The sequence below is a fragment of the Flavobacterium sp. ALJ2 genome, assembly GCF_015594725.1.
Taxonomy (GTDB): Bacteria; Bacteroidota; Bacteroidia; order Flavobacteriales; family Flavobacteriaceae; genus Flavobacterium.
This window is the reverse complement of sequence record NZ_JADNRC010000014.1, coordinates 57,672-115,342: the sequence shown is the minus strand read 5'-3', so window position 1 is coordinate 115,342 and position 57,671 is coordinate 57,672. Positions and strand designations below refer to the sequence as shown.

General features: G+C 32.0%; 51 protein-coding genes and 1 pseudogene (2 of these 52 cut by a window edge). 24 read left to right on the top strand and 28 right to left on the bottom strand.

Annotated features, from left to right (window positions below; all coding sequences use genetic code 11):
* The 3 genes from cdd to porU form a co-directional block, all read right to left on the bottom strand.
* A protein-coding gene (gene cdd, locus IUY40_RS15730) for a cytidine deaminase (protein WP_195737812.1) crosses the window boundary here: on the bottom strand, nucleotides 1-449 show its 5' portion. Its footprint begins 34 nt before the window's first position; 449 of the gene's 483 nt are visible here — the first part of the coding sequence; the start codon lies at nucleotides 447-449; its stop codon lies beyond the left edge, outside the window.
* 77 nt (nucleotides 450-526) lie between these two features.
* On the bottom strand, nucleotides 527-1,708 hold the full coding sequence (gene porV / locus IUY40_RS15725) for a type IX secretion system outer membrane channel protein PorV (protein WP_195737811.1): 1,182 nt from the start codon (nucleotides 1,706-1,708) through the stop codon (nucleotides 527-529).
* A gap of 35 nt (nucleotides 1,709-1,743) precedes the next feature.
* Nucleotides 1,744-5,586: a type IX secretion system sortase PorU gene (porU, locus tag IUY40_RS15720; RefSeq protein WP_195737810.1), complete on the bottom strand. Its 3,843-nt coding sequence runs from the start codon at nucleotides 5,584-5,586 to the stop codon at nucleotides 1,744-1,746.
* Nucleotides 5,587-5,808: 222 nt separating this feature from the next.
* Between porU and gldJ the strand changes: the two genes are divergently transcribed.
* Together gldJ and murF are read left to right on the top strand one after the other, a co-directional pair.
* The gene (gene gldJ, locus IUY40_RS15715) at nucleotides 5,809-7,494 is read left to right on the top strand and encodes a gliding motility lipoprotein GldJ (protein ID WP_195737809.1); all 1,686 of its coding nucleotides are present in this window, start codon (nucleotides 5,809-5,811) and stop codon (nucleotides 7,492-7,494) included.
* Between the two features lie 65 nt (nucleotides 7,495-7,559).
* A complete protein-coding gene (gene murF / locus IUY40_RS15710) occupies nucleotides 7,560-8,843 on the top strand; it encodes a UDP-N-acetylmuramoyl-tripeptide--D-alanyl-D-alanine ligase (RefSeq protein ID WP_195737808.1) in 1,284 nt (427 codons plus the stop codon).
* A 61-nt stretch (nucleotides 8,844-8,904) separates the two neighbouring features.
* Here the strand turns inward: murF and IUY40_RS15705 are convergent, their stop codons facing one another.
* The gene (locus tag IUY40_RS15705) at nucleotides 8,905-11,775 is read right to left on the bottom strand and encodes a triple tyrosine motif-containing protein (RefSeq protein WP_195737807.1); all 2,871 of its coding nucleotides are present in this window, start codon (nucleotides 11,773-11,775) and stop codon (nucleotides 8,905-8,907) included.
* A 339-nt stretch (nucleotides 11,776-12,114) separates the two neighbouring features.
* On the opposite strand from IUY40_RS15705, the gene IUY40_RS15700 reads away from it, so the two are divergent.
* The 8 genes from IUY40_RS15700 (at nucleotide 12,115) to bglX (ending at nucleotide 25,248) form a co-directional block, all read left to right on the top strand.
* Nucleotides 12,115-15,276: a TonB-dependent receptor gene (locus IUY40_RS15700; protein ID WP_195737806.1), complete on the top strand. Its 3,162-nt coding sequence runs from the start codon at nucleotides 12,115-12,117 to the stop codon at nucleotides 15,274-15,276.
* Between the two features lie 14 nt (nucleotides 15,277-15,290).
* Nucleotides 15,291-16,811, top strand: coding sequence for a RagB/SusD family nutrient uptake outer membrane protein (locus IUY40_RS15695; RefSeq protein WP_195737805.1), 1,521 nt, complete (start codon nucleotides 15,291-15,293; stop codon nucleotides 16,809-16,811).
* Nucleotides 16,812-16,922: 111 nt separating this feature from the next.
* Nucleotides 16,923-17,135 carry a hypothetical protein gene (locus tag IUY40_RS15690; protein ID WP_195737804.1) on the top strand — a complete coding sequence of 71 codons (213 nt, stop codon included), beginning with the start codon at nucleotides 16,923-16,925 and terminating at the stop codon, nucleotides 17,133-17,135.
* A gap of 156 nt (nucleotides 17,136-17,291) precedes the next feature.
* Nucleotides 17,292-18,746 (top strand): glycoside hydrolase family 30 protein, encoded by a 1,455-nt coding sequence (locus IUY40_RS15685; RefSeq protein WP_195737803.1) that lies wholly within the window; start codon nucleotides 17,292-17,294, stop codon nucleotides 18,744-18,746.
* Between the two features lie 11 nt (nucleotides 18,747-18,757).
* Nucleotides 18,758-20,236, top strand: coding sequence for a glycoside hydrolase family 30 beta sandwich domain-containing protein (locus IUY40_RS15680; protein ID WP_195737802.1), 1,479 nt, complete (start codon nucleotides 18,758-18,760; stop codon nucleotides 20,234-20,236).
* Nucleotides 20,237-20,285: 49 nt separating this feature from the next.
* Nucleotides 20,286-22,028: a cellulase family glycosylhydrolase gene (locus IUY40_RS15675; protein WP_195737801.1), complete on the top strand. Its 1,743-nt coding sequence runs from the start codon at nucleotides 20,286-20,288 to the stop codon at nucleotides 22,026-22,028.
* Nucleotides 22,029-22,149: 121 nt separating this feature from the next.
* Nucleotides 22,150-22,986, top strand: a complete 837-nt coding sequence (locus tag IUY40_RS15670; RefSeq protein ID WP_195737800.1) for an endonuclease/exonuclease/phosphatase family protein — start codon at nucleotides 22,150-22,152, stop codon at nucleotides 22,984-22,986.
* Nucleotides 22,987-23,022: 36 nt separating this feature from the next.
* Nucleotides 23,023-25,248 carry a beta-glucosidase BglX gene (gene bglX / locus IUY40_RS15665; protein ID WP_195737799.1) on the top strand — a complete coding sequence of 742 codons (2,226 nt, stop codon included), beginning with the start codon at nucleotides 23,023-23,025 and terminating at the stop codon, nucleotides 25,246-25,248.
* 66 nt (nucleotides 25,249-25,314) lie between these two features.
* On the opposite strand, the gene IUY40_RS15660 is transcribed toward bglX, so the two are convergent.
* The 14 genes and pseudogenes from IUY40_RS15660 to IUY40_RS15600 all read right to left on the bottom strand — a co-directional run bounded on the left by IUY40_RS15660 (nucleotide 25,315) and on the right by IUY40_RS15600 (nucleotide 34,991).
* Nucleotides 25,315-27,336: a DUF3857 domain-containing protein gene (locus tag IUY40_RS15660; protein WP_195737798.1), complete on the bottom strand. Its 2,022-nt coding sequence runs from the start codon at nucleotides 27,334-27,336 to the stop codon at nucleotides 25,315-25,317.
* 116 nt (nucleotides 27,337-27,452) lie between these two features.
* A complete protein-coding gene (locus IUY40_RS15655; RefSeq protein WP_195737797.1) occupies nucleotides 27,453-28,061 on the bottom strand; it encodes an alpha-ketoglutarate-dependent dioxygenase AlkB in 609 nt (202 codons plus the stop codon).
* Nucleotides 28,048-28,285: pseudogene (locus IUY40_RS19530) on the bottom strand (metal-binding protein). The gene IUY40_RS15655 and the pseudogene IUY40_RS19530 overlap by 14 nt, the downstream one beginning before the upstream one ends.
* 74 nt (nucleotides 28,286-28,359) lie before the next feature.
* A complete protein-coding gene (locus IUY40_RS15650) occupies nucleotides 28,360-29,211 on the bottom strand; it encodes a methylated-DNA--[protein]-cysteine S-methyltransferase (RefSeq protein WP_195737796.1) in 852 nt (283 codons plus the stop codon).
* A gap of 244 nt (nucleotides 29,212-29,455) precedes the next feature.
* A complete protein-coding gene (locus IUY40_RS15645; RefSeq protein WP_195737795.1) occupies nucleotides 29,456-29,917 on the bottom strand; it encodes a GNAT family N-acetyltransferase in 462 nt (153 codons plus the stop codon).
* 106 nt (nucleotides 29,918-30,023) lie between these two features.
* A complete protein-coding gene (locus IUY40_RS15640) occupies nucleotides 30,024-30,356 on the bottom strand; it encodes a multidrug efflux SMR transporter (RefSeq protein ID WP_195737794.1) in 333 nt (110 codons plus the stop codon).
* A gap of 65 nt (nucleotides 30,357-30,421) precedes the next feature.
* The gene (locus IUY40_RS15635) at nucleotides 30,422-30,583 is read right to left on the bottom strand and encodes a hypothetical protein (RefSeq protein WP_195737793.1); all 162 of its coding nucleotides are present in this window, start codon (nucleotides 30,581-30,583) and stop codon (nucleotides 30,422-30,424) included.
* Nucleotides 30,584-30,637: 54 nt separating this feature from the next.
* A complete protein-coding gene (locus IUY40_RS15630) occupies nucleotides 30,638-31,033 on the bottom strand; it encodes a hypothetical protein (protein WP_229335585.1) in 396 nt (131 codons plus the stop codon).
* Nucleotides 31,034-31,035: 2 nt separating this feature from the next.
* Entirely contained in the window at nucleotides 31,036-31,650 is a 615-nt protein-coding gene (locus IUY40_RS15625; protein ID WP_229335583.1) for an SMI1/KNR4 family protein, read from the bottom strand.
* On the bottom strand, nucleotides 31,631-32,089 hold the full coding sequence (locus tag IUY40_RS15620; protein WP_195737792.1) for a hypothetical protein: 459 nt from the start codon (nucleotides 32,087-32,089) through the stop codon (nucleotides 31,631-31,633). The genes IUY40_RS15625 and IUY40_RS15620 overlap by 20 nt, the downstream gene beginning before the upstream one ends.
* 45 nt (nucleotides 32,090-32,134) lie before the next feature.
* Nucleotides 32,135-33,232: a WG repeat-containing protein gene (locus IUY40_RS15615; RefSeq protein WP_195737791.1), complete on the bottom strand. Its 1,098-nt coding sequence runs from the start codon at nucleotides 33,230-33,232 to the stop codon at nucleotides 32,135-32,137.
* Nucleotides 33,233-33,242: 10 nt separating this feature from the next.
* Nucleotides 33,243-33,866 (bottom strand): hypothetical protein, encoded by a 624-nt coding sequence (locus IUY40_RS15610; RefSeq protein WP_195737790.1) that lies wholly within the window; start codon nucleotides 33,864-33,866, stop codon nucleotides 33,243-33,245.
* Nucleotides 33,867-33,872: 6 nt separating this feature from the next.
* Nucleotides 33,873-34,157 (bottom strand): hypothetical protein, encoded by a 285-nt coding sequence (locus IUY40_RS15605; protein WP_195737789.1) that lies wholly within the window; start codon nucleotides 34,155-34,157, stop codon nucleotides 33,873-33,875.
* Between the two features lie 252 nt (nucleotides 34,158-34,409).
* Complete coding sequence (locus tag IUY40_RS15600; RefSeq protein WP_195737788.1) at nucleotides 34,410-34,991, bottom strand: hypothetical protein; 582 nt, start codon at nucleotides 34,989-34,991, stop codon at nucleotides 34,410-34,412.
* A 347-nt stretch (nucleotides 34,992-35,338) separates the two neighbouring features.
* Between IUY40_RS15600 and IUY40_RS15595 the strand changes: the two genes are divergently transcribed.
* A complete protein-coding gene (locus IUY40_RS15595; RefSeq protein ID WP_195737787.1) occupies nucleotides 35,339-37,183 on the top strand; it encodes a hypothetical protein in 1,845 nt (614 codons plus the stop codon).
* 89 nt (nucleotides 37,184-37,272) lie between these two features.
* On the opposite strand, the gene ahcY is transcribed toward IUY40_RS15595, so the two are convergent.
* Nucleotides 37,273-38,589, bottom strand: coding sequence for an adenosylhomocysteinase (gene ahcY / locus IUY40_RS15590; protein ID WP_195737786.1), 1,317 nt, complete (start codon nucleotides 38,587-38,589; stop codon nucleotides 37,273-37,275).
* A gap of 378 nt (nucleotides 38,590-38,967) precedes the next feature.
* Between ahcY and IUY40_RS15585 the strand changes: the two genes are divergently transcribed.
* Nucleotides 38,968-39,600 (top strand): 4'-phosphopantetheinyl transferase superfamily protein, encoded by a 633-nt coding sequence (locus IUY40_RS15585; protein ID WP_195737785.1) that lies wholly within the window; start codon nucleotides 38,968-38,970, stop codon nucleotides 39,598-39,600.
* Nucleotides 39,601-39,744: 144 nt separating this feature from the next.
* On the opposite strand, the gene IUY40_RS15580 is transcribed toward IUY40_RS15585, so the two are convergent.
* A complete protein-coding gene (locus IUY40_RS15580) occupies nucleotides 39,745-39,918 on the bottom strand; it encodes a hypothetical protein (protein ID WP_195737784.1) in 174 nt (57 codons plus the stop codon).
* 95 nt (nucleotides 39,919-40,013) lie between these two features.
* Here IUY40_RS15580 and IUY40_RS15575 point away from each other — a divergent pair, with 95 nt between their 5' ends.
* The 5 genes from IUY40_RS15575 (at nucleotide 40,014) to IUY40_RS15555 (ending at nucleotide 46,327) form a co-directional block, all read left to right on the top strand.
* Nucleotides 40,014-40,742, top strand: coding sequence for a geranylgeranylglyceryl/heptaprenylglyceryl phosphate synthase (locus tag IUY40_RS15575; RefSeq protein ID WP_195737783.1), 729 nt, complete (start codon nucleotides 40,014-40,016; stop codon nucleotides 40,740-40,742).
* Nucleotides 40,743-40,775: 33 nt separating this feature from the next.
* The gene (gene pnuC / locus IUY40_RS15570) at nucleotides 40,776-41,396 is read left to right on the top strand and encodes a nicotinamide riboside transporter PnuC (RefSeq protein ID WP_195737782.1); all 621 of its coding nucleotides are present in this window, start codon (nucleotides 40,776-40,778) and stop codon (nucleotides 41,394-41,396) included.
* On the top strand, nucleotides 41,360-43,474 hold the full coding sequence (locus IUY40_RS15565) for a DUF4301 family protein (protein ID WP_195737781.1): 2,115 nt from the start codon (nucleotides 41,360-41,362) through the stop codon (nucleotides 43,472-43,474). Before pnuC ends, IUY40_RS15565 begins: the two co-directional genes overlap by 37 nt.
* On the top strand, nucleotides 43,474-43,878 hold the full coding sequence (arfB, locus tag IUY40_RS15560) for an alternative ribosome rescue aminoacyl-tRNA hydrolase ArfB (RefSeq protein ID WP_195737780.1): 405 nt from the start codon (nucleotides 43,474-43,476) through the stop codon (nucleotides 43,876-43,878). Before IUY40_RS15565 ends, arfB begins: the two co-directional genes overlap by 1 nt.
* A gap of 259 nt (nucleotides 43,879-44,137) precedes the next feature.
* The gene (locus IUY40_RS15555; protein WP_195737779.1) at nucleotides 44,138-46,327 is read left to right on the top strand and encodes a TonB-dependent receptor; all 2,190 of its coding nucleotides are present in this window, start codon (nucleotides 44,138-44,140) and stop codon (nucleotides 46,325-46,327) included.
* Nucleotides 46,328-46,386: 59 nt separating this feature from the next.
* Here the strand turns inward: IUY40_RS15555 and IUY40_RS15550 are convergent, their stop codons facing one another.
* A complete protein-coding gene (locus IUY40_RS15550; protein ID WP_195737778.1) occupies nucleotides 46,387-46,803 on the bottom strand; it encodes a hypothetical protein in 417 nt (138 codons plus the stop codon).
* Nucleotides 46,804-46,958: 155 nt separating this feature from the next.
* Between IUY40_RS15550 and greA the strand changes: the two genes are divergently transcribed.
* The 3 genes from greA to IUY40_RS15535 all read left to right on the top strand — a co-directional run bounded on the left by greA (nucleotide 46,959) and on the right by IUY40_RS15535 (nucleotide 49,115).
* Entirely contained in the window at nucleotides 46,959-47,435 is a 477-nt protein-coding gene (greA, locus tag IUY40_RS15545) for a transcription elongation factor GreA (RefSeq protein ID WP_195737777.1), read from the top strand.
* Nucleotides 47,436-47,501: 66 nt separating this feature from the next.
* Nucleotides 47,502-47,888 carry an HIT family protein gene (locus IUY40_RS15540; RefSeq protein ID WP_195737776.1) on the top strand — a complete coding sequence of 129 codons (387 nt, stop codon included), beginning with the start codon at nucleotides 47,502-47,504 and terminating at the stop codon, nucleotides 47,886-47,888.
* A gap of 75 nt (nucleotides 47,889-47,963) precedes the next feature.
* Entirely contained in the window at nucleotides 47,964-49,115 is a 1,152-nt protein-coding gene (locus IUY40_RS15535) for a transglutaminase domain-containing protein (protein WP_195737775.1), read from the top strand.
* Nucleotides 49,116-49,158: 43 nt separating this feature from the next.
* On the opposite strand, the gene IUY40_RS15530 is transcribed toward IUY40_RS15535, so the two are convergent.
* On the bottom strand, nucleotides 49,159-50,313 hold the full coding sequence (locus IUY40_RS15530) for a HAMP domain-containing sensor histidine kinase (RefSeq protein WP_195737774.1): 1,155 nt from the start codon (nucleotides 50,311-50,313) through the stop codon (nucleotides 49,159-49,161).
* A 157-nt stretch (nucleotides 50,314-50,470) separates the two neighbouring features.
* On the opposite strand from IUY40_RS15530, the gene IUY40_RS15525 reads away from it, so the two are divergent.
* The 4 genes from IUY40_RS15525 (at nucleotide 50,471) to IUY40_RS15510 (ending at nucleotide 53,258) form a co-directional block, all read left to right on the top strand.
* The gene (locus IUY40_RS15525; protein WP_195737773.1) at nucleotides 50,471-51,355 is read left to right on the top strand and encodes a flavin reductase family protein; all 885 of its coding nucleotides are present in this window, start codon (nucleotides 50,471-50,473) and stop codon (nucleotides 51,353-51,355) included.
* A 23-nt stretch (nucleotides 51,356-51,378) separates the two neighbouring features.
* Nucleotides 51,379-51,747, top strand: a complete 369-nt coding sequence (locus tag IUY40_RS15520) for a DUF3127 domain-containing protein (RefSeq protein ID WP_195737772.1) — start codon at nucleotides 51,379-51,381, stop codon at nucleotides 51,745-51,747.
* Nucleotides 51,748-51,822: 75 nt separating this feature from the next.
* The gene (gene aat, locus IUY40_RS15515; RefSeq protein ID WP_195737771.1) at nucleotides 51,823-52,464 is read left to right on the top strand and encodes a leucyl/phenylalanyl-tRNA--protein transferase; all 642 of its coding nucleotides are present in this window, start codon (nucleotides 51,823-51,825) and stop codon (nucleotides 52,462-52,464) included.
* A complete protein-coding gene (locus IUY40_RS15510; protein WP_195737770.1) occupies nucleotides 52,464-53,258 on the top strand; it encodes an MOSC N-terminal beta barrel domain-containing protein in 795 nt (264 codons plus the stop codon). The genes aat and IUY40_RS15510 overlap by 1 nt, the downstream gene beginning before the upstream one ends.
* Here IUY40_RS15510 and IUY40_RS15505 read toward each other — a convergent pair.
* The 6 genes from IUY40_RS15505 to IUY40_RS15480 form a co-directional block, all read right to left on the bottom strand.
* On the bottom strand, nucleotides 53,255-53,965 hold the full coding sequence (locus IUY40_RS15505; protein WP_195737769.1) for a HesA/MoeB/ThiF family protein: 711 nt from the start codon (nucleotides 53,963-53,965) through the stop codon (nucleotides 53,255-53,257). The two genes, IUY40_RS15510 and IUY40_RS15505, sit on opposite strands and share 4 nt — an antisense overlap.
* Before the next feature lie 78 nt (nucleotides 53,966-54,043).
* A complete protein-coding gene (gene thiH, locus IUY40_RS15500; RefSeq protein ID WP_195737768.1) occupies nucleotides 54,044-55,186 on the bottom strand; it encodes a 2-iminoacetate synthase ThiH in 1,143 nt (380 codons plus the stop codon).
* Nucleotides 55,187-55,219: 33 nt separating this feature from the next.
* Nucleotides 55,220-55,597, bottom strand: a complete 378-nt coding sequence (locus IUY40_RS15495) for a GxxExxY protein (RefSeq protein ID WP_195737767.1) — start codon at nucleotides 55,595-55,597, stop codon at nucleotides 55,220-55,222.
* 158 nt (nucleotides 55,598-55,755) lie between these two features.
* A complete protein-coding gene (locus tag IUY40_RS15490; protein ID WP_195737766.1) occupies nucleotides 55,756-56,532 on the bottom strand; it encodes a thiazole synthase in 777 nt (258 codons plus the stop codon).
* On the bottom strand, nucleotides 56,513-57,151 hold the full coding sequence (locus IUY40_RS15485) for a thiamine phosphate synthase (RefSeq protein WP_195737765.1): 639 nt from the start codon (nucleotides 57,149-57,151) through the stop codon (nucleotides 56,513-56,515). Before IUY40_RS15485 ends, IUY40_RS15490 begins: the two co-directional genes overlap by 20 nt.
* Nucleotides 57,144-57,671, bottom strand: partial view of a hydroxymethylpyrimidine/phosphomethylpyrimidine kinase gene (locus IUY40_RS15480; RefSeq protein ID WP_195737764.1) — the 3' portion only. Its footprint extends 225 nt past the window's final position; only the last 528 of its 753 coding nucleotides appear in the window; its start codon lies off the right edge, out of view; the stop codon is at nucleotides 57,144-57,146. Before IUY40_RS15480 ends, IUY40_RS15485 begins: the two co-directional genes overlap by 8 nt.

Below are 57,671 nucleotides of genomic sequence, written 5' to 3'. Positions count from 1 at the left end.
AAATTTTTTAGGGATGCAGATTGGTAAATGGCACCTATTTCGCCCATGAAATAAATTTCGATAGGGGTCTCTTGTTTTATTTCGTATTCTGCAATTGACTGTCTGCAAGATCCACAAGGAGGAATAGGAGCTGTTGTCTGATTGGTGTCTGAAGCAGCTGAAATTGCAATTTTTAAAATCTTCGCTTCAGGATAAATAGCTCCTGCGTGAAAAATAGCTACTCGTTCTGCACAAAGTCCTGATGGATAAGCTGCATTCTCCTGATTTGAGCCTAAAACAATTTTGCCATTATCCAAAAGTAATGCTGCGCCAACTCTAAATTTAGAATAGGGCGCATAGGCTTTTTTACGGATAGCGATTGCTTCGTTCATTAAGTCTTGGATGTCTTTTGAAAGTTCTTCGATAGATTCAAAAACTGAAAATTGTGTTGTAATAGATATTTCTTTCATTATGTATTTAGGAAAAAAAATCCAAATTTCAATAAACTGAAATTTGGATTGTTATAATTGTTTTTTATTATTCGCGATTAATATACTTCATATTTGTCCCCAAAGTTAAACGTTAGAGAGAAACGAAGTGTGTTTTCTAATGGATTTTTTACGTTTGAAGTAGAGAATAGGTATGAAACATCTACTTTAACAACGTTGTATTTGAAACCTGCACCTAAAGAGAAGAATTTTCTAGCTCCTTTTTCTGGACTTTCATGAAAATATCCCATTCGGAATGCAAATGAGTCTTGATACATATATTCTGCACCAATGCTATAGGTGATTTCTTTTAATTCTTCACTAAAACCGCCTGGCGCGTCGCCAAAAGATTTGAAAATTCCAGATGCCCAGCCTATTGATCGGTAATCTTCTCTATTTTTGTTTAATAGAGCAATCTCTTCTGAGCCGTTAATTTTTCCATCTCCATTTAAGTCAGAATTTTGTGGTGTTGGCACTAATAACTTGCTAAATTCTACACCTAAACCAATTTTATTGTAATCATCTAAGATAAAATCAAATCCTCCACCTACTTTTAAATTAGCGGGTAAGAAATTAGCATTGATTTCATCATTATCGTATTTGATTTTTGGCCCCATGTTCTGGATGTTGAAACCACCTCTCCATCTACCGTTAAAATCGCTATATGCAATTTCTTCTGATTGATAGAAACCGGCAATGTCTACCGCAAAAGAACTTGCTGGAGATGCATCTATATTTTCTGATGCAATTTTCAAATTGGAGCGAATGTATCTTCCAGCTACCGCCATAGAAAACTTTTCACTTAGTTTCAATGAGTAGGATCCGTCAAGAGCAAATTCATTCGGAGATACAATTCTTTCTTGCTCAGATGGATTATCTGTTTCTCGCAATGCGATATCCCCAAAGCCGAAATAACGGAAGCTCGTTGCAAAGGCACTTCGTTCGTTTAGTTTGTTGTAATAGGTAATTTGTCCTAATGAAACATCATTTACTAAATCAGTAAGATAGGGGGTGTAACTAACAGAGAATCCTTGTTTGTCTTCGGAGAAGGCATATTTTGCGGGATTCCATTGTTGAGAAAAAGCGTCTACAGATGTGGCAACTCCTTGGTCGGCCATACCTGCTGCTCTGGCGTCGGCAGCTACTAATAAAAAGGGTACTGCGGTTGTGATAGTTCTTTCTTGTGCCTGTGCTAGGGTAGCTATGAAAAGGCAGATTAAAATGAGGGTAGTTTTTTTCATTTAGGTTTTTAATAGTAAACAAATATAATATTTAATTAAAGTATGACAAGCTTTTCAATTTTTTCTGCTTTTTTATTTGTTGTATTTGATTTGACTGTTAATTTATAAATATAAACTCCCTTGCCAATTCGATCTCCAAAATCGTCTCTTCCGTTCCAGATTATGTCCCGAGATAAAAAACCTTCGGTAGTAATAATTTGATTTTTTGTCCAAACAACTTTTCCTGTAATTGTCATTACTTGTATCTGAACTTCTAAGGGTTCGTAAGGACGGTTGTGTGAAAACCAAAATTCAGTATAGGTAGTGAACGGATTTGGGTAATTTAAAACATGGGTTAATGTAATTGTATCATCTCCTGATACTATAAATTGAATTTCGGCTGTTACGGGGTTGTTGTAAACATCCCAAGCTGTCACCGAAACCGTGTGCAATCCTACTGCTAAATTACGGAATGGAAAACGTAATGTTCCATGCGTGTAATCATCTAGCTTAGTTTGATAGTAATCGTTTAATATATAAGGATTACTTACGTCCCCATCTAAAATTGCAACTATGTCATGTCCAATTCCACTTGCGGTATTTATCCCGTTTTCATCTTCAAGATTCGCAAGTAAAAAAGGAGATTCATTTGTAACCCCTCCTGATACAAATGTTTCATCGTTCATATATAACTGCACTTTTGGACTATTATTGTCTTGAGGTGCATTTTCGTTTATACCACCTATTTTTATTGTAGAATCATAGCCTGTTTGGTTCTCGAGAAGCTGTTGTTTTTTTGCGTAAAAGCTAATTTTTCCATTGCCTAGCGGAATTCGAATGTCTCTTGGGACTACAAAACTAAATTCGAATAATCCATTAGTGATCGAAGCGCTTCCCCTAAAAATAGTCTCGCCCATGGTGTTGAACTGCATTGGCGGGCTAAATCCGTTGTTGTTAAGTGTAGATGCTGTAATTGTTTTATCGAATATTGCAGTTGTTAATTCTCCGTTGTAGTTTGTTAGTAAATTATTGTTTTCATCTGTTATTTCTCCAGATAATTTTATTTTCGCTAGTGATTTAAAATCGTCAATCGGTTGAGAAATAACAATATCATTTACTTTTGTTAGTTTTATTTTAGGTTTAGGAATTGCAAGCATTAAAGCTGGATCGCCAATATATACAATGACATTACTGGAAGAGCTAGGATTGCTATTTTTGGATATTCGTAATGTCTCTGAAATCGTAGTGTATTGATTGGAGCCGTATGATAATAAGTTTTTGGATAGGATATCATTAAAGTTTTCTGCGCTAAATTGTCCGATAGATCTTGTGGTAGTAAGCATGGCGATGGCTCCACCTTTTGGATTCCAGTAAGTGTATTCTCCTGCGGTTGGTCTCGTAGGGTCATCAAATCTAGAGAATTCACACGTAATGGTTATAAACAAAGGGTATTTATATTGATTGTTCAGATTTTGTCCATCTGATTTGCTCCAAATTCGTTCACTTGCCAAGCCGTCTTCACCACCATGGCCTAGGTAATTAAAAACGAGTGCTCCTTTTTCGAATGCATTAAATAGGTCAGTTCTTGCTTTAGGATATCTTGCTCCTCCAGATGAGGCTTCTTCGACATAAGAGTCTAAAAGTATTTTATCTACATTAAAGAAAGGTTTCTCAGTAGTGATAATATCGGCTAATTTGTTTTGTCGACTTTGTAAGGTAGCATCTGAAGCTTTGTCGGAATCATCAGCTATTAATACAAAATTATTTTTCCAATTTCCGTATGATTTTATATCATGATATTCGAGTACTTTATTGACCATTTCGTTAGCTTGCTTGGTATCGTTAACAAGCATTCTTCCTACAGCTATATCTATTCCTCCAAAAAAAGAAATTATATTTCCTTCATTATTGTCCATTAGTGCATAAAAGTCATCAGATGCAAATGAAGCTTCTCCTGAACTGTTGCTTCTTAAGGAATGATATATAGGTACGATATTTCCGTTATTATTGATTCTGTTTTTATAATCGAAAGAAGCATCTCCGAAAAGATTGACATACTTAATTCTTTTTTCTGGAGTAGATGCGTTATCGTAAGTATATTTGATACAATTTCGAATAGCTGCGATATCTTGTTTTCCAGATGAGAATTCTTGGTATATCGATTCTGTTGTGATTACTTTTACATTTAAATTAGAATAGGATCTGTGAAAATTGGCTAGTTTTTCGGCTTGATTTAATAAAAAAGAAGGGGTGATAATAATATAGTCAACGTCTTGAAAAGTACCCTGATTGTTTTTTAGGATTGTTCCTTTTAAGTTTTGATTAGAGATTTTGGTTTTGTTTTCTTTAAGTGGAGTGTAGTAATCCGAAGGATCAAGTGCTATATATTTTCTTACTTCACCTAATTGTGCTTTAAAGTTAATTGTGCTTTGATTTGAATTTTCAATAGTACTCACATTATATATGTCTGTAACGTCCCAAATTTGGGTAATCCCAGCTGTGTTTGTTAAATTGTAATTTGCGATTCCGATACTTGAATCTGCTAGGTCATATTGAAAAGGAAATTGTTTTCCATAGCCTTGTAGTTTTCTTTTTGCAATTAGGTTGATTCGGTCTAAATATCCTTTAGAGCCTGGAACGCCTCCGTTGTTGTAGGAGAGTTTTATTTTTATGCTTTCTGTTCCTGTAAATGTTTTGTTCGAAGGTAAAGAATCGGTGTAAAATTTAATCTCAGAACCTGGGTTTATTGGGCTGAAATTAATGTTTCCTATGTCTTGTTCATTTGCAGTGACTTTAAAAGTTGTATTTGTGAAGGAGGCAGATGCTGTTTTAACTTGTATTTTGACAGGGATTGAAGCATCAATATTTGGAAAGTTAAAGTTGAATTCCTGTTCGTTGTTAATGTCAAATGCTTCTCCGTACCATTCTCGACCTAAATGCATGATGTTTGTAAGGTCTTTTTCGTAAAATTGATAGCTGTCAAATGTTGAGATATTTATGGTGCTGCTTCCTGTTGGAGGTTGCATTTGCGAGATTCTTTTTCCATCTCCTCCTTGAGTCGTTATATAGTAATATGATTTGTTATCGTATAAATTGTTATTGGTTCTACTTTCGTTGTTCCAGGTGTCAACACCTTCTGCGTAAAATAAAATATAATCATCATTATCAAAACTTCCGTCGTTCTCACCAATAATTTGAATAGCATTTTCTGTTAGGTCATTTGGGTAATAGATCGCATTGGATAAAGGAAGCATTCTTCCTCCATTACCGTATATTTTTATCTTTTTGGGGTTAGTTTTTGTTAAATCTGAGTTTAAGCTTTGTAAAAAGCTTTTGGAGATTTTGTACACGCCTGATTTTTCGATATAAAATCGGTGCCAATCTCCCGATGATAATACAGAATTGGAAATGTTTGTACTTTTTCTAGTTAATGATATTCTAGAAGAAGAGTTGCTAGGAGAATTAGTTATTATATTATAGGTAAAGGATTTTACTCTTTTGTACCCGTTTCCATCATTAATTATTGGAGATAAAGTTAGTAAAGCTTGATTTATTCCTCTTGCAGATGAAATGATTATTGATTCATTTGGAGTTTTAGGTATGTTTTTTAAGGTTAAATCTCCAAGTTGATTTTCTGAAATTGTTTCGTAGGCTATATTTGATAATTGGACGATGCTATTTTCAGAATAATTAGATTGTGTAAGGTTTAAAGTATATAAAATTGTCTTTGTGTCGGCGTTTAAATGGTAGTTATTGCCTGAAAACAGTGGAGCATTTACTTTAAAGTCGCCAAAATACATGTCTTTTTTGTCAAGCCAATTTAAAATGATATCCTCTTTTGTTTGAGCAAAAGAGCTGATATATAGTAAGATAAAAAAAGGTAGTAGTGTTTTTTTCATTGTATGTTTTAACGAAAATATCATTGTTATATTATGGTAAGTAAAAATATAGTATTTAGTGTTATAGTAAATAATAAAATGTATATTTTTGCGTTCGATTAATGTGAGTTGATTTGTGAAGAATCAGGTACATGAAATATTTATAATTGATTTTATAATTGATGTTGCAAATTAATTTTAATTATTATATTGCAACACCTAAATTATTACCTACTAAAGAGTATGAAAGTAAACAAAATTATGGCCTTACAGTTAATGTTATCTATGACATTGGTTATTGGAATGGCTAGCTGTAGTAAAAAATCTAGTTCAAGTGCATCAAGAGCTACGGGTTGGGATGTTAATAGTATTAATGGAACAGCACAAAACGTTTCTAATAAAAAACAACAAGCAGGCCCAGGACTAGTTTTTGTAGAAGGAGGAACATTTACCATGGGTAAGGTTCAAGATGATGTTATGCATGATTGGAATAATACGCCAACACAACAACACGTTCAGTCTTTTTATATGGATGAGACTGAGGTAACTAATATGATGTATTTAGAATACCTTGAATGGTTGAAGAAAGTATTTCCACCTACTGAAGAAAATTATAAGCATATATATGGAGGAGCTTCGCCAGATACTTTAGTTTGGAGAAATCGTTTAGGTTATAATGAAACAATGACTAACAACTACTTAAGACATCCTGCGTACGCAAACTATCCTGTAGTTGGTGTAAACTGGATTCAAGCTGTTGAGTTTAGTAAATGGAGAACAAATCGTGTAAACGAAGCTATTCTTGAAAAAAACAGATATCTTAAAAAAGGTGCTAAAACAAATGATGTTAGTGCTGAAAGTAACTTTAATACAGAAACATATTTAATCGCACCTACATCTACATTTGGAGGAAATGAGGAAATTGTTTTAAAAGATGGTAAAAAAGTAAAAAGAACTAAAAAAGGAGAAACTGCAGAAGAACCTAAAAATGTTTATGCACAACGTTCTTCTGGAATAATCTTACCAGAATATAGATTGCCAACAGAAGCAGAGTGGGAATATGCCGCTGGTGCAAATGTTGGACAAAGAGAATACAATATTTATAAAGGAAAGAAGAAATATCCTTGGTCTGGAGATTATACTCGTTCTGGTAAAAGAGGAACAAGAGGAGATCAGTTGGCTAACTTTAAACAGGGGAATGGTGATTACGGAGGTATAGCTGGATGGTCTGATGACGGGGCAGATATTACAAACGAAGTTAAAAAATATCCTGCAAATGATTTTGGATTGTATGATATGGCTGGAAATGTAGCCGAATGGGTTGCCGATGTTTACAGACCTCTTATTGATAATGAAGCAAATGACTTTAACTACTTTAGAGGAAACCTTTATGCTAAGAATAAAATTGGTAAAGATGGTAAAGTAGAAATCGTTACTAAAGAAACTATAAAATACGATACATTAAGTAATGGTAAAATTGTTGCAAGAAATTTCCCCGGAGATCTCGCACAAGTGCCAGTTGATGAGCAAGAAACTTATTTAAGACAAAATTTCTCTACAAGTGATAACATTAATTATAGAGATGGTGATAAGCAATCGACTAAGTATTATGATTTTGGAGGATCTGGAGATGAAACTGCTGCAGAAAAAAGAAAACAAGCGATGTATAATTCTCCTAAACATAATGTAACAACAGATAGTTTAGGTAACATGGTTAGAAAATATGATAAGTCAAGCAAAAGAACAACTTTAGTAAATGATAATGTAAGAGTTTACAAAGGAGGTTCTTGGAGAGATAGAGCATATTGGTTAGATCCAGCTCAAAGAAGATATTTCCCTCAAGATATGGCAACTGATTACATTGGTTTTAGATGTGCAATGTCAAGAGTAGGGCAAAAATCTGAAAAAAGAAAATCACCTAGAAATTAAGAAATTTAATAATAGTAATAAAAGCCCTTTGATTAGGGCTTTTATTGTTTTAAATCTATTTTAAAATGGATATTGCTCACATTCATAGTTTGTTTTTACAATGCCAATCTGTTTCAACAGATACTCGTAAAATTGAATTAAATTCAATGTTTTTTGCTATTAAAGGGGAGAATTTTGATGCAAATACATTCGCAGAAGAGGCCTTGCAAAAAGGAGCCCTATTTGTAATTATTGATAATGCTAATTACTTTATTGATCAAAGAACAATTTTGGTCGAAAACAGTTTAGTTGCATTACAAGAATTAGCAAAATTTCACAGAACTTACTTAGAATTACCTATTATTGCTTTGACAGGAAGTAATGGGAAAACAACTACCAAAGAGTTAATAAATGTTGTGCTTTCTAAAAAGTTTAAAACCAAAGCTACAATTGGAAATTTGAATAACCATATTGGTGTTCCCTTAACATTATTATCGTTTACAAAGGATACTGAAATTGGTATTGTAGAAATGGGAGCCAACCATAAAAAAGAGATCGCCTTTTTATGTGAATTGGCTCGGCCTGATTTTGGATATGTGACTAATTTCGGGAAAGCTCATCTTGAAGGGTTCGGTGGAATAGAAGGGGTCATAGAAGGAAAAAGTGAATTGTATAAGTATCTTTCTATGTATAATAAAATGGCTTTTATAAACCTTGATGATCCGATTCAGGTAGAGAAAACCACTACTATAAAGAATTTTACATTCGGCTATAAAAAAGCGAATGCCGATGTTGTTATTGATGCCATTACAGCAAATCCTTTTGTTGTTTTAGGTTTTTATGGACAAACTATTACTTCACATCTAATAGGATTATATAATGCTAATAATATAAGTGCTGCGCTTGCAATTGGAAAATATTTTAAGATAGATGATTTAGCTATAAAAGAAGCTTTAGAAAGTTATATTCCTGAAAATAATCGTTCTCAACTATTAATAAAGGGAACAAACGAGATTATTCTAGATGCATATAATGCAAACCCAAGTAGTATGGCTGTTGCTATCGAAAATTTTATTCAATTAGAGAAGCGAAATAAAGTTATGATTTTGGGGGATATGTTCGAGCTTGGTTCTGAAAGTGAGCAGGAGCATAAAGCTATTGTAAGGTCACTTTTAGATGAAAATAAAACAAATTGCTATTTTATTGGGCCTTCTTTCTTTAAGCATAAAGCTGACAAAGAGAACTTCCATTTCTTAGATTCGTTTGATGCTTTTGCTACTTATTTAGGAACAATAACGTTTACTGATCAAGCAATACTTATTAAAGGATCTAGAGGTATGGCTTTGGAAAGAGTTTTAAATTTTATTTAAAAAATATATCTAATAAGCTATAAATAAAAGCCATCCGAAGCATCGGATGGCTTTTATTTATTTAGATACTCATCAAAAAACCAATTAGGTTTTCTTTTTTATTTAGTTCTAATTTTTTTCTTAATCGATAACGAGCTAGCTCTACCCCTCCATTTGAAATATTCATGATTTCGGCAATTTCTTTAGTAGACATATTCATTAATAAATAAGTTGCTAAATCTAGTTCTCTAGGAGAAATTTTAGGATATTTTTCCTTTAAGCGTTTTAAGAATTCAAAATGTACATTTTTTATGTGTTTTTCTAAATCTTTCCAACTCTTATCTGTATTTACTTCCTTGGTAATGCTTTTGTTGAGTTTGTTGAATTGAAATTTTGTAGATTCATCAAACGTTTCAATGTCAATTTCTTTTAGTTTCTGTATAATTCCGTTTAAGATTTTATTTTTCTTTACTACTTGCAAGGAGTTGTTAACTAGTTCCTTGTCTTTTGTGAGTATTTTTATTTGTAGTTTGTCGTTTTTTAATTTTTCAATTTCTTTTTCTAATTGATATTGTTCCTGTCTTATTTTGGATTCTTTTTCTAGATAAAGCCTTCTTTGCTCAATTGTTTCATAATATTTGTTTTTTCTAATTTTCATTTTGATACGATATGAGACAAAATAAATCCCTATTAATATAAGAATTAAATAAATAATATAGGCTAGAGGATGTCTATACCAAGGCGGTGAAATAGTAAATGGAATCATGTCAGCTTCTGATTGTACTCCGTAGCTATTTCTTACTTTTACTTTCATATTGTAATCGCCCTCAATTAAATTGGTGTATTCTTTTACGGATATTGTTGACCAATTGCTCCAGTTTTCATCAAAAGGTTCTAGTTGATAGGAGTATTCTACATTTTCAAGGCTTTCATAAGTAGGGGATGAAAAAGTGAATCTTACATGATTTGATGCATACGGAATTGAATGCTTTTTTTGGGTTTTTGTTCGATTTCCAAATATTAAGGTATCGTTTGCATATGTAAAAGTTCGAATAAACACATTGGGTTTTGTTACTACATTGTTTATTAATTGGGAGTCATAATGTGCTAATCCGTCTGTTAGTCCAATAAAAATATTTTTCGGATCGATAGTATTGACCGAGAGATAGTTAGGTATAAGGTTGCCAGTTAAATTTGAAAATGGAGTAACAATATTTTTATAATTTCCGTCTTGTAGCTTAACGAGTTCTCCTAAAGACTCATTAAATACATACCAAAGATTACTATTTGAATCTTCGAAAAGAGAATTAATTATAGGAATGTCTTTAAAAACGGTACTCATTTTTTCATCTTTAAAGAATGCTTCTTGTTCTTTTGAATATCTGTAAAAATGATTATTTGTTTGAAAATAAAGACTTGTGTTTATTTTTTGAATACTTCCAATTCCTTTTTCTTTAGGTAGATTATGAATCACTTTAATTGATTTAAATTCCTTTAAATCTTCGGATAATTGCATTTGATATAAAAGTTCATCCTTTTTTAGCCATAAATAGTTGTTGTCTACCTCAAATAAAATCGATGATTTGTTAAATCCGGTAATTTGGTTTCGGAATACTAGACCACTTGCGGTTTTTTCAAATAATGCAAAACCACTATAATTAGATCCTATAATATAATTAGGATGTTTAGGAACTTTTCTAAAACCAAAATAACCATTTTTGTCTAATATTTTTACAGCTTTATTGTCTTTTATAATTAATGCACCTCTGTTGTTGGCACATATTAATTCATTGTCGATAACCTGAATATTCCACGTTTGTGTATTTGTACCTTCCACAAGTGAAAAAGCATCTTCTTTAAAAGCGGTATTCCAAGCATGATAAAAGACTCCTTGATTTGTTGCTACATATAAATAATCATTATGGATTACTGATGCATAGACAGTGCTAATATCGTAACTGAATCCGAAGTATGTAAATGGTGAACTTTCATTGACAAATGCAATACCATTATCTAGTCCTAACCAAAGATTATTTTTGTTATCAATATATGATGTTAGTACAGTATTATTTTGTAGCCCTTTTTTTCGATCTATGTGTTGGATTATTTTTCCATTTAGGTCTGATATAATAATACCGTTTAACACTGAATTTAAAACAATAAATTTATCTTTTATAGCAACTCCTCCTAATGAACTATTTTTTTTTATAAATGTATTTGCTTCAGTATTCCATGGAGTTATCTCTTCATTGCTGTAAATAAAGAGTCCTTTTTCTAAAGTTGCGATAAGGATTTTGTTATCAGGTAATTTGAACATAGCCCATATCTCGATATTGTTTAATGCTGTTGAGCCTTTTAAAGGATATAATTTCTCATTCTTGTATTCTAATATGCCAAGGGACTTATCTTGAATGTAAATGGTGTTATTTATCTGAAAAGAAAACTGAAAACGTTTTGGAGCTTGAATTGTTTTGATTTTATTGTCTTTTAAGATATAGATTCTGGTAAATGATTGAAAAATCACTTCGTCTTTTGTAATATGAATTTTCCATAAAAAATCTAACTCCTGATTATTTGGTGATTTAAGTTGTTGTGATAACGAGGTATATTTCAATTTGCCTTTGGAGTCTGCTTGAAAATAACCAAATTCCTTATATCCACCAGTATATATTCTATCTGAATTGTCAACTTTTACGGACCGTACTGATGTTGAATTGGGTAAAAGATACTTAGTCCATGAGGAGCCATCAAACTGGAATAGTCCATTATTGTTGGCGAAATATAAATTTCCATTTTTATCCTGATCGATATCCCAGTTTTGAGTTCCTCCTTTGTATTCTGTTCGTTTATAGTTTAGGATGTCAGGAACTCCAATATTTTTAACTTGCGATAATAATATTGTGGAAAAGAATAAAAAATAAACTGTTATGTTGTTAAATCTTGTAAAATTCATAATTATATTATAAGAGTTTAGAGATTTATTTAATGACTTTAAAATCCTTAGAACATTAAAGTTAATATTGTTTTGGATTAGAAAATTTACCTTATAAAAGCTAAAATAATCGATTTATATTGAATGTAGTGTTTATTTCATTTATTTTATTTTTTAAACACTATTATTTTATTTTTAAAATGCTAGTAATCAAGGATTTGTTATTTTTTTGATGTGTTTTTGACTGGTCTAAATTTTGAGTTTGATGTGTTTTTGTAGTGATTATAAATTACGTATTATTAAAAAAACTCACTAATATTGTTTCGAATTACTAATTAATTAACCAAAATTTTTATAAAAATGAAATTAACAAAATTGCTTATTTTTTGTTTTTTATCTATTCTATTCTCAGTTTATGCTCAAGCGCAAGACGTTACAGTAAACGGAATAGTTAATGATGAAAGTGGTATGCCAGTACCAGGAGCATCTGTTTTAATACAAGGAACAGGGAAAGGGACATCTTCTGACTTTGATGGAAAGTTTCAACTTCAGGCACCTTCTAATGGTGTTTTAACAATTACGTTTATAGGTTATGGAACTATTAATGAACCAATAAATGGTAGAAATAGAATAGTTGTACAATTACGTCCAGAATCACAAACTCTAAATGAAGTTGTTGTTGTAGGATATGGTACTCAAAAGAAAAGTGTTGTTACGGGAGCAATTTCTAAGGTAAGAAGCCAGGATATAGAAAACCTACCGATATCAAGAGTTGAGCAAACTTTACAAGGAAGAGTTTCTGGGGTAACTATTGCGGCAAGTTCTGGGCAACCAGGGGCATCTTCTACGATTCGGGTGCGTGGTATAACTACTCTGGGAAACAATGACCCGCTATGGGTTGTAGATGGAGTAGTGGTTGATGCTGGTGGTATTGGGTATTTAAACCAGTCAGATATTGCTTCTATCGAGGTATTAAAAGATGCGGCTTCTCAAGCAATTTACGGAGCAAGAGCTGCAGCTGGGGTAATTATTGTTACTACCAAAAAAGGGAAATCAGGAAAAATGAGTGTTAGCTATAATGGTTATACAGGTTTTTCTTCGGCAGCAAGAAAACTAGATCTTTTAAATGCGACTGAATATGCTACTTTAAGAAATGAGAAGTATGCAAATGGATATGTTAAAAAATCTCCAACAGATACTTTTGTATTGCCTTTTCAAGATCCTAATGCATTAGGTGCAGGTACAGATTGGCAATCGGTTATTTTTAATGATAGTGCAGTACGTATTGGTCAAGAGTTAAGTTTATCAGGAGGAAATGATGTATCTACTTTTTATGCCTCTTTTGGTCTTTTGGATCAGGAGGGTATTGTAACAACAGATATCTCAGAGTACAATAGAAAAAACATTCGTTTAAACTCTACTCACAAAATATCTAAATGGATTACTTTCGGTCAGACATTAGGTTTTTCTAGAGAGAAAACGATGGGGATAGGAAACACAAATAGTGAGTTTGGAGGGCCATTAAGCTCTGCAATAAATTTAGATCCAATTACTCCTGCTATCGTAACAGATCCTAGAATGGCTGCTTTGCCACCATATTCTGTGGGAATTGACGGTAAAGGTAAAGGAATCTTAAGAGATCCTTACGGAAATCCATACGGTGTTTCGACTATGGTTACACAAGAAATGTCTAATCCATTGGCTTATACTCAAACTAGATTAGGAAATTACAACTGGTCGGATAACTTTGTTGGAAATGCTTACTTAGAAATTGAACCAATAAAAGGATTAAAATTCAGAACTACATTAGGAGGTAAACTTGCTTATTGGGGTGTTGAAAGTTTTACACCAGTTGCGTATTTAAACTCAACTAATATTACACAAGTAAATAATCTTTATAGAGAAACAAATAAAGGTTTTGGATGGAATATCGAGAATACTGCTTCTTATACAAAAAGTATAGGTAATCATAATTTTAGCGTATTACTAGGTCAAGGTGCTTATGTAGATAATAGAAATAGTGGTACAAAAATTACGTATACTAATTTACCAGTAGATAATCATGATGATGCCTCTTTTAATTTTGACCTTCCAAAAGATCAAATAAATGCTACAGCAACTACAGGAAATGAGCACAGAGTAACCTCTTTATTCTCTAGATTAACTTATGATTTTAAAGAAAAATATTTAGTAACAGGTATTATTCGTAGAGATGGATCTTCAAGATTTGGAGCAAATAATAAATACGGAACTTTCCCTTCATTCTCATTAGGATGGGTTCCATCAAAAGAAGCATTTTGGGTTGAAAACAAAGTAGTAAACCAATTGAAATTTAGAGGAGGTTACGGTGTTACTGGTAATGATAATATTGGAGATTTTAAATATCTGGCAACTGTAGGAGATGGTCGTAACTATACAATAGGAACATCTGGATCTGTAACTATTGGTAATAGCCCGAATGCACCTTCAAATCCAGATTTAAAATGGGAAGAAACGAGCCAAACAAATATTGGTTTAGATGCTACTATTTTTTCTGATTTCAATTTATCTGTAGACTGGTATGTTAAAAAAACTACTGGCATTCTTCAGGAAATTATACTACCAGGTTATGTAGGTTCAGGGAATCCAACAGGAAACGTTGCTGATATGCAAAATAAAGGGGTCGATTTTGAATTAGGATATCGTAAAAAATTAGGACAGGTTAATATGTCTTTAAGTGCAAACATTTCTTACCTGGAAAATGAAGTAACGTATTTAGGACGTGGAGTTGATTTTCTTGCAACAGGAGAACAATTTAAAGCGATGACTTATGATATTACAAGAACACAAGTAGGTCAACCTTATGGATCGTTCTATGGATTTAAAACGGCTGGTATTTTCCAAAATCAAGACGAAATTAATGCTTATAAAAATGCTGCAGGAGGATTAATTCAACCAGATGCAAAACCTGGAGATTTCCGTTGGACAGACATAAATGGAGACGGTCAAATTAATTCAGATGACAGAACAAATATTGGTAGTCCAATACCAAAATACACTTTTGGATTTACGGTAAATCTAGATTATAAAAATTTCGATTTAATGATTTTTACGCAAGGAGCTGCCGGAAATAAAATTTTCCAAGGATTACGTAGGTTAGATATTGAAAACTCTAATTACCAAACTACTGCTTTAAGTCGTTGGACAGGAGAAGGTACATCTAATACGTACCCAAGATTAACATCTGATGATACCAACAAAAACTTTAATAATCCTTCTGATTTCTATCTTGAAAAAGGAGATTACGTAAGAATAAAAACAATTCAGATAGGATATTCATTACCAGTTAAGACTATCGGACAAATTGGTTTAGAAAAAACTAGAGTGTATTTAACCGGGGAGAACCTATTCACTTTTACTAAATATACTGGATATGATCCTGAAATTGGAGCAAATAGTGCTACTGGAAATGTTATAGGTATAGACAGAGGTATTTATCCTCAAGCCAGAACTATAATGTTGGGAGTTAATTTACAATTTTAATAAAAATGAGAATCATGAAACTAAAAAACATAAAATATTCACTTGTTGTTTGCGGAGTACTTTTTACTGTCCTGTCGTGCGGTGAGGATTTTTTAACTGTAGAACCAAAAGGAACTGTTCTAGAGGATAAATATTATAAAAATGAAAGCCAGGCTTATGCAGGATTAGTAGCTGTTTATGATATACTTGGTAAGCAGTCTAAAGGATTTGAAAACATGATCTGTATGCTAAATGCAGGTTCAGATGATTTTAATGCAGCTGGTGGTGGTGCTACAGATGGTGCCGGAATACATGCATTTGGAGATTATTCGCTTAGCCAATCAACAATCCCAAGTAGTTTTTGGGGAGATTTTTATCAAGGGATTTTTAGAGCAAACGTATTACTTGAAAAATTGCCATCGGTACCTATGGATGAAGCTAAAAAAGCAAGATTTGTAGCTGAAACAAAAGCGTTACGTGCTTATTATTATTTTGAATTGGTTCGTACTTTCAGAAATATCCCATTGATATTAGAGCCATTAAAAACACCAGACATTTTTAATGTAGTTCAAGCGACTCCAGAAGCGGTATACGCACAGATTGAAAAAGATTTAAAAGAATCACTTCCTGGATTACCTGTTATAATTACAAATAAGGGAGATGAAGCAGGACGTTTATCACAGGGTGCAGCAAAGGCATTGTTAGGGAAAGTTTATTTATACGAAGGGAAAAATGCATTATCAGCAGCAGAATTTGTTGATGTTAATGGTACTCCGGGTGGTACAAGTATGTACGGATATAAATTGGTAGCTGATTTTGCAGATTTATGGAAGATAAGCAACAAGTTTAATTCTGAAGCGATTATTGAAATTGTACATACTGATAAAAGTAATGCCGACTTTGGCTTTTGGGGTGGAGGAAAAGATGAAGGAAACTCTGTTTGTATCATGGTAGGACCTAGAGGATACAATAGATCTGCAAACTCTATAGCACCAGATTATGTATCAGGATGGAGTTTTAGTACCGTAAGACAAGGTTTATATGATGTGTTAAAAGGAGACCCTCGTTTTGATGCTACCATTCTTGATATGAAAGCATTGAAAGCTGCTAAACAAGCAGATTGGGCTCCTAATTATGATGATACAGGCTATTTTCTTAAAAAATTCATGCCATTAAACTCAGATACATCTACAGGTAGTGGATCAACAGCTCTAAATTACAAACAAGATGTTTACGCGATTCGTTTAGCAGATACATATTTAATGGAAGCCGAAGCATTAGGTGGTACAGGAACAAGAGCGCAAGCTTTACTAGATGCTGTAAGAGCACGTGTAGGTTTAGGATCAACTCCGGTTTCTTTGGATGCAATCGCGTTAGAAAGAAGAAAAGAATTAGCAGGAGAAGGACACCGTTGGTTCGATTTAGTAAGAACAGGAAAAGCTGCTGCTGCATTGGCATCTAAAGGATTCCAGGCAGGTAAAAATGAAATTTGGCCAATTCCTTTTAAAGAATTAGAAAACACTAAAATTGTTCAAAATCCTAATTATAAAAATTAAATAAAAATCATATGAGTTTAAATATAATTTTTAACTAGTGATACCTGGTTTGAAATATATGCAGGGAAATCGATACCAGTTTCAGGTGTCGAATATAAAGATAATAAAGTGATGGGATTGAGTAGATGGGATGGTTGTGCAAAAACTACTTTTTCAGGAATGTTATCTATTATAGGGTATGCTAAAAATAGTGTAAAAGGAACAGTAAGTAATGTCGTTAAATTTACTGAAACAGGTAAAATTTATTTGCTAATTCGTAGCGGTGAAAATGTCTTTACTTCAGGTGGAATTACAGTGACAGATATTGAGTTAAGAGAAAAATAATTAAGAATTGAATTAGTTTGAGTTAGTTTGAGTTAGGATGTAGAATAGCCCATATTCTTCATGATTATGGGCTATTTTCAAAACATGTAGATACTAAAAGTATGTTTTGCTAAACATTTTAAATGTCATTAGAATTTGCATATTAAAAATTAAATAATGAAAAAAAATAGCTATAAGATTTTTTGTTTATTGCTTACGTTGACTGCTTTTCCGCAACTACAAAAAAACAAGCAAGAGTTTACAACAAATGGAAAGAAAATTACAGTTTACACCACAGCAGATAATTCAAAATTAAGAATAACACCAACAGATAATTTAGTTTTTTCAGCATCGAAACAGCCTTTGGAAACCGAAACAGCAGTTTTTGTAGAACCTAAAAAGACTTTTCAAACTTTTATAGGAATTGGAGGTGCTATCACTGATGCAAGTGCTGAGGTTTTTGCCAAATTATCGAAAGAAAAGCAAGCAGAATTTCTAAAAGCGTATTACGATACTCAAAATGGTATAGGTTATTCATTGCTAAGAACAACAATACATAGTTCTGATTTTAGCAGCGGAAGTTATACTTATATAAAAGAAGGAGATAAAGATTTAAAAACTTTTAATATTAATCACGACAGGCAATATCGCATACCTATGATTAAGGGGGCTATGAAAGCGGCGAATAATAATATAGTTTTATATGTAGCTCCTTGGAGTCCTCCAGCATTTATGAAAAGTAATAAAGACATGCTGAAAGGAGGGACTTTATTGCCCGAATATAATCAGGCTTGGGCTAATTATTATGTAAAATTTATAAAAGCATACGAAAAAGAAGGAATGCCTATTTGGGGTACATCAGTTCAGAATGAGCCAATGGCAGCACAAACATGGGAATCTTGCATTTATTCGGCAGAAGCAGAGAGAGATTTTATTAAAAACTTTCTTGGTCCAACAATGAAAAAAGCAGGTTTAGGTGATAAAAAAATTATTGCTTGGGACCATAATCGTGATTTAATGAATCAAAGAGCTAATGTGATTTACTCAGATCCTGAAGCCTCAAAATATGTTTGGGGAATGGGGTTTCATTGGTATGAAACATGGACAGGTGGAGCGCCAATGTTTGATAACGTAAAACAAGTGAATCAAGATTACCCCGATAAAAAACTACTGTTTACTGAAGGTTGTATCGAAAAATTTGACCCTGCTAAGTATCAATTTTGGCCAAATGCAGAAAGATATGGAGTTTCTATGATTAATGATTTTAACAACGGTACAGTGGGATGGACAGATTGGAATGTTCTTTTAGATCAAAACGGTGGACCAAATCATGTAGGTAACTTTTGTTTTGCACCAATACATGCAAATACAACTACAGGTGAACTAATCTATACACCATCTTATTACTATATCGGACATTTCTCGAAATTTATTCGTCCAAATGCAAAAAGAGTAAGTACAGCTGTAAGCAGAAGTTCCTTGCTAAGTACATCATTTCTTAACACAGATGGTAAAATGATTACTGTTGTAATGAATCAATCGGATATAAGTGTAACTTATAATTTAATAATAGCGTCAGAAAAAACGGTTGTTACAATACCAGCTCGCGCAATTCAAACTTTAGTTTACTAAAACTAATAAAGATGAACCAATATTTAAATAAAATTATAAAAGTTGCATTATTCGTTGTAATAATTGTACCTCAGGTAAAATGTTCTTCATCTAGTGACACAGTTGATCCAGCATCAACACTACCACGAGTTATAATAACCCCACCAGTTACTGTAACAAATGATGTAGATTTTTGGCTAACGAAAGGAGATCAAACAGTATTACTAACTAAACAAAATGGAGTTCTTGGATTTAGCACCTCAACAAATTCATATACGAATATCGAGGTAAACGAAGCTCAAAAATATCAAAGCATTGATGGGTTTGGATATACACTAACAGGAGGGAGTGCTGAGGTAATTAATCAATTAAGTACTCAGAAAAAAAAGAGCCTGTTGCAAGAATTATTTGGCTCGACCGAAACATCGATCTCAATAAATTACATAAGAATAAGCATTGGAGCATCAGATTTAAATGCAGCACCTTTTACATATAATGATTTGCCTAAAGGAGATATAGATCTTGATTTAATCAGGTTTAGTTTAGATCCTGATAAAAATGGGGTGATTGCGCTTTTAAAAGAAATTGTTGCAATTAATCCAAATATTAAAATTTTAGCAACCCCTTGGTCAGCGCCACTTTGGATGAAAGATAAAGATAGTTTTGTTGGAGGAAGTCTAAAAACAGAATATTATAACGTGTATGCAAAATACTTTGTAAAATACATTCAGCAGATGAAAAATGAGGGAATTGTTATTGATGCAGTAACACCCCAAAATGAACCATTGCATGATGGTAATAATCCAAGTATGCATATGACTGCGATTGAACAATCCAATTTTATTAAAAATAATTTAGGACCTGCTTTCAAAAATGCCAATATCACAACTAAAATTATTGCTTATGATCATAATTGTGATAATATACAATATGCAATGACAATTCTGGGAGATCCTATTGCAAATCCTTTTGTAGATGGATCTGCATTTCATTTATATGCTGGAAATATTAATGCCCTTTCAACAGTTCATAATGCATTTCCGAACAAAAACTTATATTTCACAGAGCAGTTTACCTCTTCGACAGGTGATTTTAAAGGAGATTTAAAATGGCATCTTAAAAATGTAATTATTGGATCAATGCGCAATTGGAGCAAAAATGCATTAGAATGGAATTTAGCAAACGACGGATCTTTTGCACCACATACACAAGGAGGTTGCAGCACTTGCAAAGGAGCATTAACAGTTAATTCCAGTCACTCTTTTAATCGAAACGTGGCGTATTATATTATAGCTCATGCTTCTAAATTTGTTCCAGTAGGTTCAGTAAGAATATCGAGTAATATAAGTGGAAATTTGCAAAATGTAGCTTTTGTCACTCCAGCAGGTAAAAAAGTTTTAATCGTAGAAAACGATGGAGATACCAGCGAGATATTCAATATAAAATTTAATGGTAAGTGGGTTACAACTTCATTAGACGGAGGTTCGGTAGCTACTTATACCTGGAAATAATAATAAACAATAAGATTTGATCTTGAGTTTATATAAATAATACAACTATATGAGAAAAATAATTTTGCTATTACTAGTATTGTTTTCGTTGGCATCATTTGGACAAGGATTTTTGCACCAAAGTGGACAAAATATTGTAGATGGAAAAGGTAAAAACATAGTATTACGAGGATTAGGATTAGGAGGATGGATGGTTCAAGAAGGATATATGATTCAGACCGAATCATTTGCAAGTCCGCAATATGTAATAAAACAAAAAATAACTGATTTGATAGGAGCTGAAAAAACGGAAGAGTTTTACAAGGCATATCGAGCCAATGGAATAACTAAAAGAGATATAGATTCGTTAGCCAAATGGGGTTTTAACTCTATTCGTTTGCCAATGCATTATAATTTATACACACCACCAATTGAAGCTGAGAAAAATGGTGAAATTACTTGGATAGAAGAGGGTTTCACAATGACTGATAGCTTATTAAAATGGTGTGCCGAAAATAAAATGTACCTTATTTTAGATCTTCATGCTGTACCAGGTGGACAAGGTAAAGATGCTGCAATTTCTGATTATGACGATACAAAACCATCTCTTTGGGAAAGTGAAGCCAATCGTAAAAAAATGACCGAATTATGGCGAAAACTAGCTTTACGTTATAAAGATAATCCTTGGATAGGAGGGTATGATATTATAAATGAACCCAATTGGAATTTTACAGGAACAAATAAAAATGGTTGCGATGAAACTTCAAATGCGCCCTTGCGTGAACTTCAGGTCTCTATTACAAAAGCAATTCGAGAAGTTGATAAAAACCACATGATTATTATTGAAGGAAATTGTTGGGGGAATAATTACAACGGAATGTTTCCTTTATGGGATGATAATATGGTTTTGAGTTTTCATAAATATTGGAATTATAATACGATAGGATCAATTCAGAAAATGTTAGATTATAGAAAACAATATAATGTACCAATCTGGATGGGAGAAGGAGGCGAAAATTCAAATGTTTGGTTTAAAGACGCTATTTCTTTATTTGAATCAAATAATATAGGATGGGCATTTTGGCCAATGAAGAAAATTGAAAATATTGCTGGAATTGCTTCAGTTAACAAAACGCTAGAATATGAGAAACTACGCTTGTATTGGAAAGATGGAGGTGAAAAACCAAGCCCAGATTTTGCAGAAAAAGCATTGATGCAATTAGCCGAAAATTTTAAATTAGAGAATACCACAATAAAGGCAGACGTACTTGACGCAATGTTTCGTCAAGTACGAACAAATGAAACAAAAAGTTATAAAAAACGCATTTTGCCGGGAAAAATATTTGCAACCGAATATGATTTGGGAACAAATGGATTCGCTTATTCCGATAAAGATTTTGTAAACTACCGCGTAGAAACAGGAACATTTGAAGAATGGAATAAAGGAAAAATTATGCGAAATGATGGAGTAGATATTTTACCTTGTAAAGATGATTCTTCAAATGGGTATCAGGTATCTTTTATCGAAAATGGTGAGTGGTTGCAATTTACAGCAACAACAAAAGCAACACAAATATTTAATGTTGCCATTCGTTATTCAAGTGAAATAGAAGAAGGAAAGTTACATCTGGAGAACGAAACGGGGAAAATTTCTGAAATAATAACTCTTGCAGCAACAGGAAGCGATGCAGCATGGAAAACAATTATACTCTCAGGAATAAAGCTGAAAAAGGGAGAAAATAAGATTAAAGTTATTTTTGATAAAGGAGGATTTAATTTAAATTACTTAGATTTTACAGTAGCTAAGAAGTAAGTTGTTAAAAAAAAGTAAAGCGTGTAATAGTGTTTGTGATTAATATTTTGTTAGATTAGTTTCTCTATTAAAAGCTTTGAATTTAATCTGGAGCTTTAATAGATTAAAAACCCCCTTAATTATGAAAAGAATAAACAAACTAATTGCGCTTGTAATGCTTTTGTCCTTTTGTGGAATTTATGGACAAAATTTAAAAATCATGACATACAATATCCGTTTAGACGTTGCTTCAGATGGTGAAAATGCATGGACTAATCGTAAAGGTTTTTTTACGTCACAGATACAATTTTATGCTCCAGATATATTTGGAGTACAAGAAGCAATGCCCAATCAAGTTAACGATATTGCAACTGCATTACCAAGTTATAATCATGTAGGAATTGCTCGAGAAGGAGAAGGAAAAGGTGAATCCTCTTCTATCTTCTATAAAAAAGATAGATTTTTAGTACAACAATCCAATACATTTTGGCTTTCGGAGACACCAGATATAATCTCAAAAGGTTGGGATGCTGCTTGCAATAGAGTTTGTACGTATGCGCTTTTTAAAGACTTAAAAGCGAAGAAAATATTTTGGGTTTTTAACACCCATCTAGATCATATTGGTGAAGAAGCAAGAACAAAAGGACTTGAACTAATTCTTTCTAAAATGGCAGCAGTAAATACCAAAGGATATCCTGTGTTTCTTATGGGAGACTTTAATTCTGAGCCCAATACAGCCCGAATTATCTCTCTGAAAAAGATGATGAACGATACTCGCGAAATAGCCGAAGAAAAACCATTTGGACCATCTGGAACCTTTAACGATTTTAAGCATGATCAGCCAGTTACACAGTTATTAGATTATATTTTTATTTCTAAAAACAGCAATCTAAAGATTAAAAAACATGCCGTCTTAAGTGATTCAATAGATTTAAAATATCCATCGGATCATTTTCCTGTTCTAATTGAAATTAATTAAACGATAAAAAAACAATACCAATTTAATATTTATTTCATGAAAATAATTACCACATTAACTTGCTTGATGATTTCGCTTTTTGCGATAGCACAGCAACAAACAATTGATCAAAAAGTTGATGCGTTATTAAAGAAAATGACGCTAGAGGAGAAGATAGGTCAGCTAAACCAATATACAGGTAATAATGCTGCTACAGGACCTATTACCATAAATCCAAATAAACAGGCAGAAATTAAAGATGGTTTAGTCGGTTCAATGCTTAATGTTGTAGGAACAAAATATACCCGCCAATATCAGGAATTGGCAATGCAATCACGTCTTAAAATACCGTTATTATATGGTCAGGATGTAATACACGGATTTAAAACGACATTCCCAATTCCGTTAGGAGAAGCAGCAAGTTGGGATTTGGCAGCAATAGAACTTTCGGCTAGAGTAGCAGCAACAGAAGCTGCGGCAAGCGGAATTCATTGGACATTTGCCCCAATGGTAGATATTGGTCGTGATCCTCGTTGGGGACGTGTAATGGAAGGTGCGGGAGAAGATACTTACTTAGGATCTAGAATAGCATATGCAAGAGTAAAAGGTTTTCAAGGAGATAAATTAGGAAATCTAAATTCGGTAATGGCATGTGTAAAACATTTTGCAGCGTATGGAGCAGCCATTGGTGGTAGAGATTACAATTCTGTAGATATGAGCGAAAGAATGCTTTGGGAAACCTATTTACCACCTTTTAAAGCAGCACTTGATGCAGGAGCAGCAACATTTATGAACTCTTTTAATGATATTAATGGAATTCCTGCAACAGGAAATGCACACTTACAAAGAGATATTTTAAAAGGAAAATGGAACTTTCAAGGATTCGTAGTTTCAGATTGGGGCTCCATTGGAGAAATGGTTACACATGGCTATTCTAAAGATAATAAAGAAGCTGCACTAGCTGCCATTACTGCAGGTAGCGATATGGATATGGAAAGTAATGCCTACAGGTATAACCTAGCAACATTGATAAAAGAAAACAAAGTTTCGATAGATTTAGTCGATGATGCAGTAAAAAGAATCTTGCGTAAGAAATTTGAGTTAGGATTGTTCGATGATCCATACAAATACTCTAATGCAGATAGAGAGAAAAAAGAATTAAATAATCCGGAACATCGTAAAGCAACTCGTGATGTAGCAACAAAAAGTATTGTTTTATTAAAGAATGATAATGAGACTTTACCTCTTTCTAAAAATATAAAAACAATTGCGTTTATTGGACCAATGGTAAAAGAATACAAGGCCAATATGGGGTTTTGGGCAGTTGAACTACCAGAAGTAGATTATACTAAATGGGTAGTTTCGCAATGGGACGGTTTACAAAATAAAGTAGGTAAGAATACTAAATTATTATATGCTAAAGGTTGTGAGGTAGAAGGAGATAGCAAAGACGGTTTTGCAGAGGCAATTGCTACAGCTAAACAGGCTGATGTAGTAATTTTAAGTATTGGAGAGCGACATGATATGAGTGGAGAAGCCAAAAGCCGAAGCAATATCAATTTGCCAGGGGTTCAGGAAGACTTAGTAAAAGCGATTCAAGCAACAGGAAAACCAGTTGTAGTTTTAGTTAATGCAGGAAGACCTCTTGCTTTTAATTGGACAGCAGATAATGTGCCTGCTATTCTTTATACATGGTGGTTGGGTAGCGAAGCAGGAAATGCTATTGCAGATGTATTATTTGGAGATTACAATCCGTCAGGAAAATTGCCAATGACATTCCCAAGAGAAGTTGGACAAATCCCTATTTATTATAATCATTATAGTACAGGAAGACCAGCACAAGATGAAAATGCAAAAGGATATGTTTCCTATTATATAGATTTAAAAAGCAGTCCTAAATTTCCTTTCGGATACGGATTAAGCTATACTAAATTCGATTATTCGGATTTAAAATTGTCTACAACAAAAATGAAAAGCAATGAAAAAATCCAAGTTTCTTTTCAGTTGAAAAATATAGGAAAAGTAGTTGGAGAAGAAGTAGTTCAGTTGTATTTAAAAGACAAATTTGGTTCAGTTGTAAGACCAGTTTTAGAACTTAAAGATTTTCAAAAAGTGAAATTAAATGCAGGAGAAACTAAAACAATTCAGTTTACAATTGATAATGAAAAATTATCTTTTTATAATGACAAAATAGAGTGGGGTTCAGAGCCTGGAGATTTTGAATTGATGATAGGTTCATCATCTGCAGATATTCGTTTGAAATCGGCTTTTGAATTGCAATAAGAATTCATCTAATAATAAATAAAGGGGTTTTAAAACCCCTTTATTTATATATAATTTCAATAAAATTTATTTCAATATTTTTTTGAAATTAAATTTTAACGTATTCATAAACCCTTGTTCTACAATATCAATTCCAAGACCGGTATTACTGTCAGCAATAGTATGATGAGCAGATCTAAATTCTTCAAAATCGTTTTCAGGAATTTCTAAGTTAACCAATGGTTTAAAATCTATATATGCAGTTCCACCATTTTTAGTGATTTTTTTGCGAGTAACATAATCAAAATAAGGATTATTGATTGTACATTCCTGTATAGTGTATTTTTCCTGAGTATCTATTTTTTGATCGGTATAAACATTGATTTCATATTTTTCGTTATCAAAATTATGCCAGAACGGAAAGTCTTTGTGCATAAAATCTCTTGCGTTTTCTTTAACCATATTTCGATCAAAGTACATCATAAAACGATTCTTTTGATCATCTACGAAATACGGATTCTCGATAGTTGCATTGTACTCAATTGTAAATTCATTCAGTTTTTTGTCATCACTTATGATTTCAATAGCGGCATCTGTGAATATATTTCTAATATCAGTCCCATTTCTATCATTAATATAGTTCAGAGTATAAAACAAGAAGTTGTTCCAACTGTCAATTACCTCTCTTTTGTTCGTGTTTTTAAAATACCTGCGCATGCTGTTAGCACGGTTTCCTTTATAAGTAGTTGTTAGTTTTAAATCTCCAGTAGTATTTTTTGCATTGAATTCTACTTTTTCATTTATACAGTAATAAGAAAATTTATGAGGTTTTCTTACTTGTAATTCCTGATTTGGTTTTATTTCCAGATAATGTCTAAAAAAGATAAAACCACGATTTTCAATTAAACCAAATTCATCACGAACAGTAGCATCAATAAAATAACTTTCGCCTTTATAATTAATTTTAACAATTACATGATTGAAAGTAAGTAGTGATGGTGAATAATATTTAATGTAATAATCAGTATTAAAATTGACTAAAACTATTGAAGAATCAACATCAATATAATCTAAAATCACTTTTAATAAAACCGATTTTGCTTTACAGTCACCTTGTTTATTCTCATATGTTACAGCTGGTTCTTGCGGTTTATGACCATTCATTTCATGAGCATTATAAACGTAATAAACATGATTTTGAACATAATCTATAGCAAATTGTAACTGTTCATCTTTGTTTGTTATTGCATCTAGCTTCTCAACCAGATTAGGTGCAAAATCTACTAAAGAAGCTTTGTTATAAATTTCTTCATATATCGGATAGATATAATTAGATAGATCGATCCAATTGCTATGAGTTGCAAAATCTATAAAAGGAGATAGTTCTCTGTTTATATCAACAGTATTTATGTAATTTTCTTTTTCTATTGTAAATCGTTCTCCTTTTTTTAAATAATTAATTTCAGGTTCTAATACATTACCATTTTCATCTCTGAAAAAAGTTTTTTTGTAGACAATAGTTTTCTCACGATCATTTATAAAAGTGAATTTATAATTCCCATAAGCCCAATAGGTATCTGGGCCAACCCAAACGTATTTAGAAAACTCTTTACGCAAAAAATCACGTTCAGTAAAAATCTTAACTCTAGAATCTTCCATAATCAAGACATCATACAGGCGTAGATCTTTTATCGTAATATTAATTTTTTTATTACTGTTCAAAATACCTCCACTACTCTGGTTTTCACTATCCAGCACTTTGATTTTAGTGTCAGAAATTTTGTCGATTAAGACGCCTTCACGTAAAACACTTATTCTATGTATAATGTAGGTTTCATTCTCTTCTACAACAATATCTGTTACAGATGCTCTTTCTAGATTAGCAGGTTCATTAAGAGTATAAGCTAAACAGGCATATTCACTACTTTCATTATCATTTGTATAATATATTTTATCTAAAAAAAAGCAATAATCTCGTCCTTCATCTATTTGTTTGTTAGAAAAATCAGATTCCTTTATATATTCAATAAGTTGGTTATCATTAATATCGGTTGCCCAATGCCCAGGTTTTTGAATTTTGTAGTATTCTAATTCAATTAGGTTTTCCATATTAGTATCCATTATCTAAGTAAAATCTTATTTTGTTAATTACAAAAATATGAAATTTATAGAAATTTACTGTTTTTTATAACGATAGGATATTATGCTTTGGTTAATTTTTTCTTTTACTCAACAATAGTCCTAAAAGTCAAATTTACTCTAGGTTTAGATATTGTTTTTGTTGGCGGTAAACGGTGTAGCCAATGTGTTTGAGTTGTGTCTTTCATTACCAATAAACTGCCATGTTCTAAAATTAAAGAAATCGTTTCTTTGGTATCTTTATGCTTGAAAGCAAACTTTCGTTCAGCACCAAAACTTACTGAAGCAATAGCCCCATTTTTCTTTAAATCTTTTTCAGCATCGCTATGCCATGCCATTCCTTCTTCGCCAGAATGATATAAATTAAGCAAGCAGGAATTAAATGTTTCGCCAGTTTTTTTCTCTATAAAAGCTTTTAATTCTAATAATTCAGCAGTCCACGGAAGAGCTTTCTTTGTCGTATTAGAGTAAGAGTATTCAAAACTAGAATCGCCGTACCAAGCTACTTTTCTTTTGGTAATTATTAGTTTTCCAAAGATAATAGCTTCGTCATTTTTCCATTCAATGGTATTCAAAAGGGCATCTAAATAATGATTGGAATTTTGTCTAGAAAACAATTTACCATAATAATTTACAGTTCCATCATCAGGAAGTAGATTGGTAGTTTCGTCAGTTTCGGGATTAAATAAGTCCATTTTTCCAGTTTTTATATTCAGCTTTCATACAATGTCCACAAGGTATAAAGCCATTTTATTTTGCCTCATCTTAGGATAAAAAGAAAATCCTGTTTTCACGTTTCATTTTTTTTTAGAAGAATATTTTAGCATTCCATAAATTTTTAGTTTCCACCAAAGCAAATTTCGCCTTTTTTAATTTTATTCCGTAAATCTAAATCTGAAATTTTATTGTGCTCAATCATAATGTTATTATATTTTTTATTGTGTAGAGACGTACTGCAGTGCGTCTGCTAGAGTCATATTTCGTAATGCGATATTAAATGCCTGAATTAGATTGAGCACCTTCCCAGCCTATAATGGCCGTTTTTCGGGTATTTCCCCACATATAACCGCCAAAGGTTCCTGTAGATTGAATGACACGGTGACATGGAATTAAAAAAGCGATAGGGTTCTTTCCAATTGCAGTTCCTACGGCACGAGAAGCATCTGGTTTTTCTATTTGTTGCGCAATCGAGCCGTACGTTGAAAGTTGTCCCATTGGAATCTTAAGTAAGGTTTCCCAAACTTTTAATTGAAAATCGGTACCTTTTAAATGAAGTTTTATTTCGGATAATTTACTCCAGTCGTTCTGAAAAATAAACAAAGCATTTTGTTGAGTTAAATCTAGTTTTCGAGTAAATGTTGCATTGGGGAATTTGTGTTTTAAGTCTTCAAATCCAGATTCTTCATCTTCGGCGAAAGCCATAAAGCAAATCCCTTTACTAGTCGAAGCAACAATAATATTCCCAAACGGACTTTCGGCAAAACTGAAATTAACCATTAAGTTTTTGCCTCCATTTTTATATTCGGCTGGAGACATTCCTTCAACATTTACAAATAGATCATGCAAACGACTTGTACCCGAAAGACCAGTATCAAAGGCAGTATCAGATAAAGTGGCATGATTGTTTTCTTTGAGGATTTTCTTGGCATGTTCGACACTTATATATTGCAGGAATTTCTTCGGACTTGTTCCAGCCCATTCGGTAAACAAACGCTGAAAGTGAAACGGACTTAAATGTACTTTTTCGGCAACCTCATCTAAGTTGGGTTGTTGCTTAAAGTTAGCTTTGATATAATCTATTGCATCGGCAATGCGATTATAATTAATGTTTTCCTGAGTCTTCATTTTTCATCCAATTTTATAAAGCAAATATCGGCAGGGTTTTGCGGTTATAAAATCCGAAACTTGCTGTTTTTTTACCGCAAAGCACGCTATGTTTTTTGCTCGCAAAGCCACTGAGCTGCAAAGTTTTCTGCAATATTGTCATCCTGAGCGAAGTCGAAGGGCGTAAAGTACGTCGACAAAGATTGATTTAAAAATTTGCGTCTCTGCGACTTTGCGAGAGATTTACTCCGTTAGACTTTTAGTGTTATAATTGCTTTTCCATTTTGTAATTGATAAGTTCAACGCCTAATCTTATGTTTCGTTGTTCGGTTTTTACAATAAATCTTTTTTTCTCAAAGAATGGTTTGGCGGTTATACTTACATCAGATGATATGACTTTTGAATGCTGTTTTTTTGCTTCAAACTCTAATTCAGTTAAGAGTCTGTTGGCTATTCCTTGTCGCTGAAAATCTTTATGAATATAAAAAAAGTCAATATAATCTCCATTTTTCAAAGTTCCAAAACCTGTTATTTTATCTTGTATAATAGCTAGTAAAACAAATTGTGTATTGATTACGTCAATCCAGCGCTCCGTATTTTTAGCTCCTGAAATCCAAACATTAATTTGAGATGGCGTATAATCATCTTTACAAACATGTTTAATAGTTTCGATATACAATTCCTGCATTTCTTTTAGGTCAGAAATAGTAGCTTTTCTTAAGTTCATTGGAAGATGTTTAAGATGGATGCGATGCGGTTTTTCGAATAAAAAGGAATTTGTAAAACTAAAGCATCTTAAATTTTTATGCTTTTTGATAGTTTATTTTTTTAATCTAATGTGATGTAGTTTTAGAAAAAACATTGATAACAATAACACCTATTATAATTAATGCCAATCCGATTATTGCGGGTAAATCGGGAATTTGTTTAAAAAAGACAGCCCCAATAATGGTAATCAATACAATTCCAACTCCAGACCAAATAGCATAGGCAACTCCAACAGGAATTGTTCTTATAGCAAAACTCAGGAAGTAAAATGCACCTGCATATCCGATAAATGTTATTATGCTTGGGAGAAGTTGAGTAAACTGTTCTGATTTTTTTAATGCCGAAGTTGCAATGATTTCAAATATAATGGCAATCCCTAAAAATAAAAAGTTTTTCATAATTCACGTTTTTACAAAGTTAGCTTTTGTATTTTAGTGAAAAGAAGAATTCGTTGAATATTGTTTTATTTTTTACCAGTTACAAACACATTAATATCGTCAATTGCATCTTCTATTCTTCCGTTAATAGCTTCATCGTCTTTTCTGCTTTCAAATGCTTTTAGAACTTTTTCTTTGTCTATAACTCTATGTATTCTGGCAATATGTCCGAGACAGGTAACAGCCAAGCCACTTATATCAGGATTTTTATTTTCGAGTAATTCGATGCATAAATCCTGAACTCATTCCCAGTTTTGGTTATGGAAAGTTGTTTCTAGTAATGTATTTATAACTATAGTAGCATCTTTAGATTTTAATTTCTTTTCGATTTCATCGCTTTCATGTTGAATTCCGTTTTCATCAATTCGGCAGCACCATTTCGCAATTTCAAATAAATTAGAATGATTTCTCTCTACGATTCCACTTGCAATTAAATTGTCTTTAAAACCATTTGGTTGTTCATCATCCATATAAATAGCAATTTCCATTCCTTCTCTCAATTCAACTTCAACTCCTACGGAATTTAATTTTTTATCTTTTTGAGATAATAATACCAAATCAAAGTCAATCATTTGATTGAAGTCTACATAGATTCTTGATTTTTTGATAGCCTCCTGATAGTTTCTTCTTGTGGTCATTCTTATTTAGTTTTAAGCCCTAATTCTTTAATTTTATTCTCAAGTGTTCGTTTTGTCAATAAATAATCTTTTGGTGTAATGTTATTTCTGTTAGTATTCAGCTCGTTAAGTTGTTTACGTAGTTCAATTAGCTGTTTATCCTCTTCAGTAAGTTCTATTTTAGGATAAAGAATATCTAGTTCATCTTCAATATTAATTGTTTTGCTAAGCACTTCTTTTAATGTCTTTCCAATAATAATAGAACTTTCGTATTCCAAAACACCTGCACTTACAGCTACAAGATTAATGTTTGTCGGATTCCTAAAGTCGTAGGCATAAAATATTCCACCACCGTTAAAAGCAATAGGCATAAAGAGAGGTGTGTATTTATCAAATTGATATTCAATATAAAAGTCGCTTATTTCGTATAAAGAGAAATAACCAAATTCTCGGTCACCATTTATTATTCCGCCTCCATTAGAGTGCTGTAATAATTCTTGTAATTCAATTGGTAAGAAAAACTTATCAGGAAGTTCTTTATTCCAGATCTGTGCTGAGTTTGTTTCTGTAAATCCTTTTTGTTTATCGAAAAAAGTATAGTTGTCGTACCACATAGCTTTAAGATTTATTAATTTCATTTAAATCTACTTTTACACGAAGTTCTCCTGAATCTTGGTCAATATAACGATAGGGAATATTAGGTCCCAAACCACGAAAAGGACCATCTTTGTGATTTAATAAAGCTGAAAATCTTCCGCAGCATTCTAATGTTATGTAACTAAAATTAGAATCACAACTACTAATTTGAACATTAATCCATTGCGGAACTTTACCATTTCGCCATAAATAATCAATTACTGTTAATTCTGTCGCGGGATTAATTGAACTTGACTCATTAATTTTATCATCAGGATAAATTTCTTCATCGTCTTCTAATTCATTTCCATCGTATGAGCAATTGGTTTTAATTATGAATTTATAATCATGCGGTAATTTGTTTGTTACCATTTCCTGCGTAAAATCAATAAGGCCATCAAGGGCTTTTTTTAAACTGATTCTAAAATCTTCTTTTGTCATAATTTGTTTTTTGAGAAGGATTCTAAAAATCCAATAATCTAAAAACTATTTAAGTTTTCCTTTACGTATCGAAACACTTATTAACTGATATCCATTTTCGGTTCTTAAAAAATCAAAATGATCTTGCGTAGAATCTTTTTTATCACGGTGATTAATAATAATATTTTTCATTGGATATTTCCAGTCTTTGGATTCATTACAATTATTAAAGTACTGATTGTATTTGTCTGCTTCATAGATAAATTGATTCAACCCATTGGTTGTAACAAAGTAATCACAAGTAGGATTGCTAAGTTCTAGCAATTTATCTTTTATGAGTTTATAGTTTTTATTAATGAATGTAGTTTTTGGTTCACTTATCCAGCCAATTGGTTCTTTCCAATAAAAGATTTCTTCATAGGAATATTTTAGTAAATTGGCTTTGGATAAATCGGATAGTAAACTGCTTTTTAACCATAATGTAAATTCTTTGTCATAATTTATAAACGAATAATATTGCCCGTCTACACCAAGAAAGTTTTCTCTTATTGGATCTGAATTTGGTTCTTTTGTTTTTTGTAAGGAGAAAAAATTTAATTCATCGTTGTATTCAAAATTCTCAATTAATATTTTATTATTCGTATCAATAAGATGTTCTTTACCTCCGCTCCAGCTAAAATGATTGCAGCCTCCTCCATAGGTGTCATTAATCTTCTCAGCACCTTTCAGTACGATAATCATTCCGTTTCGTACCTTCGTTAGATTGTTGTATTCTGCAGGAATTGCAATTTCGCCCTTACTATTAAACATTCCCATTTTATCCGTTTTGTGATCTCTAAATCTGATAAAACCTTCATTCTCGCAATCAGGACCATTATCGAATATGTACAAACTATCTCGACCAACTATTTTGCCTGATTTTGTTAGGTAATAGCTTTTCCAGCTTTGATTTTCTTCTTCGGTTACAACAATGATATCATCAAATTTATTGGCAATTGTCATCCCCATAAATTTAGGTTCGATTTTAATCACACCGTTTTTATCTTTATATCCGGTATGTGTGGTGTCTTTATCCCAAAAGGCAGTCCATGTATCTTCTTTGCTTTGTGCAAATAACGTACAGTTTATAAAGAGAAATATATAAAGCAGAAAAATGCGTTTCATTGCTGTTAGTCTATTTAAAATCGTATTCGTAATTTATTTCTTTTAAATCTTCTTCTAGTAATTCCCAATCTTCAATTTCATCTACAATAGACAAAACCATTTCTTTGGTTAAGACCTTACCTTCATAGATTTCGGTTACGGTTTTTAACGGAATTCCTGTTTCTTCAAAATACTCGCTTGCCCAATCGATGTATGTTTGTGGATTTCCATCAAAAATAGCGAGTAAATCTTCTGAATTATCATTAAAATCTTTAACCTCTCCAACTTCCCAATTTTCGGTTTCATTTGTCCATAAACAAAATGTTGTGCCGTTTGTGACAACTGGTTCATCAAAAATAAATTGATTATAAATTTCAGGCAGATTCTTAGTCAAATCACTTTTTTGATTATATTGAAATTCGTGTGCAAAACCACTAATTACGCAATGATTTTCAAGAAAAAGAATATCCATTAAATCGCCAGACCCATCTCTCATGCCAAAGTACTCTTCATCTTCTGCCCATTTAGAGTTGTATAAGTAATAGCGATATTCCCATTCTTGACAAATAATAGCATCTAATACAGAAATTGCTTTGCAGATATGCTGTAATGATTTTTTATCGGGTAATAATTTAAAGTCTTTAGTAGAAATCATGTTTGTTTATATTTTATCAGTTTCGAACTGAATTTCTTTGGCTTCGTCATAACAATCGGAGCATAATATTTTAAAATCGGCTAGAGTTTCAAATGCTTCATTCCATTCTTCACCATTATCTAGTAACCATTGTTCGCATGATCCGCACCAGGCAATTTGCGGAAGATCTTCTTCGGCTTCCGAATAAAAAAAGCCCACTTTTTCTTTTTTGTCTATCGCCATTGCAAGATGAATACAGGCAAAAGACATATCTTTTGATCCATGTTGTTCACATATAACTTTTTCAATCATATTTTTAATCGTAATTAATCTAATCGGGTTTATTTACATTATAGTTAGTTGAGGTTTTAAAATATTCAAGTTCATTACGTTGATATCATCAACTAATTTGCAGTTAACTTTTAAAGCATTTTTTTATCCTATATAATGTTTCATAGCTAATATATAAATATAATCTAGGAATTGCTTCCTGAATGTAAAAAGAAAAACCCTTACTATAAATTGATATAATAAGGGTTTGTTATGTTGTTGAAATGAATTGCTTTATTTTTTAGCGGCTTTCTTTTGCAGTTCTTTCTCTTTCTCTTCTTCTTTAACCTTTTTTTCTTCCTCTTGTTTTTTAGCTAGTTCTTCTTTTTCTGACTTAGCAGTTTCTACTTGTTTTTTTAAATCGTCTACTTTTTTAGAACTCGATTCTAATTTTGTATTTGCTTTGTTTCGTTTTTCTTCAGATTTCGTTATGTTCTTTTCAGATTTTTCGATGTGTTTTTGAAGATCAGAATTGTTATTATTTTCGGAACTATTTTTAAGATTTACTAATTCCTCTTGCTTTGTTCTTAAATCAGCATTAAGTTTCTCTGTTTTTTGTTCTAGTTTCTTTTGATTTTTTTCTTCTTTGGCTAATTTGCTTTCAGCGGTTTGAATTTTATTGGTTTGTTTGTACATCATTGACCTCATTTGCAATTGCTGGTTGTATGTTGTACGCTCAACTGCCCATTTTTGATTTTGGTTGTTCATTTGCTGATGCATGGTTCTAACTTGTTGCATTTGCTGTTGTTGAGTGTAAACTTGTGAAGAAACAAGAATAGGAAACATTATTAACATTATAATAAAGCGAGTTTTCATAATTTGGATTTTGGTCGTTTTTTTTAGAATTCAAATGTATATTTATATTTGTAAAATTATTCAAAAATATCTGATTAATTTTTACGTGCTATTATCATTTGCGTGAGGGATAGGATCAAGCTACCGAAGTAGCGCGGATAGTCCGACAGCATTAAAGAAAGAGCCAATGAACGTAATGCTCATCGGCTCTTTTTTTAATGGTGGCACGCCCAAGTTTTAGATTAAAAAAAAAGAAACCCCGATAAGTTTTTTAAACTTGTTGGGATTGAGATAACGTCTCGTAATTTTCTTGTCTATTAGATTTGGATTTTTCGTACAAAAAACTGTACTTTTCAAAAAAAAAACAAATGAATAGAATTGTATTGATTTTAATGGGCTTTAGTCTTTCTGTGTTTTCCCAAAATAAGGAACCTAGTAAAGAGGAAAAAGAGATGATTTATAAAATTACTTATGAAATAAGTAAAGCAACCTTTAAAGTTCCTGATTTTCCTTTTAAAAAAGTAAATAGAAGAATTGATGAAATTCAAAAGAAAATTATCCAATCTGAAGAGGTAATAAATTCTTCAGTAGATACTCTTATCTCACGAGGGGTTTTGAAATTGGAGAAATCTGAATATGGATATGACTTGTTGTTTAATTCTCGATTTCCATCTTATTATAAAGAGAATGAAGAGGTTTATATTGTAGATTTTCACCCTGTAACAAGCAAGTTGTTTAATTTGAAAAAAGAGTTGATTGAAATTAAGAATGTTGGCGGAACTTCTTTTGGAAGCGAGTTTATGGGTAAATACAAAAACGGAAAAGTCACTAATTTGAATTATACGACCCTGCGTAAGCAAGATCAGGTAAATAATGCAGTAAACTTTAAAAACAATAATGAGCTTTCTGAAATTCAAGGGAGTGTGATTTACAATATTAAATTCATTACTGATTATTCTCAGGTAAAGCTTTCTCAAAAGGATATAGGGAGTAAATTCAGATTAAATGATATTGAATATAAGTTAATTGATATTATTAATAATGTGGTTCTGATAGAGGTAGTCGATTCGAAAAATCTAGATAGAAACAATAAAATTCATTTGATAAATTATGATGAAATAGGTAATGTATTGGTCAATTACAGCGATAAGGAAGTGGCAGAATTAAAGAAGAAAAATAAAAAAATCAATGATAAAAGGGCAGGTTATAGTGATTTAAGCGGGAATGTAAATAAACGCGTTTTCGATGCTTTTAAAGCCAATCCAGCAATGACTTTTGAAGAATATCAAAAAACATTCACTATTGACGATATAGTAAATCAAGAAGGCAAGTATATTTTTATCGAAACTATCGCCCCAATTAAAAATGATTTTGTTCTTTATGAACCTATTTATGGCATAGAAAGGACTTTTGAGATGATTCCGAATTTGAAAGAGCCTGAGCCTAAAAAAATGATGGCAGCAGATTACAATGCACCACAATTATCTGCAGAATGGGATGAGAAATTATTCGGAAACATTAAAGAGTACACGGAGAATTTTTACTATGCAATCAAAAAGAACGGCAAGTATGTAAAAGGTAAAATGCAAAATTATACCACCTATAAAAAGAATTCAAATGGAGAGTTTGTGAAAGATGAAATGTTTCCTAAAAAATCTGATTATCCAGAGAACAAGTATAATAGTTTGAAACAAAAGATAGAATCGATAATGTATGATGACGAAGAAAATGTTCTTGGTAAAACATTCTATAGTTACGGGTCAGAAAATAAAGTATTAGAAGAGAAAAGTTATTCTTCGGATAATGATACTTTAAGAAATGTGGTAAAATATGAATATAATAAAAATCGCATTATAAAAACAAGCTTTTCTTATGATTATCAGGGAGGAGAAACGCAATTAACCGAGTCTCAAGATGAATTAGTTTATGATGAAAAAGGAAACCTTATAGAAGAATATTTGAAGAATAATAAAGAAGATTCTATTTATTTGGATGAAGTGGTAATTCATAGAAAATACGACTCTGACAATAGAAGAATAGAAGAATCAAGTTCGGATTCCTTTTTCGGGGATGGAAAAATTAAGTTAACTACAAAAATGGAATATCTTAAAATTGATAGTCAAAAAAACTGGACTGAAATGTTTTTTGAGGGAGGGCTAAGTTCAGAAAAACCAGAAGCCAGTTTTGTTGAACGAATTTTTATCTACGAATAAGAAGCAGTACTAAAAACAAAACCCGACAGATTTTAAAATCTGTCGGGTTTGAAATATATAATCGAAGAAATCTCCAATCTAAAACTTATTTAGTATCTGTAATATTCTGGTTTGAAAGGACCTTCAACAGGAACGCCAATATAAGCAGCTTGATCGTCACGTAAAGTTTCCAATTCAACTCCTAATTTAGCAAGGTGCAAAGCAGCAACTTTTTCATCTAAATGTTTAGGTAACATATAAACGTCATTGTTGTAAGCAGCGCTATTTTTCCATAATTCGATTTGAGCCAAAGTTTGGTTTGTAAAAGAGTTACTCATTACAAAACTTGGGTGACCTGTAGCACAACCAAGGTTTACTAAACGACCTTCAGCAAGAATGATGATATCTTTTCCAGCAATAGTATACTTGTCAACTTGTGGTTTGATTTCGATTTTAGATGCACCGTGGGTTTTGTTCAACCAAGCCATATCAATTTCGTTATCAAAGTGTCCGATGTTACAAACAACTGTTTTATCTTTCATTTGTTCGAAGTGCTCACCAAGAACAATATCTTTATTTCCTGTAGTTGTGATAATGATATCAGCATTAGCAATTACAGTGTTTAATTTTTTAACTTCATAACCGTCCATTGCAGCTTGTAAAGCACAAATTGGGTCAATTTCAGTAACAGTTACAATAGATCCAGCACCTCTAAAAGAAGCAGCAGTTCCTTTTCCAACATCACCGTATCCACAAACGATAACTCTTTTTCCAGCAAGCATTAAATCCGTTGCACGACGCACAGCATCAACAGCAGATTCTTTACAACCGTATTTGTTATCAAATTTAGATTTAGTAACCGAGTCGTTAATGTTGATTGCAGGCATTGGTAAAGTTCCCGCTTTTACTCTTTCGTAAAGTCTGTGAACACCAGTTGTAGTTTCTTCAGATAACCCTTTGATTCCAGGAACCAATTCAGGGAAACGGTCAATAACCATATTAGTTAAATCTCCACCATCATCAAGAATCATGTTCAATGGTTTTCTATCTTCACCAAAGAATAAAGTTTGCTCAATACACCAGTCAAATGATTGCTCATCTAGACCTTTCCAAGCATAAACCTGAATTCCAGCAGCAGCAATAGCAGCTGCAGCTTGATCTTGAGTAGAGAAAATGTTACAAGAAGACCAAGTAACCTCAGCACCAAGAGCAATTAAAGTTTCGATTAAAACTGCAGTTTGGATAGTCATATGCAGACATCCTGCAATACGAGCACCTTTAAGAGGTTGCTCATTTTTATATTCAGCACGAAGTGCCATTAAACCTGGCATCTCAGCTTCAGCTAGTTCAATTTCTTTTCTTCCCCAAGCCGCTAGAGAAATGTCTTTTACTTTGAAAGCCACAAAAGGCGTAGTTGTAGTACTCATTTATAGTATATTTGTAATTACTTTGTCCGTTCGCCTTCTTAGGCTCGGGCGTAAAATTTTTGCAAATTTACGTAATAACTTTATAATTTAACTAATTTCTAAAAGATTTGTGAAATGTTTAATTGCTTAATCTTTTGAATATTAGCTAAATTATTTTTATTCGAAGCTATTTCCTGCTGTACACTATATCTATTGCGGCGAACCCCGCCACAATAGGATGCCGTTACCATCAGGGCTAGAAGAAAAGACCGATGTTTTGTTATTAAATTAACTTACATCACTTATATGGTAAAAGAATAAATTATAATGTTTGGTTTCAGAATATTTTCGACAGAAGCAAAATTTATAATTCACAACTTATAATTTACAATTAAAAAAATGCCTTTACATCAAACAATACAATTTAATCCAACAACACAAATTTTAGTTTGGAAGATAACGGAGTCTTTCGAAGAGTTGTTTGATAAAGTCGTTTTAAAAGAAAAAACGCAGCAGAGACTAAACGGAATGAAATCTCAAATGCACCAGCGAGCTTTTTTAAGTGTACGTATGCTTATTCAGGAAATAGGTTTTACGGATCATGATTTACATTATGACGAATTTGGGAAACCGTATTTGAGTTGCCAGAATCATATATCAATCACGCATTCGCATAATTTTGCAGCAATTATTATCAGCAAAGAAACTGTAGGGATTGATATGGAATTACAACGTGAAAAAATTCTTCGAATCGCTGATAAATTTGTCGACAGAGAATTCAATTATTTAAACCCAGAACCATTAGAGGAATACATAAAAAAACTCACAGTAATTTGGGGCGCAAAAGAAGCTATCTTCAAAATTCGAAACGAAAAAGGAATCAGCTTTAAAGATCATATTCGTGTAAACTCTTTTTCTTTAGAAGAAAATAAAACCCAAGCCAGTCTTCATTTTGATGATTTAGTAAAGAATTTTAATGTGTATTATGAAGAAATCGAAAATTTCACCTTGGTTTATGCGCTGGAGAAATAGTTTTTAGTACTCAGTAGTTCTAGGCGCAGTTTCCAGTTTCAGAGATAAGTAAAACTCAATACATTAATCTGCTAAATGAGTCAAATCCCAAATTCATGCGATGAGATTTGATGGTTAAAATTAGCATCAACTTTATTGTGAGCTTCAATAAGATAGCCTTTGTGTTTTTTTGGCAGCAAATAAGTTTGCTTCCCAAAAATCGATTAGCTTCTCCAGGTGTTCATCCCAATCTTTAATCATATCATTAAAAACAGAAGTTACTTTTGTATAAGGTTTTGTGCTACACCATATTTTTTTAAGCAATTCGATAGTAATCATAGCTTTGTTTCTTTTATTAGTGAAAGGAGAATACATAAATATAATTGATTCAAATAGTTCTCTTGCATTAAAAAACTTTTACTTTTACACTCGTTATGGAACAAGAAGGACAAGACATATACAAACAAATACGATTAGCTAAGGTTGAGAATCGAAAATTACTTGCGATTCTTTTGGATCCAGATAAAATAAATTGGCAAAATATTGATAATTTGTTATTAAAAATAAACCAATCACCAGCTACGCATATTTTTGTAGGAGGGAGTTTAGTCAAAAGTACCATTTTAGAAGATTTAGTTCTTCAGTTAAAATTAAAAACGAATTTGCCAATCATAATTTTCCCAGGTGATCCATCGCAAATTTCAGGTAAAGCTGATGCTATTTTGTTTTTGTCGTTACTGTCAGGCCGAAATCCAGATTATTTGATAGAATATCAGGTTCAGGCAGCACCGATTTTAAAAAAAATGAATTTAGAAATTATTCCAACAGGATACCTTTTAATCGAGAGTGGAAATGAAACGGCAGTCGCAAAAATAAGTAAGACTAAGCCAATAGATAGATCAAATCTTGATTTGGCATTGGCAACAGCACAGGCCGGAGAAATGTTAGGCAATAAATTAATTTATCTGGAAGCAGGAAGTGGAGCAAAACAGTCTGTTCCATTAGAAATGATTCAACTGATTTCTCAAAATGTACATATTCCTATAATTGTTGGAGGTGGAATTGTAGCTTTGTCACAAATTCAAAAAGCCTACCAAATGGGAGCTGATGTAGTTGTTATAGGAACAGCTTTTGAAAATGACATTCATTTTTTTGAGTCATAAACGAAGTATTATAAATGAAAATAAACAAACTCAATGATTGATTTTTTTCTTAATGCGTATAAAAATGTTCCACTTTGGCATATCGGACTGGAGTTTCTTGTTTTTGTATTTGGGATACTAAGTGTTTGGTTTGCTAAAAAAGAGAATATTTGGGTATATCCTACAGGATTAATTGCTACAATTATTTCTGTTTATTTGCTTTATATTGCAGGCTATTTAGGAGATATGATGATTAATGGGTATTTCTCGATAATGAGTATTTATGGCTGGTATAACTGGTCAAAAGGAACAGATCAGGAAGATAACTTACCTATAACACGTACTAATAACAAAGAAAAGTTAATAGGTATTGCCTTGTTTTGTATTACAATTTTTGTAGTTTTCGGAATCTATAAGTTTTTTGATTACGAGTTACATAAAGATAATTATGTCGATATTCTAGCTTCAGGTATATTTTTTACTGGAATGTGGTATATGGCAAAGAAAAAAATAGAGAATTGGACCCTTTGGATTATTGGCGACATTATTGTAGTGCCTTTATATGCATATCGTGGGTTAGGAATGTTATCGTTCCAATATTTAATTTTTACAATTTTGGCTATTTCAGCTTATTTAGAATGGAAGAAAATCTTAAACAACAAAGTACAAGGATAGTAAAATTTGCTTTGTTTGGTCCGGAGAGTACTGGTAAAACGACTTTAGCTCAGCAACTTGCTTCGTATTATAAAACAGAGTGGGTGCCTGAGTTTGCACGTGATTATCTTCAGGAAAAATGGGAGGAAAATCAGCATATTTGTGTAGAAGAAGATATGATGCCAATTGCTTATGGGCAAACTAAATTAGAAAATGATAAATTAGTTTTAGCAAATAAGTTTTTATTTTGTGATACTAATCTAATGGTAACCAAGGTTTTCTCAGAAATGTATTATGATTATTGTAATCCATTATTAAACGAAGCAGCATTAGAGCACGAATATGATTTGTTTTTTCTTACCGATATTGATGTCCCTTGGGAAAAAGACGATATTCGAGATAGTCCAAAGGAACGAGAAAGTGTTTTCTCAGTTTTTAAAGATACATTAATAGAGGCTAAAAAACCTTATATAACCCTTTCAGGAAATAAAAAATCACGCTTAGCTAAAGCAGTAAAAATAATTGATGACTTAGTACTTGCTAAAGAGTTAGGGTTTTCTTCGGCAGATTTTGTACAAATCTATGAACATGGTGTTTCCTTTGAAAATATAAAGAATCAGTTACAGATTTTTAAAAACGGAATTAATAAAAGCCGTCTAATAAGTCCAGCAACAGTTTCAAATGGAATTTTGAGTCTATCAGAAGCCGATTTTGAAACAAAAGCCATTTTGTTTGATGCTAAGAAACCAAATTTAAAATTAAAAAAATTCGTTCCAGCATCGGGAGCAGCAAGCAGAATGTTTAAGTTTTTGAGTGCTTTCTTAAATGATTTTAATATTGAAAAAGAAAGTATTAATGCTTATATCAATAGAAAAAAAGAAAATCAATTATCACTTTTTATTATAGGGATGGATAAGTTCCCTTTTTTCGGATCTGTAGATGAAAAATTAAGAGAAGTATATCTTGATTTTGATTCTTTGAGTACAGATTATAAAAATTATTATTTTATAAAAATGTTATTGGCTTCGGATTATTTCGATTTTGCTAATAAACCAAAAGCAGTTTTGCCTTTTCATCAATATAAAACTCATATTGCAAATCCTATAGAGGAGCATTTGCACGAATGTGCACATTATGCTAGTTCGAATTCTATATCAAATTTGCATTTTACGGTTTCAGAAATACATCAGAGCCAATTTGAAGAATGTGTTGCAGCTGTTAAAGCAAAATTTGAGGAAGAGTCGGGAACAATAATTACTATTAGTTATTCCTATCAAAATAAGAGTACAGATTCAATTACAGTCGATATAGAGAATAAACCAGTTAGGACTGAAGAAGGAAAATTGATTTTTAGACCAGGTGGACATGGTGCATTAATTGAAAATTTAAATAATCTAGATGCGGATGTTATTTTTATTAAGAATATAGATAATGTAATTCAGAATCATACGGAGAAAATTTCTTTGTATAAAAAAACATTAGCAGGTATCTTAATAGAATTACAGAATAAGATTTTTGGTTACCTAAATGAAATTGAAAATAAAGAAATTACAGAAGATAAGATTGTAGGGATAGTTTTGTTTTTAAAACAAAATTTAAATATAGAAATAGAGGCGGATATTGAAAAACTCACGTTTGAAGAAAAAATAAATCGAATAAAAGAAGTACTGGACAGACCAATTCGCATATGCGGAATGGTAAAAAACGAAGGAGAACCTGGAGGAGGACCATTTTGGGTTCAGGATGAAAAAGGAGTAATTTCGCTTCAAATTGTAGAAACATCTCAAGTAGATTTAGAAGATAAAAATCAAGCAACTATTTTAGCAAATGCAACTCATTTTAATCCAGTAGATTTGGTTTGCGGTATCAAAAATTATAAAAATGAAAAGTTTGATTTATCCAACTTTATAAATCATAATAGTGGTTTTATTGTTGAGAAGAGTAATAATGGTACTATCGTAAGGAGTTATGAATTGCCAGGATTATGGAATGGAGCAATGGCAAATTGGTTAACGGTTTTTGTAGCGGTACCAATAATCACTTTTAATCCTGTAAAAACAGTAAACGATTTATTAAAACCCGCACATCAGCCACAATAATGAATATAGAAAAAATCATATCAGAGTTAAGCTTTAAAGCCGTTAGAAGCAGTGGCGCCGGTGGACAGAATGTAAATAAAGTTTCGTCAAAAGTAGTTTTAACTTTTGATGTAAATGTTTCTCAGGCTTTATCTGACGAAGAAAAATTGCTTTTACAAACTAATATTGCACCGCGTTTAACGACTGAAAACATTTTGATTTTAAATTGTGATGAAGATAGAAGTCAATTTAAAAATAAAAGTATCGTAACAAAGCGTTTTTTAGAATTGATTAAAAATGCTTTAATTATTCAGAAACCCCGAAAGGCGACTAAGATTCCAAAAGCTGTAATTCGCAAGCGGATTAAGGATAAAAAAAACATTTCGGAAATTAAAAAATCTCGGAAAAAACCAAATTTGGATTAGTATTTTTTTGATTTTAGTTAATTTAAAAAATCAAATAGATAAACTGTCAAAATATCTAAAAATCTTTTCTACTTTTGCGACGTCTCAAAGGGGTGCTCTAAATAACGAGCTGAGATCATACCCAAAGAACCTGAGCAAGTAATGTTGCTAAGGGAAAAAATGACAATTGTTGGCGTACATGCTATATTTTGTCATGAAACAATCATTTATTAATTTAACAAAAGAATAATTCCCCCTTTTATTCGTAATCTTTTTACGGATGAATACTATTTCTATTAAAGGTACTGAGGTACTAAGTTGCAAAGGTTCTAAGACTCATGTTACAAGAACTAAATCTATTTTCTTTCCTCTATTTTTTTTCCTCTATTCTCTCTTTTCGTTTGCGCAAGTACAAGATACTACCAAAGTAAATCAGCTTGATAATGTATTAGTTTCGGCAGTGCGTGTTACTACGAAAACACCAGTAAGTTTTAGTAATTTAAATAAGAAAGACATTAAATTCAGAAATTTAGGTCAGGATATACCTGTGCTTATGAACTATATGCCATCGGTTGTTACTACCTCAGATGCTGGGAACGGAATAGGTTATTCAGGAATTCGTGTACGAGGGAGCGATGCAACGAGGGTAAACGTTACCATAAACGGAATTCCGTATAATGATGCAGAAAGTCAGGGGACATTTTGGGTGAATATGCCCGATTTTGCTTCTTCTGTAGAGAGCTTACAGTTACAAAGAGGAGTAGGTACCTCAACAAATGGTTCAGGTGCTTTTGGAGCAAGTTTGAATTTATTGACCGATAGTTATGCTACAAAGGCTAAGGGTGAAATTGCTACTTCAATCGGCACATTTAATACATTAAAAAACACTGTTAAGTTTAGTACAGGATTATTAAATGATCATTTTGAAATAGCAGGACGCCTATCTACAATAAAATCAGATGGATATATAGATAGAGCCAGTACAGATTTAAAATCGTATTTCCTGCAAGGAACTTATGTAGGTAAAACGACTTTAATCAAAGCTTTGGTTTTTGGAGGAACCGAAAAGACATATCAATCCTGGAATGGTATCGATGCAGAAACTTTAAATACTGACAGAACATATAATTCTGCAGGAAAGTATAAAGATGCATTAGGGAATACACGTTTTTATGATAATGAAACAGATAATTATAATCAAAACCATTATCAATTGCATTGGAGTGAATTTATATCCGAGAAATGGAGTACGAATTTTGCACTTCACTATACTAAAGGAAAAGGATACTACGAAAATTATAAATATGATGAACCGGTTGAAGGTTACGGAGGGATTCAACCCACTAAACTAGTAGATGATGGTTTTGGAGTTTTGGTTCCAGGTACTGATTTAATTCGTCAAAAATTATTGGATAATGATTTTTACGGAACAACATTCTCTTTAACGTTTAAAGATGAAAAACTAGATGTAATTTTAGGAGGAGGCTGGAATAGGTATGAAGGAGATCATTTTGGTAAAGTGATATGGGCGAGAAATGCTGGTCAAACAGAACTTGGGGATCATTATTATGATGATCATTCAGTTAAAACAGACGGGAATATTTTTGCAAAAGCAAATTATCAATTAACAGAAAAGTTGAGTTTTTACGGAGATTTGCAATATCGAAATGTACAATATAAAGCCAATAGCAAAGAAACTGGTTTAGTCGATGATAATTTTAATTTCTTTAATCCAAAAGCAGGTTTAAATTACGAAATGAACTTAAAAAACACCTTGTACTTCTCTTATGCAAGAGCCAATCGTGAACCAAACAGAACAGATTATGAAGGAGGAAATGTTAAGCCAGAGAAATTAAATGATTTTGAATTGGGTTGGAGATATAACTCAGATAAAGTACAATTGACTTCAAATGTATATTATATGGGATACAAAGATCAGTTAATTTTAACAGGAAGGTTAGATGATGTTGGAGCTCCAATTCGTGCTAATACCGAAAAAAGCTACCGTTTAGGATTAGAAGTAGATGCGACTATTACCTTATCGGATAAATTTATAATAAGACCTAATTTTACGTTGAGTAGCAATAAAAATATTGATTTGGCTATAGAAGGCGAAAATTATGGAACTACAAGTATAGCTTATTCTCCGGAAGTAATAGTAGGGAATATTATTGTTTACAAACCAATTGAAGGATTGTATGTTTCGCTATTGCAAAAGTATGTAGGACAACAATACATGAATAATATAGAATTACCAGCAGCTAAGTTAGTTGATTATTTTACAAACGATTTGAACGTTTCTTATGAAATTAAGCCCAAATCAATATTCAAATCAATCACCATAACAGGATTGGTAAATAATATTCTGGATAAAAAATATGTTTCAAACGGAGCCATGTGGGATATCTATCCGTCTTATTATCCACAAGCAGGAATTAATTTCTTAGCAGGATTAACACTTAAGTTTTAATCCAATTTAGTTTTATATTTAAAAAGCCTGAAAAATTTCTTTTTCAGGCTTTTTTTATTTTAATTGTAAATACGTAATATATTTCCAGCAGCATCGACACGATATTGTTTCATAGGATACTCAAGATCACCTAATCCTGTATATAGATTGTAGGTGCTTTTATCGCATGAGCAAACAGCCATTATGCCATCAATAGTCATGGCTTTGCAAGTTGAAATGGCCTGATTAGGACAAGCAGCATCAAAAGCATTATAAGTTCCTTCACCTGTTTTCATTACAATTAAGCCTTTGACACCGTAATTAGGAATGTAAACAGGATTGCTAATGAATTTTAGATTGTTATACAAAGGTAAATTTGTATCTACTGTAAGATTTACTGAATAATTAGGAACGTTAGGGTTCTTACCTCTCTCACGACTATTGCTACAAGATACGAGTAAGATAACAAACAGGGGTATAAGCCAGATTTTTTTCATTATTATAAAAAGAATTAGTCTAACAAAAATAATTTAATTAGATTTGAAATCTATATGATTAACATATAATTATGTACTATTAAAAATAATAGTATCTTTGTAATAAGAAATCCCGTCCCGATGGGATTTTTTCTATTTATATAAATGATGAAGTTATGAGTAAAGTATCTTATTATACAGCAGAAGGATTAAAAAAGTTAAAAGATGAATTGGAGCACTTAAAAAGTGTAATGCGTCCGAAGGCATCTCAAGATATAGCCGAAGCAAGAGATAAAGGTGATTTATCTGAAAACGCCGAATATGACGCAGCTAAAGAAGCACAAGGTCTACTTGAAATGCGAATTTCTAAAATGGAAGAAGTGTATTCGAACGCTAGATTAATCGATGAGTCGCAATTAGATGTTTCTAAAGCATTGGTGCTTTCTAATGTAAAAATTAAAAACCAAAGCAACGGTATGGAAATGACCTATACTCTTGTTGCTGAAAGTGAAGCAGATTTAAAAACAGGGAAAATATCAGTGACTTCTCCAATTGGGAAAGGTTTACTTGGTAAGTCAGTTGGTGAAATTGCAGAAATCACTGTTCCTAATGGTATTTTGAAATTTGAAATATTAGAAATCACAAGAGATTAAATTTTTTAGCTTAACTATTTAATCGTTAAATCGGTTAAACGATTAACCAAATAAACGAACGAAACAATGTCAATATTTACCAAAATAGTAAACGGAGAAATTCCAAGTTATAAAATAACTGAAGATGCTAATTTCTTGGCATTTTTAGATGTAAACCCAAATGCCAAAGGACATACACTTTGTATCCCAAAGCAGGAAATCAATAAGATTTTTGATATGGATGATGAACTATATCTTGGATTAATGCAGTTTTCTAAGAAAGTTGCTATTGCTTTAGAAAAAACAGTTCCATGTAAAAGAGTAGGAATGGCAGTAGTGGGACTTGAAGTTCCTCATGCACATGTACATTTAATTCCGCTTAATGAAATGGATGAAATGCGTTTCCATAATAAAGTGTCGCTTACTAAAGAAGAATTTGAGGCTTTGGCCAAAAGTATTCAGGCTAATTTATAAAAGAAATATATATTTAAGTTTAGAAAATCACAATTTGTAAATTGTGATTTTTTTTTTAAAGCCAAAGTTTTAATAATGAAAAGATATATAGTTTTATTGACCACATTCTATTCGGTCATGACAGTAGGACAAGTTAAAAACAGCTATGAAGCAGTAGATAAACAAATGTCTAAAATACCCGCAAACTATATTAATTCAACTCAGGATATTGCAAATTTCATAATGAACAATTTTGAAAATGATGACGATAAAATAAGAGCTGTTTTTTATTGGACTGCTTCAAATATCAGTTATGATGTTCAAAACATGTTTGCAGTGAATTTTAATGAAACGAGACAAGATAAAATAGACAAAGCGCTTAAAACCCGAAAAGGAGTTTGTATTAACTACGCAGAAGTTTTTAATGATGTTTCAAATAAGATTGGTATTGAGTCATTTGTTATAGAAGGATATACAAAACAAAATGGGGTTACAGATTATATTTCTCATGCTTGGTGTGGTGTAAAAATAAACGGTAAATGGTTTCTTTTTGATCCTACATGGGGCTCAGGTTATGTAAACGGAGGAAAATTTGTTAAAAAAATAAACAGCTATTATTTTAAAACTGATCCAGCTAAAATAATAACTTCACATATGCCTTTTGATTACATGTGGCAATTCCTTAATTACCCAATAACAAATCAAGAGTTTTATGCAGGTAATTTTGTTATAAATAAATCGAAAGCCCTTTTTGATTTTGATGGTGAAATTCAAAAATACAAATCATTATCAGATATAGACAAGTTAATAAGTTCAGCAAATCGTATAGAGAAAAATGGAGTTAAAAATGCAATGATTTTTGATAGATTATCTTATAAAAGAAATGAAGTTGAAATTCTAAAATTTAACCAAATTGTAAGTTCCTATAATGAAGGCGTTAATGAATTAAATGTATTTATTGCTTTTAGGAATAAGCAATTTAAGCCTACTATTTCAGATGAAGAATTGAAAAAAATGATTGAGTCACCAAGAAACAAACTTTTAAAAAGTAAAGAATTGTTAGATAATATTGGAACAGTTTCTAAAAATAATCAAGGAAATGTTACTTCTTTGTCAGCAGGCATAAATCAAACATTAAGTCAGGCAGAAGAACAATTTTTATTTGTTGAGAAATATTTAAGCAAATCAAAGCTAGTAAGAAAGACAATGTTCTCTAAAGTGACCTGGATGGGAATCCCTATGAATTAAATAAGTTTACTTAAACTTACTAAATTCATAAATGAGTTTGTTTTTATGAAGGAGAATTTACTTTGTAATTCAGTTGGATGATTGTTCCTTTACCTACTTCAGATTGCAAGACTTTTATTTTTCCACTATGATATTCCTCAACAATTCTTTTTGTTAACGAAAGTCCCAGACCCCAACCTCTTTTTTTGGTCGTAAACCCAGGTTCAAATATGGTTTTAAATTGGCTTTTAGGAATTCCGATTCCTGTATCCGAAACATTTATTTTTACTAAGTTTCCGTCTTGTTCAATTTTCAATGTCAAATCACCTTTTCCTTTCATAGCATCAATGGCATTCTTTACCAAATTTTCGATAGTCCAACTATGAAGGATCGGATTAATCATAACCATAATTGGAGTCTCAGGCATCTGGCTGGAAAAATTTACTTGTTTTGAGAAACGAGATTGTAAATAATCATAAGTATCTACTGTTTCCTGAACAATATCTTTGTTTTCAAGGACAGGAGTAGATCCTATCTTCGAGAAACGATCTGTGATAGTTTGCAAGCGCTCGATGTCTTTCTCAATTTCAGAAGTAATAGATTCGTCAATATTTTCGGTTTTTAAGAATTCAACCCAACCAATCAATGACGATAGAGGAGTTCCTATTTGATGTGCCGTTTCTTTAGCCATTCCTGCCCAGAGTTTATTTTGAGTAGCCATTTTTGTACTTCTGTAAAAATTGTATACCAAGCCTCCAAACAAGAAAATAATCAACAATAGAGCAATGGGATAATATTTGAGTTTATTCAATAGTTCGGAATTACCATAATAAAGTTCCTGATGCTTTCCTGGGGCATATTCGATTACAATTGCTTCATTTTCCCGTTTTAATTTTTTTAAAAAGGATGAAGCTCTATATTTATCTTTTATAATAGTTTCATCAATGTTTATAGCGCTTATAATACTATCTTTTTCAGTTAAGATAATAGGAATTGAAGTGTTGTTACTAAATATTTGAAGAGGTAATTCGACATCGGTATTTTCATCAGCATTAATTAATGTTTTTTGAGCATTTGCCCAAAGATTCATTTTTAGCCGCTCTTCATTTTTAAAAATTTGAAAAAAGGTATAAGTATTCCAAAGAATTAAGGAAATAATCAAAAAGGAAGCGCAAATAATAATCCATCGGGTTGTATTTCTTCTATCTGAAAAAAACATAAATTAAATTTTGAGGTATAAATATAACGAAATAAACACAGTATATATTTTGTGCGCGTATAAAGATTTTTATTTTTAAAATTAATAGACTTCTTTCGAAACTTAAACGATTTATGTACTTTTGTTGTCTTCTAAAAATGATTAGAAAAATAAAAGTATGATTAGTATTGATCCAAAGGAAATTCCGACTGCAAAATTGCAAGGTTATTTACAAAGTGCGGTTGGACCAAGACCTATTGCTTTTGCAAGTACTATAGATAAAGATGGAAAACCGAATTTATCACCATTTAGTTTCTTTAATGTTTTTAGTGCCAATCCGCCAATTTTGGTTTTTTCACCATCTCGAAGAGTACGTGATAATTCTATAAAACATACTTTAATAAATGCTGAAGCGACACGGGAAGTTGTTATTAATGTAGTTAATTATGATATTGTGCAACAAACATCGTTGGCAAGTACAGAATATGCTGATGGAGTAAATGAATTTATAAAATCGGGATTAACACAAATTCCATCAGATATTGTAAAACCGTACAGAGTAAAAGAGTCACCCGTACAGTTTGAATGCAAAGTAACTCAGATTATACCTCTAGGAGCTGAAGGTGGAGCTGGAAATCTTATTCTTTGTGAAGTGGTTAAAATTCATATACATGAAGCAATTTTAGATAAAAATGGAGCAATAGATCAATATAAAATAGACTTGGTTTCTCGTTTAGGAAGTAATTGGTATTCAAGGTCAAATCAAGGGCTTTTTGAAGTTGAAAAACCGCTTACAACCCTTGGAGTGGGGGTAGATGCCGTACCAGATTTTGTAAAAACTAGTTCTGTTTTTGATGGGAATGACTTAGGTAAATTAGGCAATATTGAAGCCTTGCCTACAACAGAAGAAGTTAGTATATTTGTGAAAGAAAACTTTTCTGTAAAAGGAGTATTGAGTTCAGATGATGAGGTAAAAGTGCACCAAGAAGCTAAAAAGTATCTCAATGAAAACGATGTAATATCGGCCTGGAAAGTACTTTTGGCTAAAAAAATAAAAAAATAAATAACAATTAAATAAAAACGGAGATGGAAGTTACAGGAAAAGTAAAAGTTGTTAATCCAGAACAACAAGTTAGTGCATCATTTAAGAAAAGAGAACTTGTAGTAACTACAGAAGAGCAATATCCTCAACATATCATGATCGAATTTACTCAAGATAAATGCGATTTGTTGAGTAATTATAAAATAGGAGATCCAGTAAAAGTTTCTATTAACTTAAGAGGAAGAGAATGGGTTAATCCACAAGGAGAAACGAGATACTTTAATAGTATTCAAGGATGGAGAATCGAAAGATTAGATACTGCTCCAGCTCAAACACCTCCAATGCCTGCTGCAGAAGCTTTTGCACCAGCAACAAACTTAAACGAAGACGAACCAGATGATTTACCATTTTAATCAATAGGTTTTGATTTTATAATAAACAAACCCGGCAATTTTTTAAATTTGTCGGGTTTTATATTTTACTTAAAGATGTATCATTTATCTGAAGTTTTATTTTTTCCACCAGTTTCAGAAGCCAATTATGATGGAGTTTTAGCAATTGGAGGTGATTTATCTACTGAGCGGCTACAATTGGCTTACCGTAGTGGAATTTTTCCTTGGTTTAACGAGGGAGAACCTATAGTTTGGTGGTCACCTAATCCCAGAATGATTTTGTTTTTGGACGAATTAATTGTATCCAAAAGTATGCGCAATATTCTTAATCGAAATAGTTTTAAGGTTACTTTCAACCAGAATTTTAGAGATGTAATTTCGAATTGCCAGAAAATAAAACGTGATGGTCAAAATGGAACATGGATTTCTAATAACATGATCGAAGCCTATTGTAAACTTCATGAAATGGGTTTTGCAAAATCAGTTGAGGTATGGGAGAATGATGTATTGGTAGGTGGTTTATATGGTGTAGATTTAGGACATGTTTTTTGTGGAGAAAGTATGTTTTCGAAAGTATCTAATGCGTCCAAAGTAGCTTTTATTGCTTTAGTAACTCAATTAAAAAACGAAAATTATAAACTCTTAGATTGCCAGGTTTATAATCCACATTTGGAAAGTTTAGGTTGCCGTGAAATTGAGCGTGAAGAATTTATGTTTATTTTAGAAAACAAGAAATAATGAGTGCAAGTTATATTGTAAAAGAAATTTATATTTATCCGATAAAAAGCTTAGCGGGAATTAGTTACCAAAATGCTTTTGCAGAAGAAATGGGATTCGAGAATGATCGGAGATGGATGTTAATTGATGCTAAAAATCAATTTATAACACAAAGAGAACATCGAATTTTAAGTCAGTTTTATCCACAAATTTCAGATGGAAAAATCAACATTACTTTTCAGGATTATAAGCACGAATTTTCTATTGAAGAACATTTAGATAATCCGATAGAAGTAAATGTCTGGGATGATAAAAGTGAAGTGGTTGAGGTAAATAAGTTGACTTCAAATTGGTTTAGTGAACAATTAGGTTTTGAATGTAAACTGGTTAAAATCATTAAATCGGGAGATCGTAAACATGAAAGTTCTCAACTAAAAGAAACCTTTAATGTAAGTCTTGCTGATGGATATCCTTATTTAATGATAGGAAGTGAAAGTTTAGATTTTCTAAATGAAAAATTAGCAGATAAAATTACCATTTTAAGATTTCGCCCAAATATTGTAATAAGGACCCAAACTCCTCATGAAGAAGATGATTTTACGACTTTTAAAATTGGAGAAGTACAATTTAAAAACGTAAAACCATGTGGAAGATGTATTATGGTCAATAATGATCCTGAAAATGGTAAATTAAAAAAAGAACCTCTAAAAACTTTAAGTAAATATCGGGTAGTTAATAATTCCGTTTTATTCGGAACCAATATTGTGAGTTTAAATTCAGGAGTTATTAGCGTTGGAGATGAAATTATTTTCTAGAAATTCAACTTAGTAAAGTTCCAGTGTATCGTATCAAAAAGTACTAATTCATTATTTAATGCAGGCAAATTTAGAATTAATTTTAATGTTTCATGTGCCATCATAGTGCCAATTATCCCAGGTAATGTTCCTAGGACGCCGTTAAGATTACAATTAGGAACGTCTTTTGGGTCGGGTATTTCTGGAAATAAATCGCGTAAATTTTTGCTACCGTTATGATTAAAAACAGCCATCTGTCCTTCAAATTTTAGAATACTTCCGTAAACTAATGCCTTGTTTAAATTTACACAAGTATCGTTAACCAAATAACGGGTTTTAAAATTATCAGAACCATCTACTACAATATCAAATCTCTCAATAATAGTAGATGCATTTTCTGGAGTTAATTTTTCTTCAAAAGGGATAACTGTAATTAATGGATTTAGTTTTTCGATTACAGTTTTGGCAGTCGAAGTTTTGGCTTGACCAACGGTATCTTCAGTATATAAAATTTGGCGATGCAGATTGTGGATTTCTATGATGTCAAAATCTACAATGCCAATTGTTGCCACTCCAGCAGTTGCTAAATATTGCAAGACAGGACAACCCAAACCTCCTGCACCGATAACCAACACTTTTGCTTGTTTTATTTTTTCCTGACCGATGTCACCAATTTCAGGCAACATCATTTGGCGGTTGTAACGTAAAAAATCTTGTATTATACTCATTAAAATTTAGTCTTAAAGTTAATTAGTCGAAAGTCAAATGTCGAATGCTGAGAGTTAGAATTGAAGTAAAAAGAGTTTTTACTTTAAGACTTTAAGGTTTTCGACTTTATGACTAAAATTTTTATCCCAATCTTTCCAAACAGGTTCGTAGCCACTATTAGTAATAATTTTTGCGATTTCTTGTGCAGAGCGTTCATCATTAATCTCGAATTGTTCCAATGATTGTGGGTCAACGACGTACCCACCAGGATTGGTTTTTGAACCTGCACTCATGCTTGTTGTTCCAATAGGGATAATATTATTTCTAAATTTTTCATTTTCACGCGTCGATATCGAGATTTCTAAATCTTCATTCCATAATCGGTACGCACAAATAAGTTGCGTTAAGTCTTTATCATCCATAATAAAATTAGGCTTGATAATTCCTTCTGCAGGACGTAATCGAGGGAAAGAAACGGAATACTTTGTTTGCCAATATTTTTTTTGAAGATAATCGATATGCAAAGCATTAAAAAAACTATCCGTGCGCCAATCTTCTAAACCTAACAAAACACCCAATCCAATTTTATGAATACCTGCAGTTCCGATTCTATCGGGAGTTTCTAATCTAAAATCAAAATTTGATTTTTTGCCTTTGGTATGATATTTTTTATAGACTTCCTGATGATACGTTTCCTGATATACTAATACAGAATATACGCCCGCTTCATGCAAACATTCATATTCTTCGGTAGAAAGCGGCTGAACTTCGACAGAAATGATCGAAAAACATTCTCTTATTTGAGTAATCGCATTCAGGAAATAATTAATGTTTACGGTATAATTTGCTTCACCAGTTACCAATAAAACATGGTCAAATCCAACATTCTTTAAAGCTTCAACTTCCTGTTTAATCTCGGTATCTGAAAGTGTTTTTCGTTTGATTCTATTGTCCAGACTAAAACCACAATACGTACAAATATTTTGGCATTCATTACTTAAATAAAGTGGCGCGTACATTTGGATTGTTTTTCCGAAACGTTTCTTTGTTAATTCATGGCATTCTTGCGCCATTTGCTCTAAATAAGGCAAAGCCGAGGGAGAGATTAAGGCAAGAAAATCATCAAGATTTCGTTTGTTTTTGGCTAACGCACGCTCTACATCTTGAGAGGACGTTTGGTATATTTTAGATTGAATGGTATTCCAATCGTATTGATTAAAAACAGATTTGAATGTGTTCATTGGATTTTTTTGTTTCACGCAGATTTAGGCAGATTAAATTTTGTTTACTACTCGATGTATATTATCTAGAATATTTACACAATTAAAATTGACTAATAACCCTAGTTTTTTATTGGTTAATTTCAGATAAGTATTTAATTGTTTAAAATGAATGGATTTTAATTCTTCAACAGATTTCAATTCAATAATTACTTTGTCTTCAACTAATATATCTAATCGAAAAGTGATGTCTAATTCTACATCATCATATTTAACAGGTAAATTAATTTGTTTAATAGTATTTAATCCATCTTTTTTTAATTGGTAAAATAAAGCGCTTTCGTAAACAGATTCTAATAATCCAGGACCAAGAGTGTTATACACTGTAAAAATAGCACCTCTTACTTTATATGAAATTTCATTTTCTGACATAATACTGATTTTAATTTTTAAATCAAATTTAAAGAAAAATCTTGCTTTTTAAATAAAATATTTTCCTCGCAGATTTGGCAGATTAAGCAGATTTTTTTTTGACATGTTTTAAATCAAATAAATCTGCTTAATCTGCCAAATCTGCGAGAGATTAAAAATTAGTCATATAAAAAAGAAGTGAATGGGCTCGAAGCAATGGCTTGATTATATTGTTTCCCTAGTTTAGCTTCGTATGCTTTTCGACCAGCAATTACAGCTTCTCTAAAAGCCTCAGCCATTAATTCTGGGTGTCCTGCTACAGCAATAGCAGTATTAACCAAAACAGCATCAGCACCTAATTCCATTGCTTTTGCGGCGTCAGATGGAGCTCCTATTCCCGCATCGATAATTACAGGAACATTGCTTTGTTCGATTATAATCTCTAAAAAATCTATTGTTTTCAAACCTTTATTGCTGCCAATAGGAGAGCCTAGAGGCATTACTGCCGCAGTTCCTGCATCTTCAAGACGTTTGCATAAAACTGGGTCGGCATGAATGTAAGGGAGAACTATAAAACCTAGTTTGGCAAGCTCTTCTGTAGCTTTTAAAGTTTCGATAGCATCTGGCATTAAATATTTTGGATCAGGATGAATTTCGAGTTTTAGCCAATTGGTTTCAAGAGCTTCACGAGCTAATTGCGCGGCAAATATTGCTTCTTTTGCATTTCTTGCACCCGAAGTATTTGGCAATAAATTAATCCTTGGATGTTTTAAATGCGATAAAATAGCATCGGTTTCAGTTTCTAAATCGATACGTTTTAAAGCAACCGTAACTAATTCACTTCCTGAAGCCAAAATTGCTTTTTCCATTTCCAGATTCGAGCCAAATTTCCCTGTTCCCAAAAACAAACGGGATTCAAGTAATTTATCGCCTATTTTAAATAATGACGTTTGCATATAATTTTTCGTTAAGTTGTGTAATGAGTTTTCCTTTTTCGGGACTTCTGGTAATTATTCCTGAGACGGCAATACCATGGATTCCAGTTTCTATTAATTGATCAACATTCTCTAATGTGATTCCGCCAATAGCATAAATCGGAATTTCGAGATTATTGTTTTTTATCTTTTGTATAATCTCACTATATCCTTCTAACCCTAAAATCGGACTTAGTTTTTCTTTGGTTGTAGTAAACAGAAATGGACCAAGACCAATATAATCACAGCCATTTTTTATATGATTTGAAATATCTTTAAACGTATTGGCAGTTCCACCAATGATTTTAGTATTTCCTAATATGGCTCGGGCTTCTTCTATTTTTGTGTCCGAAAGACCTAAATGTACTCCATCAGCAGCAATTTGTTGTGCTAGGTATACATTATCATTGATGATAAAATTGGCGAGATATTCTTCGCATAAAAATTTTACAGCTTCGGCTAAAACGAAAGAATTCTTTGAGGTTTGGTTTTTAAAACGCATTTGTACCCAATCGCAGCCATTATCTAATGCCTGATGAATATTGTACAACTGTGCCTCGATTGTGTTTCCTTGCGAGATGTATTGTAGTTTATTATACATAATGATATCCGATTAAGGTTGAAGTTGAATTCAAGTATTTTTCGATATAATTTTTGCCATTTATGCAGGCTGATTTTAAATCTTGGCCTAAAGCCAAATTAGAAGCAATAGCCGATGATAATACACAACCTGAGCCATGCTTTGCATAACATTTGGTGTTATTTGGCATAAGCACAAAAAAATTATTTTGGCTATATAAATAATCAGTTCCGATAGCTTTGTTATTATGTCCGCCTTTTAATAAAATAGCTGTTGGGATATCTTTGTTTAGTTTACTTTCGTTAAAATCGAAATCAGGAAATAGTTTCTTTATTTCATTGTAATTTGGTGTAATCAAATCAATTTTAGAAAGTATTTCGCTTAAATCGGACTTGTTTTCGATTGTAATAAAATCAAATTCTGTAGTAGATTTTAAAACCGTATCCCAAACAATTTGAGTTTTAGGAGAAAGTTCTTTTATACCAAAAACAATTTCTTTTAAATAATGAAGAGAAGGCACAATCCCAATTTTTGCAACCTT

Coding starts and splice junctions, on each gene's coding strand:
- greA (WP_195737777.1), top strand. CDS start 46,959: ATGAGTAAAGTATCTTATTATACAGCAGAAGGATTAAAAAAGTTAAAA.
- IUY40_RS15525 (WP_195737773.1), top strand. CDS start 50,471: ATGATTAGTATTGATCCAAAGGAAATTCCGACTGCAAAATTGCAAGGT.
- IUY40_RS15540 (WP_195737776.1), top strand. CDS start 47,502: ATGTCAATATTTACCAAAATAGTAAACGGAGAAATTCCAAGTTATAAA.
- IUY40_RS15630 (WP_229335585.1), bottom strand. CDS start 31,033: ATGACCACAAGAAGAAACTATCAGGAGGCTATCAAAAAATCAAGAATC.
- IUY40_RS15645 (WP_195737795.1), bottom strand. CDS start 29,917: ATGAACTTAAGAAAAGCTACTATTTCTGACCTAAAAGAAATGCAGGAA.
- IUY40_RS15690 (WP_195737804.1), top strand. CDS start 16,923: ATGGGATTGAGTAGATGGGATGGTTGTGCAAAAACTACTTTTTCAGGA.
- IUY40_RS15510 (WP_195737770.1), top strand. CDS start 52,464: ATGAGTGCAAGTTATATTGTAAAAGAAATTTATATTTATCCGATAAAA.
- IUY40_RS15605 (WP_195737789.1), bottom strand. CDS start 34,157: ATGATTGAAAAAGTTATATGTGAACAACATGGATCAAAAGATATGTCT.
- thiH (WP_195737768.1), bottom strand. CDS start 55,186: ATGAACACATTCAAATCTGTTTTTAATCAATACGATTGGAATACCATT.
- pnuC (WP_195737782.1), top strand. CDS start 40,776: ATGATTGATTTTTTTCTTAATGCGTATAAAAATGTTCCACTTTGGCAT.
- IUY40_RS15585 (WP_195737785.1), top strand. CDS start 38,968: ATGCCTTTACATCAAACAATACAATTTAATCCAACAACACAAATTTTA.
- IUY40_RS15595 (WP_195737787.1), top strand. CDS start 35,339: ATGAATAGAATTGTATTGATTTTAATGGGCTTTAGTCTTTCTGTGTTT.
- arfB (WP_195737780.1), top strand. CDS start 43,474: ATGAATATAGAAAAAATCATATCAGAGTTAAGCTTTAAAGCCGTTAGA.
- IUY40_RS15670 (WP_195737800.1), top strand. CDS start 22,150: ATGAAAAGAATAAACAAACTAATTGCGCTTGTAATGCTTTTGTCCTTT.
- IUY40_RS15485 (WP_195737765.1), bottom strand. CDS start 57,151: ATGTATAATAAACTACAATACATCTCGCAAGGAAACACAATCGAGGCA.
- IUY40_RS15505 (WP_195737769.1), bottom strand. CDS start 53,965: ATGAGTATAATACAAGATTTTTTACGTTACAACCGCCAAATGATGTTG.
- IUY40_RS15535 (WP_195737775.1), top strand. CDS start 47,964: ATGAAAAGATATATAGTTTTATTGACCACATTCTATTCGGTCATGACA.
- porU (WP_195737810.1), bottom strand. CDS start 5,586: ATGAAAAAAACACTACTACCTTTTTTTATCTTACTATATATCAGCTCT.
- IUY40_RS15695 (WP_195737805.1), top strand. CDS start 15,291: ATGAAACTAAAAAACATAAAATATTCACTTGTTGTTTGCGGAGTACTT.
- IUY40_RS15705 (WP_195737807.1), bottom strand. CDS start 11,775: ATGAATTTTACAAGATTTAACAACATAACAGTTTATTTTTTATTCTTT.
- IUY40_RS15625 (WP_229335583.1), bottom strand. CDS start 31,650: ATGAAATTAATAAATCTTAAAGCTATGTGGTACGACAACTATACTTTT.
- IUY40_RS15660 (WP_195737798.1), bottom strand. CDS start 27,336: ATGGAAAACCTAATTGAATTAGAATACTACAAAATTCAAAAACCTGGG.
- IUY40_RS15620 (WP_195737792.1), bottom strand. CDS start 32,089: ATGACAAAAGAAGATTTTAGAATCAGTTTAAAAAAAGCCCTTGATGGC.
- IUY40_RS15675 (WP_195737801.1), top strand. CDS start 20,286: ATGAGAAAAATAATTTTGCTATTACTAGTATTGTTTTCGTTGGCATCA.
- IUY40_RS15490 (WP_195737766.1), bottom strand. CDS start 56,532: ATGCAAACGTCATTATTTAAAATAGGCGATAAATTACTTGAATCCCGT.
- IUY40_RS15530 (WP_195737774.1), bottom strand. CDS start 50,313: ATGTTTTTTTCAGATAGAAGAAATACAACCCGATGGATTATTATTTGC.
- IUY40_RS15655 (WP_195737797.1), bottom strand. CDS start 28,061: ATGGACTTATTTAATCCCGAAACTGACGAAACTACCAATCTACTTCCT.
- aat (WP_195737771.1), top strand. CDS start 51,823: ATGTATCATTTATCTGAAGTTTTATTTTTTCCACCAGTTTCAGAAGCC.
- ahcY (WP_195737786.1), bottom strand. CDS start 38,589: ATGAGTACTACAACTACGCCTTTTGTGGCTTTCAAAGTAAAAGACATT.
- gldJ (WP_195737809.1), top strand. CDS start 5,809: ATGAAAGTAAACAAAATTATGGCCTTACAGTTAATGTTATCTATGACA.
- IUY40_RS15520 (WP_195737772.1), top strand. CDS start 51,379: ATGGAAGTTACAGGAAAAGTAAAAGTTGTTAATCCAGAACAACAAGTT.
- IUY40_RS15650 (WP_195737796.1), bottom strand. CDS start 29,211: ATGAAGACTCAGGAAAACATTAATTATAATCGCATTGCCGATGCAATA.
- IUY40_RS15640 (WP_195737794.1), bottom strand. CDS start 30,356: ATGAAAAACTTTTTATTTTTAGGGATTGCCATTATATTTGAAATCATT.
- porV (WP_195737811.1), bottom strand. CDS start 1,708: ATGAAAAAAACTACCCTCATTTTAATCTGCCTTTTCATAGCTACCCTA.
- IUY40_RS15610 (WP_195737790.1), bottom strand. CDS start 33,866: ATGATTTCTACTAAAGACTTTAAATTATTACCCGATAAAAAATCATTA.
- IUY40_RS15685 (WP_195737803.1), top strand. CDS start 17,292: ATGAAAAAAAATAGCTATAAGATTTTTTGTTTATTGCTTACGTTGACT.
- bglX (WP_195737799.1), top strand. CDS start 23,023: ATGAAAATAATTACCACATTAACTTGCTTGATGATTTCGCTTTTTGCG.
- IUY40_RS15555 (WP_195737779.1), top strand. CDS start 44,138: ATGAATACTATTTCTATTAAAGGTACTGAGGTACTAAGTTGCAAAGGT.
- IUY40_RS15575 (WP_195737783.1), top strand. CDS start 40,014: ATGGAACAAGAAGGACAAGACATATACAAACAAATACGATTAGCTAAG.
- IUY40_RS15600 (WP_195737788.1), bottom strand. CDS start 34,991: ATGAAAACTCGCTTTATTATAATGTTAATAATGTTTCCTATTCTTGTT.
- IUY40_RS15565 (WP_195737781.1), top strand. CDS start 41,360: ATGGAAGAAAATCTTAAACAACAAAGTACAAGGATAGTAAAATTTGCT.
- murF (WP_195737808.1), top strand. CDS start 7,560: ATGGATATTGCTCACATTCATAGTTTGTTTTTACAATGCCAATCTGTT.
- IUY40_RS15700 (WP_195737806.1), top strand. CDS start 12,115: ATGAAATTAACAAAATTGCTTATTTTTTGTTTTTTATCTATTCTATTC.
- IUY40_RS15495 (WP_195737767.1), bottom strand. CDS start 55,597: ATGTCAGAAAATGAAATTTCATATAAAGTAAGAGGTGCTATTTTTACA.
- IUY40_RS15615 (WP_195737791.1), bottom strand. CDS start 33,232: ATGAAACGCATTTTTCTGCTTTATATATTTCTCTTTATAAACTGTACG.
- IUY40_RS15680 (WP_195737802.1), top strand. CDS start 18,758: ATGAACCAATATTTAAATAAAATTATAAAAGTTGCATTATTCGTTGTA.
- IUY40_RS15580 (WP_195737784.1), bottom strand. CDS start 39,918: ATGATTACTATCGAATTGCTTAAAAAAATATGGTGTAGCACAAAACCT.
- IUY40_RS15550 (WP_195737778.1), bottom strand. CDS start 46,803: ATGAAAAAAATCTGGCTTATACCCCTGTTTGTTATCTTACTCGTATCT.